This is a genomic window from Lysinibacillus sp. NPDC097214 (genome assembly GCF_050277945.1).
Lineage (GTDB): Bacteria > Bacillota > Bacilli > Bacillales_A > Planococcaceae > Lysinibacillus > Lysinibacillus xylanilyticus_B.
Window position 1 is genome coordinate 115,343 of the sequence record NZ_JBNNSS010000010.1, and the last position, 57,671, is coordinate 173,013.

General features: G+C 37.6%; 61 protein-coding genes (1 of these 61 cut by a window edge). 40 read left to right on the forward strand and 21 right to left on the reverse strand.

Annotation, left to right across the window (positions count from 1 at the left end; genetic code table 11):
- Positions 1-485: 485 nt before the first annotated feature.
- The 5 genes from sufC to sufB all read left to right on the forward strand — a co-directional run bounded on the left by sufC (position 486) and on the right by sufB (position 5,739).
- The gene (gene sufC, locus ACQKMI_RS20080; RefSeq protein WP_285399602.1) at positions 486-1,265 is read left to right on the forward strand and encodes a Fe-S cluster assembly ATPase SufC; all 780 of its coding nucleotides are present in this window, start codon (positions 486-488) and stop codon (positions 1,263-1,265) included.
- Positions 1,266-1,283: 18 nt separating this feature from the next.
- Positions 1,284-2,591 (forward strand): Fe-S cluster assembly protein SufD, encoded by a 1,308-nt coding sequence (sufD, locus tag ACQKMI_RS20085; protein ID WP_427491786.1) that lies wholly within the window; start codon positions 1,284-1,286, stop codon positions 2,589-2,591.
- The gene (locus tag ACQKMI_RS20090) at positions 2,591-3,820 is read left to right on the forward strand and encodes a cysteine desulfurase (RefSeq protein WP_427491788.1); all 1,230 of its coding nucleotides are present in this window, start codon (positions 2,591-2,593) and stop codon (positions 3,818-3,820) included. Before sufD ends, ACQKMI_RS20090 begins: the two co-directional genes overlap by 1 nt.
- Entirely contained in the window at positions 3,810-4,238 is a 429-nt protein-coding gene (gene sufU, locus ACQKMI_RS20095) for a Fe-S cluster assembly sulfur transfer protein SufU (RefSeq protein ID WP_427491790.1), read from the forward strand. Before ACQKMI_RS20090 ends, sufU begins: the two co-directional genes overlap by 11 nt.
- A 103-nt stretch (positions 4,239-4,341) precedes the next feature.
- Positions 4,342-5,739 (forward strand): Fe-S cluster assembly protein SufB, encoded by a 1,398-nt coding sequence (gene sufB, locus ACQKMI_RS20100; protein WP_031417705.1) that lies wholly within the window; start codon positions 4,342-4,344, stop codon positions 5,737-5,739.
- A gap of 70 nt (positions 5,740-5,809) precedes the next feature.
- On the opposite strand, the gene ACQKMI_RS20105 is transcribed toward sufB, so the two are convergent.
- The 3 genes from ACQKMI_RS20105 to ACQKMI_RS20115 form a co-directional block, all read right to left on the reverse strand.
- Positions 5,810-6,133, reverse strand: coding sequence for a hypothetical protein (locus tag ACQKMI_RS20105; RefSeq protein WP_427491792.1), 324 nt, complete (start codon positions 6,131-6,133; stop codon positions 5,810-5,812).
- Between the two features lie 74 nt (positions 6,134-6,207).
- Positions 6,208-6,675: a ferritin-like domain-containing protein gene (locus ACQKMI_RS20110; RefSeq protein WP_427491794.1), complete on the reverse strand. Its 468-nt coding sequence runs from the start codon at positions 6,673-6,675 to the stop codon at positions 6,208-6,210.
- Positions 6,676-7,095: 420 nt separating this feature from the next.
- Positions 7,096-7,446 (reverse strand): DUF3592 domain-containing protein, encoded by a 351-nt coding sequence (locus ACQKMI_RS20115; RefSeq protein WP_427491796.1) that lies wholly within the window; start codon positions 7,444-7,446, stop codon positions 7,096-7,098.
- Between the two features lie 369 nt (positions 7,447-7,815).
- Here ACQKMI_RS20115 and ACQKMI_RS20120 point away from each other — a divergent pair, with 369 nt between their 5' ends.
- The 3 genes from ACQKMI_RS20120 (at position 7,816) to ACQKMI_RS20130 (ending at position 9,849) form a co-directional block, all read left to right on the forward strand.
- Positions 7,816-8,253 (forward strand): Rrf2 family transcriptional regulator, encoded by a 438-nt coding sequence (locus ACQKMI_RS20120; RefSeq protein ID WP_427491878.1) that lies wholly within the window; start codon positions 7,816-7,818, stop codon positions 8,251-8,253.
- Between the two features lie 299 nt (positions 8,254-8,552).
- Positions 8,553-9,152, forward strand: coding sequence for a DsbA family oxidoreductase (locus ACQKMI_RS20125; RefSeq protein WP_427491798.1), 600 nt, complete (start codon positions 8,553-8,555; stop codon positions 9,150-9,152).
- Positions 9,153-9,246: 94 nt separating this feature from the next.
- Positions 9,247-9,849: a nitroreductase family protein gene (locus ACQKMI_RS20130; RefSeq protein WP_427491800.1), complete on the forward strand. Its 603-nt coding sequence runs from the start codon at positions 9,247-9,249 to the stop codon at positions 9,847-9,849.
- A 67-nt stretch (positions 9,850-9,916) separates the two neighbouring features.
- Here the strand turns inward: ACQKMI_RS20130 and ACQKMI_RS20135 are convergent, their stop codons facing one another.
- Positions 9,917-10,741 (reverse strand): GNAT family N-acetyltransferase, encoded by an 825-nt coding sequence (locus ACQKMI_RS20135; RefSeq protein ID WP_427491802.1) that lies wholly within the window; start codon positions 10,739-10,741, stop codon positions 9,917-9,919.
- 312 nt (positions 10,742-11,053) lie between these two features.
- Between ACQKMI_RS20135 and ACQKMI_RS20140 the strand changes: the two genes are divergently transcribed.
- From ACQKMI_RS20140 to ACQKMI_RS20180, 9 genes are all read left to right on the forward strand, one after another.
- Complete coding sequence (locus tag ACQKMI_RS20140) at positions 11,054-11,911, forward strand: DUF72 domain-containing protein (protein ID WP_427491804.1); 858 nt, start codon at positions 11,054-11,056, stop codon at positions 11,909-11,911.
- The gene (locus ACQKMI_RS20145) at positions 11,911-12,732 is read left to right on the forward strand and encodes a sulfite exporter TauE/SafE family protein (protein WP_427491806.1); all 822 of its coding nucleotides are present in this window, start codon (positions 11,911-11,913) and stop codon (positions 12,730-12,732) included. The genes ACQKMI_RS20140 and ACQKMI_RS20145 overlap by 1 nt, the downstream gene beginning before the upstream one ends.
- 517 nt (positions 12,733-13,249) lie before the next feature.
- Positions 13,250-14,617 carry a bifunctional metallophosphatase/5'-nucleotidase gene (locus ACQKMI_RS20150; RefSeq protein WP_427491808.1) on the forward strand — a complete coding sequence of 456 codons (1,368 nt, stop codon included), beginning with the start codon at positions 13,250-13,252 and terminating at the stop codon, positions 14,615-14,617.
- Positions 14,618-14,655: 38 nt separating this feature from the next.
- Positions 14,656-15,765 (forward strand): HD-GYP domain-containing protein, encoded by a 1,110-nt coding sequence (locus tag ACQKMI_RS20155; protein WP_427491810.1) that lies wholly within the window; start codon positions 14,656-14,658, stop codon positions 15,763-15,765.
- Between the two features lie 64 nt (positions 15,766-15,829).
- Entirely contained in the window at positions 15,830-16,588 is a 759-nt protein-coding gene (yunB, locus tag ACQKMI_RS20160) for a sporulation protein YunB (protein WP_427491811.1), read from the forward strand.
- A gap of 105 nt (positions 16,589-16,693) precedes the next feature.
- Positions 16,694-17,617 (forward strand): lipoyl synthase, encoded by a 924-nt coding sequence (gene lipA / locus ACQKMI_RS20165; protein ID WP_427415884.1) that lies wholly within the window; start codon positions 16,694-16,696, stop codon positions 17,615-17,617.
- A 32-nt stretch (positions 17,618-17,649) separates the two neighbouring features.
- On the forward strand, positions 17,650-18,003 hold the full coding sequence (locus tag ACQKMI_RS20170; RefSeq protein ID WP_427415883.1) for a YutD family protein: 354 nt from the start codon (positions 17,650-17,652) through the stop codon (positions 18,001-18,003).
- A gap of 520 nt (positions 18,004-18,523) precedes the next feature.
- The gene (locus ACQKMI_RS20175) at positions 18,524-19,051 is read left to right on the forward strand and encodes a D-glycero-alpha-D-manno-heptose-1,7-bisphosphate 7-phosphatase (RefSeq protein WP_427491813.1); all 528 of its coding nucleotides are present in this window, start codon (positions 18,524-18,526) and stop codon (positions 19,049-19,051) included.
- Positions 19,052-19,114: 63 nt separating this feature from the next.
- On the forward strand, positions 19,115-19,309 hold the full coding sequence (locus ACQKMI_RS20180; protein WP_323648138.1) for a hypothetical protein: 195 nt from the start codon (positions 19,115-19,117) through the stop codon (positions 19,307-19,309).
- Positions 19,310-19,592: 283 nt separating this feature from the next.
- Here the strand turns inward: ACQKMI_RS20180 and ACQKMI_RS20185 are convergent, their stop codons facing one another.
- Positions 19,593-19,859 carry a DUF3055 domain-containing protein gene (locus ACQKMI_RS20185; protein WP_427491815.1) on the reverse strand — a complete coding sequence of 89 codons (267 nt, stop codon included), beginning with the start codon at positions 19,857-19,859 and terminating at the stop codon, positions 19,593-19,595.
- Positions 19,860-19,947: 88 nt separating this feature from the next.
- Between ACQKMI_RS20185 and ACQKMI_RS20190 the strand changes: the two genes are divergently transcribed.
- Both ACQKMI_RS20190 and ACQKMI_RS20195 read left to right on the forward strand, forming a co-directional pair.
- Positions 19,948-20,400, forward strand: coding sequence for a DUF86 domain-containing protein (locus ACQKMI_RS20190; RefSeq protein WP_427491817.1), 453 nt, complete (start codon positions 19,948-19,950; stop codon positions 20,398-20,400).
- Positions 20,397-21,149 (forward strand): TIGR01457 family HAD-type hydrolase, encoded by a 753-nt coding sequence (locus tag ACQKMI_RS20195; protein ID WP_427491819.1) that lies wholly within the window; start codon positions 20,397-20,399, stop codon positions 21,147-21,149. Before ACQKMI_RS20190 ends, ACQKMI_RS20195 begins: the two co-directional genes overlap by 4 nt.
- Positions 21,150-21,272: 123 nt before the next feature.
- Here the strand turns inward: ACQKMI_RS20195 and ACQKMI_RS20200 are convergent, their stop codons facing one another.
- Positions 21,273-21,509, reverse strand: coding sequence for a YuzB family protein (locus ACQKMI_RS20200; protein WP_285398312.1), 237 nt, complete (start codon positions 21,507-21,509; stop codon positions 21,273-21,275).
- 366 nt (positions 21,510-21,875) lie between these two features.
- On the opposite strand from ACQKMI_RS20200, the gene ACQKMI_RS20205 reads away from it, so the two are divergent.
- Positions 21,876-22,940 (forward strand): NAD(P)/FAD-dependent oxidoreductase, encoded by a 1,065-nt coding sequence (locus ACQKMI_RS20205; RefSeq protein ID WP_427491821.1) that lies wholly within the window; start codon positions 21,876-21,878, stop codon positions 22,938-22,940.
- 178 nt (positions 22,941-23,118) lie between these two features.
- Here the strand turns inward: ACQKMI_RS20205 and ACQKMI_RS20210 are convergent, their stop codons facing one another.
- On the reverse strand, positions 23,119-23,454 hold the full coding sequence (locus ACQKMI_RS20210) for a YuzD family protein (RefSeq protein WP_427491823.1): 336 nt from the start codon (positions 23,452-23,454) through the stop codon (positions 23,119-23,121).
- Between the two features lie 83 nt (positions 23,455-23,537).
- Here ACQKMI_RS20210 and ACQKMI_RS20215 point away from each other — a divergent pair, with 83 nt between their 5' ends.
- Entirely contained in the window at positions 23,538-23,774 is a 237-nt protein-coding gene (locus ACQKMI_RS20215) for a NifU family protein (RefSeq protein WP_010857481.1), read from the forward strand.
- A 49-nt stretch (positions 23,775-23,823) separates the two neighbouring features.
- Here the strand turns inward: ACQKMI_RS20215 and ACQKMI_RS20220 are convergent, their stop codons facing one another.
- A complete protein-coding gene (locus ACQKMI_RS20220) occupies positions 23,824-24,516 on the reverse strand; it encodes a DUF2225 domain-containing protein (RefSeq protein ID WP_427491825.1) in 693 nt (230 codons plus the stop codon).
- A gap of 185 nt (positions 24,517-24,701) precedes the next feature.
- Between ACQKMI_RS20220 and ACQKMI_RS20225 the strand changes: the two genes are divergently transcribed.
- Positions 24,702-25,073 carry an iron-sulfur cluster assembly accessory protein gene (locus ACQKMI_RS20225; protein ID WP_323648125.1) on the forward strand — a complete coding sequence of 124 codons (372 nt, stop codon included), beginning with the start codon at positions 24,702-24,704 and terminating at the stop codon, positions 25,071-25,073.
- A gap of 214 nt (positions 25,074-25,287) precedes the next feature.
- Here the strand turns inward: ACQKMI_RS20225 and ACQKMI_RS20230 are convergent, their stop codons facing one another.
- Positions 25,288-25,779 carry a CarD family transcriptional regulator gene (locus tag ACQKMI_RS20230; RefSeq protein ID WP_427491827.1) on the reverse strand — a complete coding sequence of 164 codons (492 nt, stop codon included), beginning with the start codon at positions 25,777-25,779 and terminating at the stop codon, positions 25,288-25,290.
- 82 nt (positions 25,780-25,861) lie between these two features.
- Between ACQKMI_RS20230 and ACQKMI_RS20235 the strand changes: the two genes are divergently transcribed.
- The 6 genes from ACQKMI_RS20235 to ACQKMI_RS20260 all read left to right on the forward strand — a co-directional run bounded on the left by ACQKMI_RS20235 (position 25,862) and on the right by ACQKMI_RS20260 (position 32,720).
- Entirely contained in the window at positions 25,862-26,368 is a 507-nt protein-coding gene (locus ACQKMI_RS20235; protein WP_427491829.1) for a MarR family winged helix-turn-helix transcriptional regulator, read from the forward strand.
- 630 nt (positions 26,369-26,998) lie between these two features.
- Entirely contained in the window at positions 26,999-27,496 is a 498-nt protein-coding gene (locus ACQKMI_RS20240) for an NUDIX hydrolase (protein WP_323648102.1), read from the forward strand.
- A gap of 23 nt (positions 27,497-27,519) precedes the next feature.
- Entirely contained in the window at positions 27,520-29,271 is a 1,752-nt protein-coding gene (locus ACQKMI_RS20245) for a LytS/YhcK type 5TM receptor domain-containing protein (RefSeq protein ID WP_427491880.1), read from the forward strand.
- A 4-nt stretch (positions 29,272-29,275) separates the two neighbouring features.
- On the forward strand, positions 29,276-30,022 hold the full coding sequence (locus tag ACQKMI_RS20250; protein ID WP_427491830.1) for a LytR/AlgR family response regulator transcription factor: 747 nt from the start codon (positions 29,276-29,278) through the stop codon (positions 30,020-30,022).
- 118 nt (positions 30,023-30,140) lie between these two features.
- Positions 30,141-31,934 carry a carbon starvation protein CstA gene (cstA, locus tag ACQKMI_RS20255; RefSeq protein ID WP_427491832.1) on the forward strand — a complete coding sequence of 598 codons (1,794 nt, stop codon included), beginning with the start codon at positions 30,141-30,143 and terminating at the stop codon, positions 31,932-31,934.
- A 456-nt stretch (positions 31,935-32,390) separates the two neighbouring features.
- Positions 32,391-32,720: a YuiB family protein gene (locus ACQKMI_RS20260; protein ID WP_079561513.1), complete on the forward strand. Its 330-nt coding sequence runs from the start codon at positions 32,391-32,393 to the stop codon at positions 32,718-32,720.
- Between the two features lie 309 nt (positions 32,721-33,029).
- On the opposite strand, the gene ACQKMI_RS20265 is transcribed toward ACQKMI_RS20260, so the two are convergent.
- A complete protein-coding gene (locus ACQKMI_RS20265) occupies positions 33,030-33,512 on the reverse strand; it encodes a divergent PAP2 family protein (protein WP_427491834.1) in 483 nt (160 codons plus the stop codon).
- A gap of 112 nt (positions 33,513-33,624) precedes the next feature.
- Between ACQKMI_RS20265 and ACQKMI_RS20270 the strand changes: the two genes are divergently transcribed.
- Both ACQKMI_RS20270 and ACQKMI_RS20275 read left to right on the forward strand, forming a co-directional pair.
- Complete coding sequence (locus ACQKMI_RS20270; RefSeq protein ID WP_427491836.1) at positions 33,625-35,133, forward strand: leucyl aminopeptidase; 1,509 nt, start codon at positions 33,625-33,627, stop codon at positions 35,131-35,133.
- Between the two features lie 67 nt (positions 35,134-35,200).
- Positions 35,201-35,407, forward strand: coding sequence for a hypothetical protein (locus ACQKMI_RS20275; RefSeq protein ID WP_079561516.1), 207 nt, complete (start codon positions 35,201-35,203; stop codon positions 35,405-35,407).
- A 135-nt stretch (positions 35,408-35,542) separates the two neighbouring features.
- Here the strand turns inward: ACQKMI_RS20275 and mnhG are convergent, their stop codons facing one another.
- From mnhG to ACQKMI_RS20310, 7 genes are read right to left on the reverse strand one after another with little or no spacing between them, the layout of a single operon-like run.
- Positions 35,543-35,911: a monovalent cation/H(+) antiporter subunit G gene (gene mnhG, locus ACQKMI_RS20280; protein ID WP_427491838.1), complete on the reverse strand. Its 369-nt coding sequence runs from the start codon at positions 35,909-35,911 to the stop codon at positions 35,543-35,545.
- On the reverse strand, positions 35,895-36,176 hold the full coding sequence (locus tag ACQKMI_RS20285; RefSeq protein WP_323648090.1) for a Na(+)/H(+) antiporter subunit F1: 282 nt from the start codon (positions 36,174-36,176) through the stop codon (positions 35,895-35,897). The genes mnhG and ACQKMI_RS20285 overlap by 17 nt, the downstream gene beginning before the upstream one ends.
- A complete protein-coding gene (locus tag ACQKMI_RS20290) occupies positions 36,173-36,652 on the reverse strand; it encodes a Na+/H+ antiporter subunit E (RefSeq protein ID WP_427491840.1) in 480 nt (159 codons plus the stop codon). Before ACQKMI_RS20290 ends, ACQKMI_RS20285 begins: the two co-directional genes overlap by 4 nt.
- A 4-nt stretch (positions 36,653-36,656) precedes the next feature.
- Positions 36,657-38,144: a Na+/H+ antiporter subunit D gene (locus ACQKMI_RS20295; RefSeq protein WP_427491842.1), complete on the reverse strand. Its 1,488-nt coding sequence runs from the start codon at positions 38,142-38,144 to the stop codon at positions 36,657-36,659.
- Entirely contained in the window at positions 38,137-38,478 is a 342-nt protein-coding gene (locus ACQKMI_RS20300) for a Na(+)/H(+) antiporter subunit C (protein ID WP_142510534.1), read from the reverse strand. Before ACQKMI_RS20300 ends, ACQKMI_RS20295 begins: the two co-directional genes overlap by 8 nt.
- Positions 38,478-38,900: a Na(+)/H(+) antiporter subunit B gene (locus tag ACQKMI_RS20305; protein WP_049669152.1), complete on the reverse strand. Its 423-nt coding sequence runs from the start codon at positions 38,898-38,900 to the stop codon at positions 38,478-38,480. Before ACQKMI_RS20305 ends, ACQKMI_RS20300 begins: the two co-directional genes overlap by 1 nt.
- Positions 38,887-41,301 carry a Na+/H+ antiporter subunit A gene (locus tag ACQKMI_RS20310; protein WP_427491844.1) on the reverse strand — a complete coding sequence of 805 codons (2,415 nt, stop codon included), beginning with the start codon at positions 41,299-41,301 and terminating at the stop codon, positions 38,887-38,889. The genes ACQKMI_RS20305 and ACQKMI_RS20310 overlap by 14 nt, the downstream gene beginning before the upstream one ends.
- Before the next feature lie 154 nt (positions 41,302-41,455).
- Here ACQKMI_RS20310 and ACQKMI_RS20315 point away from each other — a divergent pair, with 154 nt between their 5' ends.
- Complete coding sequence (locus ACQKMI_RS20315) at positions 41,456-42,019, forward strand: DUF5366 family protein (protein ID WP_427491846.1); 564 nt, start codon at positions 41,456-41,458, stop codon at positions 42,017-42,019.
- A gap of 368 nt (positions 42,020-42,387) precedes the next feature.
- Here ACQKMI_RS20315 and ACQKMI_RS20320 read toward each other — a convergent pair whose 3' ends face one another.
- Positions 42,388-44,238 (reverse strand): transglycosylase domain-containing protein, encoded by a 1,851-nt coding sequence (locus ACQKMI_RS20320; protein WP_427491848.1) that lies wholly within the window; start codon positions 44,236-44,238, stop codon positions 42,388-42,390.
- A 776-nt stretch (positions 44,239-45,014) separates the two neighbouring features.
- Here ACQKMI_RS20320 and ACQKMI_RS20325 point away from each other — a divergent pair.
- From ACQKMI_RS20325 to ACQKMI_RS20335, 3 genes are all read left to right on the forward strand, one after another.
- Complete coding sequence (locus ACQKMI_RS20325; protein WP_427415861.1) at positions 45,015-45,602, forward strand: peptidylprolyl isomerase; 588 nt, start codon at positions 45,015-45,017, stop codon at positions 45,600-45,602.
- Between the two features lie 22 nt (positions 45,603-45,624).
- Positions 45,625-45,837, forward strand: a complete 213-nt coding sequence (locus tag ACQKMI_RS20330; RefSeq protein ID WP_427491849.1) for a hypothetical protein — start codon at positions 45,625-45,627, stop codon at positions 45,835-45,837.
- Between the two features lie 1,091 nt (positions 45,838-46,928).
- Positions 46,929-47,321: a hypothetical protein gene (locus ACQKMI_RS20335; protein WP_427491851.1), complete on the forward strand. Its 393-nt coding sequence runs from the start codon at positions 46,929-46,931 to the stop codon at positions 47,319-47,321.
- 485 nt (positions 47,322-47,806) lie between these two features.
- On the opposite strand, the gene ACQKMI_RS20340 is transcribed toward ACQKMI_RS20335, so the two are convergent.
- Positions 47,807-48,976 carry a MalY/PatB family protein gene (locus tag ACQKMI_RS20340; protein WP_427491853.1) on the reverse strand — a complete coding sequence of 390 codons (1,170 nt, stop codon included), beginning with the start codon at positions 48,974-48,976 and terminating at the stop codon, positions 47,807-47,809.
- Between the two features lie 72 nt (positions 48,977-49,048).
- Here ACQKMI_RS20340 and ACQKMI_RS20345 point away from each other — a divergent pair, with 72 nt between their 5' ends.
- Positions 49,049-49,309 carry a DUF1871 family protein gene (locus ACQKMI_RS20345; RefSeq protein WP_079561543.1) on the forward strand — a complete coding sequence of 87 codons (261 nt, stop codon included), beginning with the start codon at positions 49,049-49,051 and terminating at the stop codon, positions 49,307-49,309.
- A 200-nt stretch (positions 49,310-49,509) separates the two neighbouring features.
- On the opposite strand, the gene ACQKMI_RS20350 is transcribed toward ACQKMI_RS20345, so the two are convergent.
- Positions 49,510-50,850, reverse strand: coding sequence for a sodium-dependent transporter (locus tag ACQKMI_RS20350; protein ID WP_427491855.1), 1,341 nt, complete (start codon positions 50,848-50,850; stop codon positions 49,510-49,512).
- A gap of 246 nt (positions 50,851-51,096) precedes the next feature.
- Here ACQKMI_RS20350 and ACQKMI_RS20355 point away from each other — a divergent pair, with 246 nt between their 5' ends.
- From ACQKMI_RS20355 to yugI, 3 genes are all read left to right on the forward strand, one after another.
- Complete coding sequence (locus ACQKMI_RS20355) at positions 51,097-51,645, forward strand: RNA polymerase sigma factor (RefSeq protein WP_427491857.1); 549 nt, start codon at positions 51,097-51,099, stop codon at positions 51,643-51,645.
- Positions 51,638-53,293, forward strand: coding sequence for a hypothetical protein (locus tag ACQKMI_RS20360; protein WP_427491859.1), 1,656 nt, complete (start codon positions 51,638-51,640; stop codon positions 53,291-53,293). The genes ACQKMI_RS20355 and ACQKMI_RS20360 overlap by 8 nt, the downstream gene beginning before the upstream one ends.
- A gap of 85 nt (positions 53,294-53,378) precedes the next feature.
- On the forward strand, positions 53,379-53,756 hold the full coding sequence (yugI, locus tag ACQKMI_RS20365) for a S1 domain-containing post-transcriptional regulator GSP13 (RefSeq protein ID WP_323648067.1): 378 nt from the start codon (positions 53,379-53,381) through the stop codon (positions 53,754-53,756).
- Positions 53,757-53,904: 148 nt separating this feature from the next.
- Here yugI and ACQKMI_RS20370 read toward each other — a convergent pair whose 3' ends face one another.
- A complete protein-coding gene (locus ACQKMI_RS20370; RefSeq protein ID WP_427491861.1) occupies positions 53,905-55,212 on the reverse strand; it encodes a sigma 54-interacting transcriptional regulator in 1,308 nt (435 codons plus the stop codon).
- 145 nt (positions 55,213-55,357) lie between these two features.
- On the opposite strand from ACQKMI_RS20370, the gene pruA reads away from it, so the two are divergent.
- Together pruA and ACQKMI_RS20380 are read left to right on the forward strand one after the other, a co-directional pair.
- Entirely contained in the window at positions 55,358-56,902 is a 1,545-nt protein-coding gene (gene pruA, locus ACQKMI_RS20375; RefSeq protein ID WP_427491863.1) for an L-glutamate gamma-semialdehyde dehydrogenase, read from the forward strand.
- A 295-nt stretch (positions 56,903-57,197) separates the two neighbouring features.
- On the forward strand, positions 57,198-57,671 hold the 5' portion of the coding sequence (locus tag ACQKMI_RS20380; protein WP_323648063.1) for an ornithine--oxo-acid transaminase. 720 nt of this gene lie beyond the right edge of the window; 474 of the gene's 1,194 nt are visible here — the first part of the coding sequence; it begins with the start codon at positions 57,198-57,200; its stop codon lies off the right edge, out of view.

Below are 57,671 nucleotides of genomic sequence, written 5' to 3' on the forward strand. Positions count from 1 at the left end.
GCCCAGCCTCCACTCCAATCCAATCAACTTATTTGCATGGCATACTTTTTAATTAACTAATGTCATCCTGAATTTTGGTAATAAGCAAAATACAATTCAAATAAAATCTTACCTACTCAATTTCTTTCCCTTATTTGATTCTATTCTAATAAAAAAGGTTATAGTATTGGTATTGTTATTTATACATTTCTGTCACAAAACCGCTACAATTAACGCTTTCTGCGGGGTTTTCACTATGTAGGTAGATGAAATTCATTCTCAATTAGATTTATTTCATTGAAAATGAGGAAAGTTGATTCTCATTGTCAATAACGATTAGTAATAATCTGAAAATGCTTACAAACTCTTTATATTTAAGGATTGTTTTAGAGAAAAATGAAAGTGATTGAAATGGTTTGCATAGAGAACGATTTTCAGTTAAGATTAGAATGATGATAATTAAGGAATGGTTCACCATTCACTGAACACATAATGGAGGTATTTTCATGTCAATTTTAGTTATTAAAGATCTTCACGTTGAAATCGACGGTAAAGAGATTTTAAAAGGCGTAAACCTTACGATCAATACAAATGAAATTCATGCAATCATGGGACCAAACGGAACTGGTAAATCAACATTAGCTTCTGCAATCATGGGTCATCCTAAATATGAAGTAACTTCTGGTACAGTAGAGCTTGATGGCGAAAATGTACTTGAAATGGAAGTGGACGAGCGTGCTCAAGCAGGTCTATTCCTAGCTATGCAATACCCTTCTGAAATCGCAGGTGTAACAAATGCTGATTTCTTACGCTCAGCTATCAACGCACGCCGTGAAGAGGGCGATGAAATTTCTCTAATGAAATTTATCCGTGAATTAGATAAAAACATGGAATTTCTTGAAATGAATGAAGACATGGCACAACGTTATTTAAATGAAGGTTTCTCTGGCGGTGAGAAAAAACGTAACGAAATTCTTCAATTAATGATGATTAAACCAACTTTCGCGATTTTAGATGAAATTGACTCTGGTCTTGATATTGACGCGCTTAAAGTTGTTTCAAAAGGAATCAATGCAATGCGTGGAGAAGGCTTCGGTTGCTTAATGATCACTCACTACCAACGCCTACTTAACTACATTACACCGGACCATGTACACGTAATGATGCAAGGCCGCGTTGTTAAATCAGGTGGCGAAGAGTTAGCACAACGTTTAGAAGCGGAAGGCTATGACTGGATTAAAAAAGAATTAGGTATCGAAGAAGAAACTGAAGAACAAGAAGCATAAGAAGGAGGACGAACTAGCATGACAGTGGAACTTAACTTGCCTGTAACAGTACAGGACGTGCGCTCGTTCTCAGAAGCAAAGGGAGAACCAGCTTGGTTTACAGAGCTTCGCGCGGCAGCACTAGACAAAGTAACTGGTTTAGATATGCCAAAACCAGACAGAACAAATATTACAAAATGGGATTTCTTGAATTTCCCAACTCATACAGTTGACAGTGAAGGATTCGCTTCACTTGATGCATTACCAGAAGAAGCAAAAGGTTTAATTGACCTTGAAGCACAAGAAAACCTATATGTTCAACGCAATAACACACCAGCTTTCATTAAAACATCACAAGAACTAGCTGATAAAGGTGTTATTTTTACAGATATTTTAACGGCAATTCGTGAACACGGTGACCTTGTTAAAAAGTACTTTATGACAGAAGCTGTAAAAGTTGATGAGCATAAATTAACAGCGCTTCATGCGGCACTTGTTAATGGTGGGGTATTCGTATACGTACCAAAAAATGTAATTATTGAACAGCCACTTCAAGTAGTATTCTTAAACGATAACGCAGAAGCTTCATTATATAACCACGTGTTAGTTGTAGCTGAAGCAAATTCAGCTGTAACGTATGTTGAAACATATATTTCAACTGTTGAAGAAGCAAAAGGTCAAGCGAATATTATTGCAGAAGTAGTAGTTCAAGACAATGCACAAGTTACTTACGGTGCGGTTGATGTGCTTGCGAAAGGATATACTACTTATGTAAATCGTCGTGCACGCCTAGCTCGTGATGCGAAAGTAGATTGGGCTCTTGGCTTAATGAATGACTCAGATACTATTTCTGAAAACATTACACATTTAATCGGTGACGGTTCTCATGCTGATACAAAAACAGTCGTTGTTGGTCGCGGTGAACAAAAACTTAACTTCACTACTGAAGTTCGTCACTGGGGTAAGAACTCAAATGGTCATATCTTAAAGCATGGTGTAATGAAAGAAGCAGCACAATCAATCTTTAACGGTATTGGCTACATCGAAAAAGGTGCGACAAAAGCGGATGCACAACAAGAATCACGTGTGTTAATGCTTTCTGAAAAAGCTCGTGGCGATGCAAACCCAATTCTATTAATCGATGAAGACGATGTAACAGCAGGACACGCAGCATCTGTTGGCCGAGTTGATCCACTACAACTTTACTACTTAATGAGTCGTGGTATCTCGAAAGCAGAAGCAGAGCGTCTTGTTATCCACGGATTCCTTGCGCCAGTTGTTACGCAATTACCAATTGAAGGCGTTCAAAAGCAACTGACGGAGGTTATTGAAAGGAAAGTTCGCTAATGATGAATAAAGACATTAAAAGCTATTTCCCAATTTTAAATCAGGAAGTAAACGGTCATAAGCTTGTTTACCTTGATAGCGCAGCAACTTCTCAAAAACCTATTCAAGTAATTGAAGCGATGAAGCATTATTATGAATTCGATAATTCCAATGTTCACCGTGGTGTGCATACATTAGGTAATCGTGCTACTGACAAGTATGAAGGTGCGCGTGAAAAGGTTCGTAATTTTATCAATGCTACTTCAACACAAGAAATTATTTTTACTCGCGGTACTACAACTGCTTTAAATACAGTAGCAGCAAGTTATGGTCGTGCTAATGTGGCTGACGGAGATGAAATTGTCATTACTCACATGGAGCACCACTCTAATATTATTCCTTGGCAACAGCTAGCAAAGGAAAAAAATGCAACACTAAAATATATTGAGCTTGAAGCAGATGGCACACTTAACCTAGAAAAGGTTCGTGCGACAATTACACCTAAAACAAAGATTGTGTCGGTGTCAATGGCGTCGAACGTCCTTGGAACGATTAACCCAATTAAAGAAATCGCTCAAATCGCGCATGCTAACGGTGCGGTAATGGTAGCGGATGCTGCACAAGCAGCTCCACATATGAAGATCGATGTGCAGGATTTGGATGTAGATTTCTTAGGGTTCTCAGGTCATAAAATGTGCGGACCAACTGGAATAGGTGTACTATATGGTAAAAAAGAACACCTTGAAAAGATGGAGCCAATTGAATTTGGTGGCGAAATGATTGACTTTGTTGGACTTCATGATTCGACATGGAAAGAATTGCCGTGGAAGTTTGAAGGTGGAACTCCTATTATTGCAGGTGCAATAGGTTTAGGGGCTGCTATTGATTTCTTAACGGAAATTGGGCTAGATAAAATTGCGGAGCACGAGCATAAGCTTGCAGGCTACGCGATGGATCAGCTTGAAACAATTGACGGACTTAAAATTTTCGGCCCACGTGACCCGATGAAGCGTTGTGGCCTTGTAACGTTTAACCTAGACGATGTACATCCACATGATGTGGCAACAGTTCTTGATATGAGCGGTATTGCTGTTCGTGCAGGACACCATTGCGCACAGCCATTAATGAAATGTCTTCAACAAGTAGCGACAGCGCGTGCAAGCTTCTATCTGTATAACACAGAAGAAGATATTGACCGCCTAGTGGCAGGGTTACGTTCTGCGAAGGAGTATTTTGGCGATGTCTTTTAATAATTTAGATCAACTATATCGTTCAGTCATTATGGATCACTATAAAAATCCTCGTAATAAAGGATCTATAGAAAACGATGCTGTAACAATTGATATGAACAATCCGACTTGTGGAGACCGTATTCACTTAACGCTAAAAGTGACTGACGGTATTGTCGAGGATGCGAAGTTTGACGGTGAAGGCTGTTCAATTTCGATGTCTTCTGCTTCCATGATGACGCAGCTCATCAAAGGTAAAAAAATTGAGGAAGCATTAGAGCTTGCTGATGTTTTTTCTAAAATGATGATGGGTGAAGACTATAGCGATAAATATGACCTTGAGGATGTTGAGGCACTACAAGGTGTTTCTCAATTCCCTGCACGTATTAAATGTGCGACATTAGCTTGGAAAGCGATGGAAAAAGGTGTAAAGGAATAAATAAATCTTAATTTCAAGTGAAAGCATTATTTGTGTTTTCACTTGAAGTAAGGTTATTGAGCATTAAACAAAATAACAATTATTTATGAACGGAGGAGAAAAGATGGCTAAAAAAATGCCTGATATTGGCGATTACAAATACGGATTCCATGACAAGGACGTATCAATTTTCCGTTCAAAACGTGGTTTAACTGAAGAAATCGTCCGTGAAATTTCTAATATGAAACAAGAGCCAGAGTGGATGCTTGAATACCGCTTAAAAGCACTTGAAACTTTCTATACAAAACCAATGCCGCAATGGGGTGGCGACCTAGGAGATTTAGATTTTGATGAAATTACGTATTACGTAAAACCATCAGAAGCTACACAAAAATCTTGGGATGAAGTACCTGATGAAATTAAAGCTACTTTTGATAAATTAGGTATTCCAGAAGCAGAGCAAAAATACCTTGCTGGTGTATCTGCTCAGTACGAATCTGAGGTTGTTTATCACAACATGAAACAAGACCTTGAAGACCTTGGTATTGTGTTCAAAGATACGGACTCAGCTTTACGTGAAAACGAAGATATTTTCAAACAATACTGGGGCAAAGTAATCCCTTACACTGACAACAAATTCGCTGCACTAAACTCAGCTGTTTGGTCAGGTGGATCATTTATCTATGTACCACCAGGTGTAAAGGTGGAAACGCCATTACAAGCATACTTCCGTATTAACTCTGAAAACATGGGTCAATTCGAACGTACGTTAATTATTGTAGATGAAGGCGCTCACGTACACTACGTTGAAGGATGTACAGCTCCTGTTTACACAACAAACTCTTTACACTCAGCGGTAGTAGAAATTGTTGTACGTAAAGATGCATACTGCCGTTACACAACGATTCAAAACTGGGCAAACAACGTTTACAACCTAGTAACAAAACGTACAGTTGTTGAAGAAAACGGTACGATGGAATGGATCGACGGTAACATCGGTTCTAAGTTAACAATGAAATACCCAGCTTGTATCCTTAAAGGTGAAGGCGCTCGTGGTATGACATTATCAATCGCATTAGCTGGTAAAGGGCAACACCAACACGCAGGTGCGAAAATGATTCATATGGCACCAAACACATCTTCAACAATCGTTTCTAAATCGATTGCTAAACAAGGTGGTAAGGTAACGTATATGGGTCAAGTTCGTTTCGGCCCTAAAGCAAGTGGTGCACGTGCTAACATCGAATGTGATACGTTAATCATGGACAACCAATCTACTTCAGATACAATTCCATACAACGAAATCTTAAATGATAATGTTTCTTTAGAGCATGAAGCGAAAGTTTCAAAAGTATCAGAAGAGCAATTATTCTACTTAATGTCTCGTGGTATTTCTGAAGAAGAAGCGACAGAAATGATCGTAATGGGCTTCATCGAGCCATTCACAAAAGAATTACCAATGGAATACGCAGTAGAAATGAACCGCCTTATCAAATTTGAGATGGAAGGTTCAATCGGATAATAAAGACTACCGATTTGATTCTATGTTAGAGTGAAGGAGACGAACTTTCTAAGTTCGTCTCCTTTTTTGCTTAAGGTAAGTACTTCATGTTGTTTTGGTGGTTCGAAGGGTCCTGATAAAGTTGAGAAAAAACGGTAGGAAAATCATTAGGAACATTATAAGCTAGAAACGTTTCGTACATAGAAATATTGTCTAGCTCTTTCTGCCTCCTAGCCACATATGCTATTTTATTGTCTTCTAAGTTTGTTACGATTAACTGCGATTCATCATTAGATAACGGTAACCAATTACGTTCAAAAAGAGGTGATAAAGCATTTATATGCCCTAATGGATTAGTAAAAAAGTTTCCGAGAAAATTATTGAAAATTGATTGGGTTACGTTTTCACCGAACATTTGAGGGGATGTAGATGTAGACGGATGTAATGTATGTTGATGATTGTAATTTTGCGTTTGCTTCTTTGTAGGTGTTATATTAGGGCTTTTTTGAAAAAAAACAAAAACCATACAGCGTGAGTTTGCTCGTCTGCTGCTGCACGTCGGAATCTTTCTTTAATCATCGGATCATTTGCTTTATCTGCTATATCTAAATAAGAATCAACCGTTTCTTGTTCGTCTTTAAAAGCAAATTCAATGCCTGCCCTATAGTCATCTGGGCATTCCTCCGTTATTTGATAAGATGGCTTGCTTCCTGTTAAAGTTGTATATATTTTGCTAAATTCCTCGAGATGACGTTTTTCGTCCTTTTGTATCTCAAGTATTCTATTCTTTTCATCCTCAGTAGGTGCCATTTTGGCTAACTTTTCATAACAAACAATAGCACTATACTCACCATTAATTGCCTTCTGAATATCATTTACAAGTTGAGCATTGTTTAGCATATGATAATTATCATTATACTGTGGAGCATAATGATAATAGTATTGATTTGGATACATGATTGCCCTCCTTTTGTTAACCATCAACTTATCTTATGCTTTGTGTATAGGTAATTGTGCAAAGTCATTTCTTGTGTTGCCTAGGTTGGGTGTTTATTCAACAAGACATACGTATCTAAATAAAAGGAGCATCGTTAACTAAGAGACAAATGAAACAAATTTCATTGAAAAATGTATATGACTGGATTTTTTTGTAATTCGTTTGTGACTGTAGAAATAAATTACTCGCTCGGTGTTTTAACTATTTATTTTTTAGTATTTATATTGAAAAGTATTTTTTAACTAACTTTCTCTCCAAATCGATTGAAATAATACCTTTAAGGAGATAGGAAAGGGTGAGCACTCTTTCCTATCTCTCATACAATGTGAGAAGGTTGAAAAGTCATTTACAGAACAATAACAGTACCTCATTGCCTTTTTCTATATTTGATATTTAAGCTTAAACTGTTGAGGCTTCTTTTTATTATATAGTATCGTCACCCATTGACCCTTCTCAAAAAAAGAGCGATTTTTTGTATATGTCCACACTTTGCTCGTGACAGTGATTGATTTATTTTGGAATGACGTAAATTGTACTGTCAACTTCACCCTACGCTGTGATTCTCCTTTTGCATATGTAACCTCATTGCCGACTGTTCGGTGTGAAAAATCACTTTCGATAATCTGTGCGTTCGTTTCAATCCATTCAATTTTTTGATATTTCAACGGTAATAGCCATAGCGTGACGAGAATGATTAGAAAGAAGATACCCAAACCAATAAAAATGAACATTTGCATCCCCACTTATTTTCTTTTTTTATTAAAATGTTAGAATATTAAGCTTCCAGAACTTAAAAACAGTGAAATAAGGAAACCTGCTAGAGAACGGTCCTTTACTTATTAAGTAATTATAACGCTATATAGGTAATATTTTGTAGTCTTGAAGCTTCGATTATTACCTAGTACTCTTATATCTTCATGAGAAGTGCGAATGTGGCGGCTTCAAAAATGATTAAGTGTTTGTAAACGTGGTGAACCCTCTAATGGAAGTGCCCAACAGCATCTTACAAAATAGTTTTGTCGTATATAATTATTTTTTTCAAAAACAGTTGACTTATTTTTATGCTGTAACTATAATGGTTACAGCTGGAGGTGGTGAAGATTAAAATTAGCAGTCGCTTTACAATCGCTGTTCATATTTTATCAATCATCAAACAAAATCCATCGACCATTTGCACATCGGAATTTATGGCGGAAAGCGTAAATACAAATCCGGTAGTAATTAGGAAAATAGTGTCCTATCTTAAAAAGGCAGGTATAGTGCAAGTGCGCCGGGGAACAGGTGGAGCTTCTTTGGTCAAAGATTTGGAAGCAATCACTTTGCTAGAGGTTTTTCGTTCAGTAGAAGTTGTAGAAGAAGATCGGTTATTTCATCTACATGAAAATCCAAATCCTGATTGTCCTATAGGTGCCAATATACAAGCTGTGTTAGAGCTAATTTTAGTGCAAGCACAAGAAGCTATGGAGCAAGTACTAGCCAATATTACTATGGAACAAGTAATTACATCTTTAATCCGTGAGATTCAACAATCACAATAAATGCATTCCATTAACTTATTTCAGCGGATGTTACGGAAATCGGAAATGAGTTCATAAAGGATGTTAGCCTAAAATCATCGCATCCATGCGATAACGGTTAACTGACCTGCATCGGTAAAAACGCCTCGTCCTGTGGCATTACCGAAATGACCGACATCGTGTCGGCCCTCAGCAGGCCTAAGCACAAAGCCGATTCCGGACGCAATTATGCCGAGGCATAATTGATCTGAATGCATTATTTATTTGACTTAGTTGTAACTGAGATGGTTACAACGAAAAGAAAAGGGAGGTTTTAGTGGGTGACTCTTAAAATAAAAGCATATTCGGATTTTATTTGTCCTTTCTGTTTTTTAGGGAAAGGGCCATTAGATGAGATTGCTAAAGAAAAGGATATTGAAATAGAGTGGATGCCATTTGAATTAAGACCTGAACCATATCCGAAAATTGATCCTTGGAAAGAGCCTGCTAAATTAGGATCTTGGGATTCCTATATTCTCCCTACAGCTAAGAAGCTAGGGATTGATATGCGATTACCGCGTGTATCTCCACATCCTTATACAAATTTAGCTTTTGAAGGATATCAATTTGCTAAGGTGCATGGCAAGGGAAATGAATTTCATCATAGAATTTTCACAGCGTTTTTCCAGGAAGAACAAAATATTGAGGATGTAGAAGTATTAACTCAATTAGCGAATGAGGTAGGTCTGCCTAAAGAAGAATTCAAAGAAGCTTTACTTTCAGGTAAGTATCGTGAAGCTCATCAAAAAGCTTTAAAGCATGCTTATGAAGAGGCGAATATTACTGCCGTTCCTACATTAATTATTGGTGATGAAATGATCCAAGGATTAGTTAGTAAAGAACGACTAGCACAAGTTATCGATCAGCAATTAAAAAAATAGGTAATGTAAATAGATTTAAACAGTAGTGTATAAAATAAAGCTACTTGTAAAAATCTATGTAGATAAATCTAATTAAAATTTGGAGGAATTACAAATGTCAGTATCAACAACTAATTTAAAAGAAGCGATTATTAATCGTCGTTCAATCCGTAAAGTGAAAAAGAACACAGCAATTACAAAAGAAAAAATTGAAGAGCTATTAAAAATTAGTGTACATGCACCATCTTCATTTAATATGCAAAGTGGGCGTGTAGTAGTTTTAATGGATAATGAACACGAAAAGTTTTGGGATATTGTCAAAGAAACATTGCGTGCACGTGTGCCAGCAGAAAATTTTGCTGCAACCGAAGAGCGTTTACTAGGCTTTAAAGATGGCGTAGGAACAATCTTGTTCTTTGAAGACCAAGCTACAATCAAACAAATGCAAGAAAACGCTCCTTCTTATAAAGAGCAATTCCCATTCTGGTCACATCAAGGAAGTGCAATGTTACAATACGCAACATGGATGTCTTTAACTACTGAAGGAATTGGCGCATCGCTTCAGCACTATAATCCAATTATTGACGAGGAAGTTAAACAAACTTGGAGTATTCCTGCAGAATGGAGCCTAGTAGCTCAAATGCCATTTGGTGAACCAGATGAACAACCAGGAGAAAAAACTTCTTTACCTTTTGAAGATGTAGTGAAGTTTTATTAATTAAATCAATAAATACAAATAAACCCCGTTAAGTGGACACGATTCACGTAACGGGGTTTCTAACATATTAGTTAAATGAAAACTCGTATCCTACATAGTTAAAAACATTGGTAAACCCTATATTTTCTGCTACAGCGATGGATGGTTTGTTTGAGTCCATACAATCCCAATATGGAATCGAATCTTGCGCTAAACAATCTTTTACAAAATGGTGAGCTAGCTTTTGGGCTAGTTTATTTCCTTGGTGAGCTTCTAAAGTTTCAATGTCAATACAGTGGATATTCTCAACGACAAAGCCTGAAAAACAAAGACTAACAATGTGATGATTGTAAACGACACAGTACCCATTCCCTTTATTCAAGAAACACTCAGGTGAAGACCAAAACGATAATATTTTAGATTGTAAAAATTCGGGATTTTTAATTGTGTTATCTTCCAAAAGAGCTTTATCGACTTGTAAAACAGTATAGCCTTCTTTACTATCTGGCTCATTATTTGCTTTATAACTTTCTTTATGAAGCTTATATACTCTTTGCTTCCAACTACCAAGTTCACGATGTTTAAATAATTTTTCAATCGTTTGATTCCACTTCGGATGGTTACCAATGCCTTCGAAGTAATGCAATCCCACTTTTTTCGCTTCTAGTACAATTACCTGATCAATAAAATCATTGATTTGATTATTAAACTGTTCATTTTTTTCATTTCCTACAAAGAGAAATCCATCATTGTTCCCTAACCAAATAAGTGCTGATTGAGGTGTATCGAGATTATCCACAAATATTCGTCCAGGATTCACTCCCTCTACGACAGCTTGCACTTCTAATTGGCCTTGCTCATTCAGTAGCTCTTTACACTTGTGAAATTCATTTTTCTGTAGTTCAGTAATCATTTACATCATTATCCTTTCACGTTCAATTTTCTATATTTTGACTCATCCCCAAAACGTGGGGTTGATTTCCGTTCCGGCTGGGCGCTTTCCTGGGTCCCCCTGCCTCCACTCCAATCAACTTATTTACAGGACATACATTTTAAATAAATACATCACTTAACTTTTGATGATAATCCTCTAATTTATCATATAGGTAAATGATGGAAATATCCATCTTGCTATCCTTATTTATGAGCTATGTTTTTTTACGATACGTTCATTTTTATTTAGAAGGTGTATGCTATGATAAATGTACATGAAGGAGGGGGTCACATGATTATAGTTGGATTAACTGGTTGGGGTGATCATCCTTCACTTTATAGTGGAGTGACTGCCTCGAAGGACAAATTATTTGATTATACAGGTCATTTTTTAACGGTGGAGGTTGATACCTCTTTTTATGCCATACCTTCTAAAGAAAATGTTCGGAAATGGTGTGAGGCTACACCCGAAAATTTCCGTTTTGTTGTGAAGGCTTATCAAGGAATGACTGGTCATCTACGTGGCGACATACCGTTTGAATCGAAGAATGACATGTTTAATGCCTTTATCGAATGTGCCAATGAATTTAAACGTCATGGGAAGCTAGCGATGGTACTAGCACAATTCCCACCGTGGTTTGATTGTCAGACTAAAAATGTACAATATTTATTGTATATTAGGCAGCAGCTTAAAAGCTTTGATGTAGCTATCGAGTTTCGCAATCGAACATGGTATGCAGATAATGTAGTGCAGCAAACAATGGATTTTTTACGAGAGCATCAATTCATTCATACAATTTGTGATGAACCACAGGCTGGCGTAGGCTCGGTACCATTTTATCCTACGGTTACTGCGACGAAGGCACTTGTACGTATTCATGGACGTAACATTCATGGGTGGCGCAATACTGGTAATGCCGAAAACTGGCGGAAGGTTCGCTTTTTATATGATTATAATAGTGAAGAATTGCAGCAGATTGGACAGCATATAAAACATCTCCAATCAGAAGTGCAGGACCTATATGTATTATTTAATAATAACTCAGGGCTTCATGCTGCTAAAAATGCAAAAGAGTTACAAGGAATTTTAGCGATTAGTGATGTAGGATTAGCGCCTAAACAATTAAATATGTTTGAAGGGGAACTATAATGGAATTTTTTCTTTTAGTTATTATTGCATTATTATCGGGATTAATAGGCTCTTTAGTAGGTCTTGGCGGAGGAGTTATCTTAGTCCCAGCAACATTATTCGTTGGAGTAAATCTAGGAATGATTCCAGATATCACTCCTCAAAAAGTGGTTGGATTATCTGTTGTCATGATGATTTTCACTGGACTCGCCTCTACGCTAAGCTATATGAAATCTAAAACAGTAGATTATAAAAGCGGTTTGATATTTTTTATAGGGAGTATTCCGGGCACAATGCTGGGCGCATGGGTAAATAAGGGGCTAGATTTACCATCGTTTAATTTATATTTTGGTATTTTACTTATTATTTTAGCGACGATATTACTTGTACGTGATAAATTGAAACCAGTAGAATGGTTTGTAAAAAACGGTATGCAACGAGAGTTCGAAGATAAAGAAGGAAATACCTATGTATATGGGTATCCAATTTGGTTTGCCATTGTATTAACATTTGGCATTGGCTTTGCTTCTGGATTATTTGGTATCGGTGGAGGCTCGATGATCGTGCCTGCCATGATAATTTTATTTTTATTCCCACCACATGTTGCAGTGGCAACGTCGATGTTCTTGGTATTTTTATCGTCGCTTGTAAATTCAGCGAGTCATATTTATTTAGGAAATGTGCCTTGGCTCTATACGATTCCTGTTATTCCAGGAGCTTATATTGGAGCAAAGCTAGGGGCAGCATTAAATAAAAGAATTAAATCAGATACGCTTGTAGTAGCGCTTCGAGTTATTTTATTATTATTAGGAATTCGTTCTATTATTGATGGTTTATTGTAATATTGAGGCACCTCACCAAAACGAGAGGTTGATTTCCGTTCCGACTGGGCGCTTTGTTGCTGTCGCTACGTTAGCACTACGCTTTCGCACAGAGCAAAGCTTCCTGGGGGCGTCGGGGCAACAGGATGTTGGTCACGAAGGCGTTATCACAGGACGTGATGCTTTTAGCCTTCGTTCCCCTCCCGCTTCGCTTCGCTGCAGGGTCTCGGGCCAACAGATGTCTTTTGCGCGAAAGCGTGAGTGCAACGTAGCGGCAGCAGCATGATGTTGGTCACGAAGGCGTTATCACAGGATGTGATGGTTTTAGCCTTCGTTCCTCTTGCGCTGATCCCCAAGGAGTCGCCCAGTCTCCACTCCAATCAACTTATATACAAGATTTAACAAATATCATCGATAACTTTTGGTGATGAGCCAATATTGATTGGAAGTATCTATAAATCGACTTTATACTGACATTAATGTCTGATAGCAATTCTTATACAGATATAGAAGCTATTTTAAAGAAGAGGTGGCTTAATTGCTGGAAAAAATTCATATTTTTCATACGAATGATTTGCATAGCCATTTTAAATATTGGTCACGAATGCAAAGTCATGTGAAAGAAATGCGTACTAAGCTTACAATCATGGGAGAGACAAGCTTTTTATTTGATGTCGGCGATCATTTAGATCGTTCAAATATTTATACAGACGCAACAGTTGGCAAGGGCAATGTGAAGTTATTAAATGAAGCTGGCTACGACGTAGTGACAATTGGAAATAATGAAGGTATAACATTGTCACATGAGGAGCTGTATCATTTATATGATGAAGCAGCTTTTGACGTAGTAGTTGCCAATGTAAATGCTTCACATGGAACAAATCCAGCGTGGATGAAGCCATATGTTGTATTAACAACTGCTTATGGTACGAAGGTTGCAGTTATTGCAGCAACTGCTATGTTTGAAATTTATTATAAAGAATTAAACTGGGAGATAGATGAGGCACGAAACACACTCATTCACTTAGCCTATCAGCTTCGTAAAGAAGTAGATATTATTGTTTGCTTGTCGCATTTAGGGATAACAGAGGATGAGCTTTTAGCTGAGGAATGCCCAGAAATAGATGTTATATTCGGCTCACATACACATCATATTCTCCCAAATGGAAAGCTGATTAATGGGGTTTTATTAACAGGTGGAGGGAAATTTGGTCAATATACTGGCCATCTTGTGTTAGAATATGATAAAAAAATGAGGAAAATTGTTGAAAAAAAGGATTTCTTAATTCATAATAAGGATTTGCCTACGGTTAAAAATGAACATGAAATCGTTCAGTTTTTAGAAAATGAGGGCAAACGATTACTCGATATACCAGTATTCACTACGAAAAAATCGTACAACAAAGAATGGTTCCATTATTCGCAATTATCCGATTTGTTCGCGCGGGCTATTTTAGAGAAAAGTGGAGCGGATTGTGCGTTATTTAACGCGGGCATTTTTTTAGATAGTTTACCTAAGGGAACAGTCACTGCACTAGATTTGCATAGAATTTTCCCACATCCTATAAATTTATGTACGATTGAATTATCGGTTGCTGAAATGAAAGAAATTTTCCAGCAATCTAAAAATGAAGAATGGCCTTATATTGAGCTAAAAGGGTTAGGGTTTAGAGGCGTTATCTTTGGGAAAATGTTAACTTATGGCTTTTCAATGAATGAAGATCGCCAATTACTGATCAATGGGAAGCTAGCAGATAACGATCGAATTTATAAATTAGTCACGCTTGATTTGTTTACGTTTGGTTATTTTTATCCGAGCTTTAAATATGCTAAGAAAAAATATATTCTACCAGAATTTTTACGAAATATTATGATAGATTATGGGCAAAGATTCTTTAAGCAATAGTAGATAAAACGCTTTTAGAATGGATTGGGGAAAAGGTCATGCGGTTAATTTCAATCGATGTATTAAAGGAAGGAATGGTCTTAGCAAGAACCATTTGGAACGAGGCGGGACACCCTCTTTTAAAAAAAGATGTTGTCATTAATGAGCGTATCATACAAAGACTTCAACAATTAAATACGCATTATTTATATATTGACGATAAAATTTCTGAGGGTATTGAGGTAGAGGAAACAGTCCCAACTGTTGTTCGAAATAAAACGATTTCAACCATTAAAAATTCCTTCCAATCAATCAATGGTTTAAATCCAGTCAATGCCTCTTATGTGCTTGACCAACAATCAAAGGCAATTCTCTCAATTGTAGATGAGTTACTATCGGTAGTTAGCGGCAATGATGAAATTCTAACGATACTAACAGATGCGTATTTATTTGATGAATATTTATATCAACACTCCTTTCAAGTCACTCTTTATTCGATAGCGATTGCTAAAGAGCTTGGATACTCAGCCGAGGATTTACGTTTAATTGGAATTGGCGCTTTGTTACATGACATAGGGAAGCTTATGGTACCAAAAGAGATTTTGACAAAACCTGGGCGCCTAACGTGTGAGGAATTTGAAACGATGAAACAACATACACGATATGGTTTTGATTTGTTACGTAATTTACATTCCATATCATTGATTGTTGCACATTGTGCCTTCCAACATCACGAACGGATTGATGGGAGTGGCTATCCACGGGGCTTAGTTGATTTTGAAATCCATCCGTTTGCAAAAATTATTGGTGTAGCAGACGTCTTTGATGCAGTGACTACAAGCCGTGTATATCGTGAAAAAATGCTCCCTTCTCAAGGCCTAGCAATTGTAGAAGCAGGCTCTGGAACTATATACGATGCACGTGTTGTAAATGCATTGAAAAGGTCTGTGGTTCATTATCCTAACGGTGTTATTTTAAAATTAACGGACGGCCGTCGAGGTATTGTTTCAAGACAAAATACATTGGATCCAGCATTTCCATGGATTCGTATTTTTGAGGAGCAAAATAAAATATTAGCAGCTACATATGAAATTAATTTAGTGGACTACCCAACCGTAATCATTGAAAGTGTTGAAGCAGATTATGTTGTACCACCGAAAATCGAATAAAAATCTTCTCCTGTTCATACGTTATGGAACAGGAGGAGATTTTTTGTTTTTCCCTCGAAAAAGGATGAAATTACGATCATATAGTCAGCATGGAAGCTATAGAAAAAAAGGAAAACGCTTGAATCGTTTACCCCTATTAATTGTAAGCATTATTGTTGGTATATTTTTATTTATTTATTTTCTGAATGAGCGACTTATGCCAACCTACTTAGAATATGCTGAAATACAAACGAATAAGATTGCATCCTATGTTGTTAGTAATGCCACATCAAATGTTTTAGATATTAATGATATTCTTGTAGAAGTATCCCCTGGCAGCAACTCTGATTTAAAAATTGATACAGAAATGATTAATCGAGTTCGTGCCGAAACGGTAAAGCAAGTAAAAATGAATTTAGAGCAGGCAGAGCAAGGGGAGTTGTCTAACTTACCAAATCTTGATAATGTTGAATATGATTTTAACAAAATAAAAGAAGGCAATGGGGTCGTTTTTTATGTACCTATTAGCCAGGCGGCCAATATCCCTTTACTAGGGAATTTAGGACCTAAAATTCCGGTACGGTTTCACGTAGTTGGAAATGTGCATAGTGATGTTACTTCTTCAATAACGGAATATGGTATTAATAGTGCATTTGTGGAGGTAGGAATTCATTTAGAGGTAAATGTACAAATTATTGTTCCTTTTGCTAGTAAAACCGCTACAGTTTCTCAGGATATCCCGGTGGCAATGGGCTTAGCGAAAGGTCAAGTACCAAATGTTTATTCTAATGGTGAGAAAGCAGTACAGCCGTCACTTGAAGTCCCTATTACAAATGATAAATAGAAAAGTTGCTGTGATAGTTGTTGGAGTTCATATATTATGTTACATTGACAACAGTGAAGATAGTTAATAGAAAAAATGCACATTTTTGATAGGGGCGATATTCGTATGACATCTTGTAAACCTACAAGTAAAGAGAAAGAAGAATATTTAAGAAAACCAGATTGGCTAAAAATTAAACTAAACACGAATGATGAATATAAAGGGCTAAAGAAGCTCATGCGAGAAAAAAATCTGCATACTGTATGTGAGGAAGCACGCTGTCCTAATATTCATGAATGCTGGGGTGAACGACGTACAGCAACAATGATGATTCTTGGATCTGTTTGTACACGTGCTTGCCGATTCTGTGCTGTTAAAACAGGCCTACCAAATGAATTAGACTTAGCTGAGCCAGAACGCGTAGCAGATTCTGTCGCTATTATGAACTTGAAACACGTTGTTATTACAATGGTAGCGCGTGATGATTTAAAGGATGGCGGTGCGCAAGTATTAGCTGAAACCGTGCGTGCGATTCGTCGTAAAAGTCCGTCTACATCTGTTGAAGTTTTACCGTCCGATTTAAGTGGTGTGAAAGAGAACCTTCAAATGTTAATGGATGCGAAGCCAGATATTTTAAATCATAATATTGAAACTGTGCGTCGCTTAACGCCAAGAGTACGTGCTCGTGCAAAATATGAGCGCTCATTAGAGTTTCTACGTTTGGCCAAAGAAATGCAACCAGACATCCCTACGAAGTCATCTTTAATGATAGGCTTAGGTGAAACAGAAGAGGAAATTTTAGAAGTTATGGATGATTTACGAGCAATCAACGTAGATATTATGACAATTGGTCAATACTTACAGCCAACGAAAAAGCATTTATCGGTTAAAAAGTATTATTCACCAATAGAGTTTGGTAAACTTCGTAAAATCGCAATGGAAAAAGGATTTAAGCATTGTGAAGCAGGCCCACTTGTACGTAGTAGCTATCATGCTGATGAACAAGTTAACGAAGCAACAAAAGAACGTCAATTACAAACAGAACTGTAAAAGCAAATGTTGAAATGGAAGGTGGTGTCACTTTGATCAATATTGAAGGATATGAATACGAGCTTATTAAAGATTACCGAGAAGCTTTCGAAGAGGAAGTGTTCAAGGAACGATACTCGGATATTTTAGCCAGATATGATTATATCGTGGGCGACTGGGGCTATAATCAATTGCGCTTAAAAGGCTTTTTTGACGATAAAAATCAAAAAGCTTCTTTCGATACAAAGATTAGTACACTACAAGATTACTTATACGAGTATTGTAATTTTGGCTGTGCCTATTTCGTCTTGCGCAAATCCGGTAAATCCACTCAGCAGCCAGTAGCTGTAGTAAGTGAAGATAGTCAAGTGACAAAGCTTGTTGAGAATGAACAAATAGCCGAATAAACGTTTAAAACCTGATGCAATTTGCATCAGGTTTTTATTTTGTAGTGATAGGTTTTTAAAAAATGGTAATAATAAAAAATATAGCTCATTAACATAGCGTGAGGTTGATTTCCGTTCCGGCTGGGCGCTTTGCCGCTGCCGCTTCGCTTTCGCGCAGATAAAACATTTGTTGTTGCTGACGCTTCGCTTTCGCGCAGAGCAGAGCTTCCTGGGGGCGTCCGATGAGCCACTTCACTCTGCAGGGTCTCGGGCCAACAGATGTTTTCTGCGCGAAAGCGTAGTGCTAACGTAGCGGCAGCAGCACCGATGTTGGTCACGAAGGCGTTATCACAGGATGTGATGCTTTTAGCCTTCGTTCCTCTATTGCTGATCCCCGAGGAGTCGCCCAGTCGGAACGAAGATCAACTTATTTATATGGTAAACGTTTTAACAAATAACATTCCCAACTTTCGGTGATGAATCAAAAGGTACGAATTTTAAAATTAATCCTAGTTTAATATTAAAGGTGTGTGTTGTTTAGATGAAAAAAGCTGTATTTTTGGACCGTGACGGGGTCATCAATGAGGTATTAACGAACCGCGTTAAATTTGTAAATAAACCTAAGGACCTCTATTTCCTGCCACATGTTCCAAAGGCTATAAAAAAATTGAATAAATACTTTGACTATATATTTGTAGTAACTAATCAAGGTGGCGTTGGATTGGGGTATATGAAAGAAACGATGCTTCAAAAAATACATGAGCATATGGTAAAAGAATTGAAGAAGGAAGGAGCTACTATTCACGAAGTCGTCTATTGTCCCCATAAACCAAAATCGGGCTGTGCCTGCCGTAAACCCAGTAGTAAATTAATCGTGGATCTTGGTGAAAAATATAATATAGACTTGGCAAAATCCTATATGGTGGGAGATACGGATACAGATATAATAGCAGGCAAACGAGCAGGAACTAAAGGCGTATTTTTAGGTGAAAAAGATCCACTGGCAGATGCGGTTTTTCCAGATTTAATTAGTGCTGCTGATTGGATTATTAAGGATACAACAGCATAAAGCAAGTATTAGTGAGATCAAAAGACAAGCGTATAAATCATTTGAAAAAGGATAATTTATTTATTGGAGGTGATTAATTTGACGAAAGAAAATAAAAAAAAGTTAGATCGAGAAGAATATGGATTTGGCTTTGACATTAGTGTTGATGATTTAGCAGTAATTGGGCAAAATCAACAAGCCAAAAAGCAAAACGACAATGAAAACAAAGACAAGCCTCACAATAAGGATACTCCTGCTAAGATAAATAATGAAAAGTAGGGGCACGATACAATGCTCCTCAATAAGATTCTTACAAAAGAAATTCCGCCTTTTTGTACAGTGCGTAAAGTATATCCTTATGTCTGCAGAAAAGCGGAATTTTTTTGTATTTAATTCTTAATTACTTGCATGATACACCCAATTGAAGGATGCGCCACTAGCATTTTGTGAGGAGCCTCGAAACTCTCGCGTTTTCTATAAACACTATCTAGGTTTCAGCTTGTCTCCTCACTTTAAATATAATTTCCTTTTATTAGAAGGTGGAACACCAATTTGAATGGTGTTAATTTAATAATTCACGTAAATATTCTCGTAGCTCGACTGTTTCTTCCTCTGTGCGATTATAAACGTGTTCAAGATAGCCAGGCTCTTCTACATCATCTGGACCGATTATTGCAAAGCGGCCAAATTGGATGTCCATAACAAGCACTTTCCCAAAGAAACGACCCGATTGCAAAATGGCTAAATCATAACGTAACTTATCCCCAGCAAAACTAACAAAGCGTGTTTTTGTATCTTCTACATCATCATATAAAAAATAACGTTCCATCTTTTAATCTCCTTCCAGTCCTATAGATATGGTACTATAGAAGAGAAATGACTATCAACTTTTAAAGATTTGAATGGGGGCTTTCCTTGTGTATTTTGTAGATCGTAATAAAATCACAAAAAATTTACAGTACTTAGATGGGCTATTAGCTATTTTAGAGTCAGAAGATAGCTGGCTAGAAAACGATATTAAGAAATTAGCAATCGAGCGAATTGGTCATAATGTGATGGAGTCAATGATGGATGTTGGAAACTTAATGATTGACGGCTTCATTATGCGTGACCCAGGAAGCTATGAGGATATTATTGATATTTTAATCGATGAAAAAGTCGTATCTACTGAAATGGAAGCACCATTAAAAGCAGTAGTTGGCTTACGTAAAATGCTTGTTCGTGAATTTACAGATGTAGATGTTCAGGAAGTTGTGAATGTATTAACAGCGACTTTACCAGCATTAAAACAATTCTCACCAGCTGTGAATAGTTACTTAACAAATGAACTTGGCCCTGTTTCAGCATTTTTACCAGAGGATCATCAATGAAAACCTACAAGGCATATTGCTTTGATTTAGATGGGACAGTGTACCGTGGGAAGGATGGCATTCCTTCTGCGATTACTTTTATACATCGGCTACAACAAGCAGGAATCGAGCCATTTTATGTAACAAACAATTCTTCTAAGACAAGAGAGCAACTGCAGGAAGCTTTAAGTGCTATAGGTGTGAATGCGCCGTTAGAACATATTTACTCTAGTGCATTAGTTACAGCGAAATATGTAGCCTTGAATTTCTCTGGCAAAAAAGTAGCCATGTTAGGTTCTGACGGTATTCGTAAAGCGTTATTTAATGAAGGCATTGAACCTACCGAGGATGAGCCAGATGTATTTGTTATGGGGATTGATCGAAATCTAGATTATATGGCACTTGCGAAGGCGACGATTGCTGTGCAAAATGGGGCAACGTTTATAGCTACGAATCAAGATATTAAATTCCCAACAGAACATGGATTTCTCCCAGGTAATGGGTCATTTGCCCGATTAATAGGTGAGGTTGCAGACGTTGAGCCGCTCTATATCGGTAAACCATCTCCTGCAATGCTTGAAGTCATTGCGACAGAGCATGGCTTTATGAAAGATGAAATGGTGATGATTGGCGATAATTACGACACAGATATTATGTGTGGGATTCGTTTTGGCTGTGATACAATCCATGTAAATACAGGTGTTACACCAACAAAGGTTGTACTTGAGAAGGAACAGCAACCTACCTATGTGGTAGAAGCTTTAATGTAACTTCTAAGCCTAAATATAAAAAAAGGATGCTTATGTCGATTTTTTTGGCATAACATCCTTTTTATATGTTCAAATTTAGTAGTAAGCATTTCTTCATTATATAAATGAGGTATTACGCCTACACTACCATAACGGATTTTCTTCGATAAATTGATAAATGGCTTTCGTCAATTCTTCAGGAGAATCAGCTTCAACTAACTCACCATTAACGATTGCATAAAATGATTCTGAACATTTTGTGCAGTAACTAAGGCAGCCATATTCCAAAACGTCAATGTTCGGATCGCGCTCTAGTATTTCATACGTTTTTTGAGAGCCATTTGCTAAATTACTTATACAAAATTCAACCATTGGATTCATACATGTCACCTCACCCAAAGTAATGCTACTCGCTTTTAAAACATTCGTCAATGATTTGAGTTGGCCTTGGGATAGAAGAAATTCAGTGGTAAAGCTGGCTGCATACAAAATGATGGCATGCTACAGTTTAAACTATCTTTGCCAAAGTGATGAAAGGGAACAATATTTAAGGGGAATTTGGGCAATAACGACACTTTGTCAAAGTATTAATCATTTCAAAACCGTTCGAAAAGGCAAGTTGTCATTTATTTTGTGAAATCTTTCACAAAATTGCATTATGATATTGTGAAACTTCTCACAATCGGTTATACTCATTTGTGGATACTTTGTGAACAATTAATATAAGAGATATAAAAGGAGACTATTATGGGAAAATTAGTACTTTTAGGTGGCGGCTACGGCAATATGCGTGTCATGCTTCGACTATTACCAAACCTTCCATTAGACACAGAAGTTGTGATAGTAGACAGAGCCCCTTTCCATAGTTTAAAAACAGAATTTTACGCTTTAGCAGCAGGGACTGCAACAGATAAAGAAATTCGAGTATGCTTCCCGGAGCATGAACGTTTGTCTGCTGTATATGGAGAAGTTGTTGAAATTAATCGTGCGGAAAAAGTAGTCATTCTAGAAGATGGACAACGTATTGAATATGATGATTTAGTAGTTGGTCTTGGCTGTGAGGATAAATATCATGGTGTGCCAGGTGCAGAGGAGCACACATATAGCATTCAGACAATGGCAAAATCACGTTCAACATTCCAAGCACTTTGTGGTTTACCAGCAGGCTCTACAGTTGGGATTGTAGGAGCGGGCTTAAGTGGTATTGAGCTTGCAAGTGAGCTACGTGAAAGCCGATCAGATTTAAAAATAAAGCTATTCGACCGTGGTCCACGTATTCTGAAGGACTTCCCAGAAAAGCTAAGTAAATATGTAAAAGACTGGTTTGTAAAACATAATGTTGAAGTTATTGCCAATTCAAATATTACAAAAATCGATCAAGGTAAAATTTACAATCACGATGAAGAAATTGTACTCGATACTGTAGTATGGACTGCTGGTGTACAGCCAGTCAAAATTGTTCGTGATTTGGAAGTTGAGAAAGATAAACAAGGTCGTCCGATTGTAACACAATATTTCAATCTACTTGATGACGAGCATGTATATATTGTAGGTGACTGTGCTGCTTCAGAATTACCTCCAACTGCGCAGTTAGCAGAGGAACAAGCAGAACAAATCGTAAAAGTACTTCGCATGCGTTGGAAAGGCGAAAACTTACCTGAGAAAATGCCTGATATCAAGTTAAAAGGTTTCATGGGAGCTCTTGGTAAAAAACAAGGCTTTGTTTATTTAGCAGATACAACAGTAACAGGACGTATCGCACGCTTAATGAAATCAGGATTATTATGGTACTACAAACGTCAAAATGATTAAATAGATGATGTTAGTTAAAAAAAGGGATTGCTTCAAAATTTAATTTTGAAGCAGTCCCTTTTATTTCTATCAATAATGCCTCGCTACCAAAACATTTGTAGCTGACGCTTTGCTTTCGCTACCAAAACATATGTAGCTGACGCTCTGCTTTCGCTACCAAAACATATGCTGAAAGAAGTTAAACAGTTTCGTCTGGCGTAAAGCCTAGCTTTTCAAGTGCGGTAAATATAGGCTTTAATTGCACATAGCCTTCGCCCACCACTTCATCATTTATAAGGACAAGCGGATAAAAAAATTCATCATCTTGAATGCGTGCAACATAATCTTGATCGCGTTCATTCTCAATTGGTCCTTCAATATCGACATAGCGAATATCATATCCTTGATTTGGATATTTTCGATCTATGGCCGCTTGTAGCCATTCATATGTATCCTTGGAAGATGGTGCATTGACACAGCTCGCGCAGATTACCGCTGTTCCGTAAATTTCAATCTTTGGTTTCGTTTGACTCATAGCATTTCCACTCCTCGTGATTCTATATTGGATTTTTTCTGTTGCTAACATTATAATCATTATAAGGAAAGGAGTCGAGACAAATGGCAGAAGCAACAATTAACGATCAAGTTCAAGAGGTATTAGATAAATTACGCCCATTCTTACTACGTGACGGTGGAGACTGTGAATTAGTAGATGTAGAAGACGGCATTGTAAAATTACGTTTATTAGGTGCATGTGGTAGTTGCCCAAGTTCAACAATTACACTTAAGGCTGGTATTGAACGCGCATTATTAGAAGAAGTACCAGGTATTATTGAAGTAGAGCAAGTATTCTAAAACGACTAAAAAAGTTCTAGCTGATTCATTCAGGCTAGAACTTTTTTTCTTACACTTGGCGAGCTTGTTCTTTTTCTTCTCGAATAATAGCCCATTGTTCCTTAGCCATATCAATGATCTTTGCCTCGCCACCTATACTTTGCTTTTCAATGACCTTTGAAAAGAAGCGAGTAGCATTCTCTAAATCACCGATACGTCGTGATAGTTCAGCAATCATATACATAATTCGTACATCTGACATTTGAGTGGAGCTGTAATCCTCATTTGAATAAGAATCCATATAGTAATCTCGGGCCATTGTCATAAAACGTTGCTCTTGGCCTTCGTTTTTTAGTGAACGATATAGCCATGCAAGACGTAATGTAAGACCAGCTATAGCGACAAATTTTTCTTTTTTTATCGTACCGCAAAGGAACGTTAATTTATAAGCTTGTATTGCTTGGAATACAGTACGTTCTCCCTTGAAATCATGGTGTACCCACTTTTCTGTAATTTGCGTACGAATTTCATCTTGCGTGCCTGGGGCAAAATACTTTGAAAAGTCTTCTGTAAATGAAAATCCGCAATGCTCACAAACAAATACATTATAATAAAGGGCGTTTACACCATCTGCATAAATAGGATGAAAATCTGTTTCTGTATGATCTACTTTAATGAATTTAGAGCGTACTTTTAATGTTGGAAATTCTTTTTTACAATGAAGACAGTGAATTTTTTTTTCGTAATAAGGTGAAATCTCCATATTTGATACCTCTTTCATTGACTTATTATAACTATTATACCAATGTACATTTTATAAACGTGAATAAAAAATACTATTAATGTGAAAAATATTAGAATTTTTGCTAATAATCCTCTTGGAGCTGAATGTTTGTCATACAATAGTCAAAATTGATATGATAATAAATAAGAAGGAAGGTGATTGGGATGACAAGTAAGCAAGTAATTGAAGTTACTGAAGCGGCTGTCTTTCATATCAATGAAATGATGGAGAACAATGAAGAGCGAGGTTCGTTTTTACGTGTAGTTGTTAATGGTGGCGGATGCAGTGGCCTATCATACGGTATGCATTTTGATCAAGAGAAAAAAGAAGATGATTTTGAAGATGTACAACATGGTTTAACAGTTCTTGTTTCCCGTGAAGATGCGCCGATTATAATGGGGACAAAAATTGACTATAAACAATCGCTAATGGGCGGTGGGTTCACGATCGATAATCCAAATGCTATCGCATCATGCGGCTGTGGCACGTCTTTCAAAACAGCAAAACGTGAAGGTACGCCTGAGATTTGTGACTAAAAACTAAACAAAAAGCTCATTAATGGGCTCCAAATAATAAGCTTCTTTGATTTATGATGTTGTAAAACATGGTGAATGAAGGAGGCTTTTTTATAGCAAACACGAATTATCATATTGCTTAAACAATGGAGCAGAACCTTTTTATATTTCTTTTTAAAAAATAGGCCACGATTATTTCTAATCGTGGCCTTATTAATGTACCCATATTTCACTGCTAGTGAAGCTGTGTTAATACATATTCATAAATTTCATCGGATGATTTATTAAGAGCTATGGAGAACTCTGAAAAAATGTTCTCTTGTAAAGATTGCAGTAATTTCTCTTCTTGGTTAGGGAATTTTTTTTCAACCGCACTATATTCGAGCTTTTTTCGTAACAATGTGTTTAAAAGGTTTGCTTGTTTTTGGCGATTACCGGATTTAATTATTTCTAGATGAAATCTTGATCGATGAGTGTTTTGTTCAATCCATTCCACACCAGGTGTTGTAAATGAATGTAAAATATTGAGTGCTTCTTCTTTTTTAATAATGTCTCTAAGATGTTTTTTTGAATTGTCAATAGGGGTACGAATGACTAATTGTGGTTCATTTAGTGGTTGTAAAACGTAATATGTTTTTGTAATGTCGTTAAAGGTTTGTTCACAAATATCTTTAATAGAACAAAGTCCATGTGATGAATAAATGACTACATCGCCAACATTGTACATGTATATTCCCTCCAACAAACTATATTGTCAACTTAGTTGACTAAATTAATTATAAGCAATTAAAAGAATTTTGTCAACTTGATTGACGATTGCTGTTGTTTTTTTGTATATTAATAACGAAAAATATAGAATGAAGGTGAACCAGTTGAAGGACGAATTGCAGAATCGAGATGTAATTGACTTGTTGAGCGAACGTCACGAACTACTTCGACGACTTGCTGAAGAGAAGTGGAATAAACATCATACTATTTATATTTCAAACTCAGAATGGTGTATTTTGGGGATAATTTATAAAAAACAACTTATGATTTCAGACGTTGCTAAGGGTGTTGAATTTACAAGACAAGCAACCCATAAAATTATAAAAAGTTTGGAAGCAAAAGGATTAGTGAAGGTTACTGATGTCGAACATAGTAAAAAACATAAAGCAATTCGTATGACTGAATTTGGTCAAGAATGTTTTGAAAAGAACGAATGTTATAAAGCTGAAATTGAACAGCAACTAATTAATACTATAGGAGAAGATCAAGTAAACAATTTAAAAAATATATTAAAGCTTAATTGGAATATGGAGCAATTGGAAGCATAATATTTGATGATCCCGTGATGCTAAAGGAAATTCAAAATAGCGTATGAAATAAAAAAGATACTATTTTTTTAGCGAATAGACTAATTGCTACCTTAGGAAAAGTTTGCAAGCCTCTCCATTACGGAAGAGGCTTTTTAACTTCTTTCAGTAAAAGATTCCCACTCTAGATGATAATTCGTTTAACATAATCCTCCTTCTGTAAAACAATTGAATACTCTGTCGTTTTATGGTCACCAAAAGTTGTGGATGATATTTGTTAAAACGCATGCCATATATTGAAGTTGATCTTCGTTCCGATTGGGCGACTCCTCGGACGCCCCCAGGAAGCTTTGCTCTGTGCGAAAGCGTAGCGACAGCAATTGTTTTATCAGTGCGAAAGCGTAGCGACAGCAACAACAATTGTTTTATCTGTGCGAAAGCGAAGCGGCAGCGACAAAGCGCCCAGTCGGAACGGAAATCAACCACACGTTATGGTGATGGTCCTGTCATTTGTATCAGTGTTATATCTATATAAAATTGGCGTACATGTGTATTTTATGACCGAGAGTGTGGAGTAACCATAAAATTCTGAATTAATACTTCTATATATGGAAAATAGGCCGTTATAATAGTGATATAGAGGTGAAGAATATGAAAAAAGATAGAGGAAAAGTTTGGTTGGGTGTTGCGGGGGTAACTGTAAATGAGTTAGGCCAATGGCTAGTTGTTAAAAAGGCATATAGCGGATTAAAGGGAAGATGGTCATTGCCGGCTGGTTTTGTCAATGCGGGTGAAACAGTTGATGAGGCTGTTGTTCGTGAATTAAAAGAAGAAACGGGAATTGATTGCTATGTATCAGGCTTAATTGGCTTTCGAACGGGTGTGATTCGTGGTGACATTAGTGATAATATGGCGATATTTTATTGTCGGATGAAAGATGAGCAACAGAAGATTTGTCTTCAGGAAAAAGAATTATTAGAAGCGAAATGGATGTATCCAAAGGAGCTAGCTCAAGATGAGATGACATCAGTGATGTTAAAGGAAATGGCATCTAACCAATTTGAAAAGCACCAATTAGAGGGGATAGAAGGTATTAATCCAGGAGATGTCTTTGGCTATTCTTCTTATAAATTGTTCTTTAAAAAATAAAGTGACAGAGGAGGGGACCTATGATGGAGCTATTTTTGTTTATGTTAGAGCGTGTAGGGCTAATCATTGTGTTTGCCTTTTTAATGTCAAGATGGCGGCTCTTTCGGGGAGTGTTATTCCAGGATCAAGGGGTTAAGGAAAAGGTTTGGCTTATTATTATTTTTAGTGCTTTAAGTATAGTTAGCAGTTATACAGGGATAAAAATCGAAAGTGGTGCCATTAATCCTTTAAATCAAATGATACATAGCACTATAAATGCAGAGGAAGCCATTGCAAATACGAGGCTAATTGGCGTAGCTATTGCTGGTATTTTTGGTGGGCCACTTGTTGGCGTTAGCGTGGGGGTTATTGCAGGGATTCATCGTGTTACCCTTGGCGGTTTTACAGCGGTTGCCTGTGGTATTTCGACAATACTAGCAGGATTCATAACAGGTGGTTTAAGTAAGCAATTAAAAATACGTCAAACCTTCTCCTATAAAAAAGCTGTTATCATCGGAATTTGTGCAGAGACTTTACAAATGATTGTTATTTTAATAGTCGCAAAACCATTTGAACAAGCTTTGCAATTAGTTTCTTTAATAGCGCTACCGATGATTTTTATGAATGCCTTTGGGATTTTGATATTTTTCATTATTATTAAAACTTTTATTGATGAGGAAGAGCGCACAAAAGCATTACAAACACACCAAGCCTTTTCTATTGCTCAACAAACAATTGAACATTTTCGGAAAGGGTTAAATGAAGAATCGTGCCGAACGGTTGCGGAGATTATTAAAAGAGAGATTAAAGTTGATGCAGTCGCGATTACAGATACAAATGGAATTTTAGCACATGTAGGAGTAGGCGAGGATCATCACGTCATTCATCAAGAAATAATAACAGCTTTAACGAAGCGAGTGTTAGTAGAAGGACGCATTACTACAGCGGCATCCGCAAAAGAAATCAATTGTCCACATGAAGATTGTCCGTTAAGTGCTGCGATTGTTTTACCATTAAAAGTACAGCATAAAACGGTAGGTACTTTAAAGCTATATTTTATCAGTGTTTCTTCATTAACAGGTGCGAAAAAGGAGCTTGCTGAGGGCCTCAGTCGACTATTTTCCTCGCAGCTTGAATATGCTGAAATTGAGCAGCAAAGAAAGTTATTAAAGGATGCCGAAATTAAAGCGCTACAAGCGCAGGTTCATCCTCATTTCTTTTTTAATAGTCTCAATACTATTTCAAGTCTGATCCGAACGGATGCTGATGAGGCTAGAGCATTATTGATAAAGCTTAGTACGTTTTTCAGAAGTAATTTGCAGGGAGCTCGTCAAATGCTGATTCCATTAAAAAATGAAATTGATCATGTGGAGGCTTATTTGTCGATTGAACAAAAAAGATTTCCAAACCGCTACGATGTGAATTTTCACTTGGATGAATCATTGTTTGACGTACAAATCCCTCCATTTACCTTACAGCCACTTGTTGAAAATGCCATTTATCATGCCTTTAAAAATCGTAAAGAAGGCAAAATCGACGTAAAGGTGCAACGAATCAATAATAAGTTATTACTGTTAACAGAGGACAATGGCTGTGGGATGAGAAAAGAGCAGATTAAACAGCTTGGCAAAACGATCATGCAATCCGAACAAGGAACCGGGACAGCCTTATGGAATATTTATCAGCGTATTCATGAAATTTATGGAACTGAGGCAGATTTTCATATTTCAAGTAGGCTGGATGTTGGCACGAAAATTATGATACAGCTGCCATTAAAAGCCACAAGATGGGAGTAGAGTAATGTTAAATGTCTATATTGTAGATGATGAACCGTTAGCAAGGGCTGAATTGCGATATTTATTGGAGCAAACAAAGTTAGTTCAGATCATTGGTGAATCGGAGGATCTGGAGGAAATACTGTTGGATCCACAGTTTGAGCAGATTGATTGTGTGTTTTTAGATATACAGCTAGGCGTAAACAATGGCCTTGAATTGGCAAAACAACTGCAACAAAGCATACGTAAACCTGAAATTATTTTTGCTACTGCTTATGATGAGTATGCATTGCAGGCATTCGAAGTGAACGCCTTTGATTATATTTTGAAACCATTTGAGCCAGAGCGTGTCCAAAGTGCCGTTGAAAAGCTAGTGGCTAAAAGAAGAGCAACGCAGGCTAATACGATGGAAAAATTAAAGGATTTACAATTGGACAAGCTTGATAAATTAACAGTTTATGTGAATGATCGGATTTTACTTATTAAAATTCAAGAAATTTTATATTGTACATCTGAAGATAGTAAGACGATTGTGGTCACTGAGAATGGGAGATATTTTGCTTCAGAGTCATTAGCTGCTTTGGAGAATAAACTTACTTTAAAAGGTTTTGTGCGTGTCCATCGGGCATTTATCGTTAATCTAGAGCATATTGAAGAGCTCGAGCCTTGGAGTAGCTCAAAGTACAATTTGATTTTGCATAATAGGCATTCGATACCTGTCAGCAGACTTTATATGAAGGATGTGCGAAAGATATTTCAGCTATCAAAATAACTGCATTTCAACAGTAGAAAACTCCCTTTCAACTTGGAATTCTGACATTTCGGTGAATTTTATGAATAATTGTTCAATTCATTTGCTATGATGTGGAAAACGTAAAAGGAGTGATAACATGAATGCTATTACAATTGTAATAGGTTCCATTTGTGTACTGATGATTAGCTATCGTTTATATGGCATATTTTTCACAAAGAAGGTACTTAAGATAAAAGATGATACGCCCACCCCAGCACACGCTATGGAGGATGGTAAAGACTATGTTCCGACGAATAAATGGGTAACATTTGGGCATCATTTTGCTGCGATTGCAGCAGCTGGACCGTTAGTCGGACCTATTTTAGCTGCACAATTTGGCTATTTGCCTGGGCTCCTTTGGCTGTTAATTGGCGCGGTAATCGGTGGTGCAGTACATGATGCAGTAGTGTTATTCGCTTCTATGCGCCATGGTGGAAAGTCGTTATCAGAGGTCATGAAGAAGGAATTAGGACCTGTTGCAGGATTCTGTACAGGCCTTGCCATGCTATTTATTATTACAATTACAATGGCCGGGCTATCGATGGTTGTCCTTGGTGCGTTAGAGCGAAATCCATGGGGAACTTTTGCGGTAGGGATTACTATTCCAATAGCGATGCTTGTTGGTATTGCTTATCGTAAAACAGGAAATTTAATTGTTACCTCGACAGTTGGCTTTATTTTATTGATGATCGGTGTATTTATTGGACCGATGATTCAAGGAACGGCATTTGGTGATTTTTTAACGTTTGACCGTGATACTTTAGCTATTATTCTACCTATCTATGCATTCTTTGCGGCGGCATTACCTGTGTGGCTCTTATTAGCGCCGCGTGATTATTTAAGTAGTTTCATGAAAATTGGCGTGTTTATTGCATTAATCATCGGGGTCTTTTTCGTTAACCCAGTTATTCAATTCCCACCGATTACAGAGTTTATTCATGGTGGTGGTCCAGTAATTGCTGGTCCGGTATGGCCATTCGTTTCTATCACAATTGCCTGTGGGGCTATTTCTGGTTTCCATGCTTTCGTAGGCTCTGGGACAACGCCGAAAATGATTGATCGCTGGGAAGATATTCGTATCGTTGGTTTTGGTGCGATGCTCGTAGAATCTTTAGTAGGTGTAATGGCTTTAATTGCAGCAACAGCCCTTCATCCTGCAGATTACTTTGCGATTAATTCAGCCCCAGCAGTCTTTGCTACATTAGGAATGGAGCCGGTTCATTTACATGCATTAGCTGAACGTATTGGGATGGATTTAGAAGGACGTACAGGAGGAGCGGTTACGCTTGCAGTTGGGATGACGGATATTTTCACAGGGATTCCTTGGTTTGCTGAACTGTCTTCTTATTTCTATCAATTCGTGATCATGTTTGAAGCGGTCTTTATTTTAACGGCTATTGATGCTGGGACACGTGTAGCGCGCTATTTAATCCAAGATTTTGGCGGCAATGTATACAAGCCGCTGAAGCGTACAAATTGGCTTCCAGGTACAATCTTTGCAAGTGCACTTGCATGCTTCATGTGGGGATACTTATTGTATTCAGGAGATATTAGTTCGATTTGGGTATTATTCGGCGTTTCAAATCAGTTGATGGCGACAATCGGTTTAGTATGTGGTGTAACAATAGTATTAAAAGTTGCTGATAAGCGAATCTACGCCTTAACATGCTTTATCCCATTAGCCTATTTATATGTTACTGTAAACGTAGCAGGCTATTGGATGATTAAAAATGTGTATTGGAATACAGCATCTGCTGGTTACAATATGTTAAATGGTGTATTGTCTGTCATTATGTTAGTTTTAGGCTTTATCATTGTTATTGCTGCCATTAAAAAATGGGCAGAGCTTTGGAAGTCACCAAAGTTTTTATTATCACAAACAGCTTCATAATGAACAGCAAGAAACTATTGAAAATTAGTTGTATACTAGTTTTCAATAGTTTTTTATATGGTTCATCATCAAAAGTTGTGGATGGCATTTGTTAAAATATATGCCATAAATAGTTGATTTTCGTTCCGACTGGGCGACTCCTCGGGGATTAGCGATAGAGGAACGAAGGCTAAAATCATCACGTCCTGTGATAACGCCTTCGTGACCAACATCGTGTTGGCCCGAGACCCTGGAGCGAGCAACGCGAGTGAAGCGGCTCATCGGACGCCCCCAGGAAGCTCTGCTCTGCGCGAAAGCGAAGCGTCAGCGGCAAAGCGCCCAGTCGGAACGGAGATCAACCACACGCTATGGTGATGATTCCTAAATATGACGAACAAGCGAAATCAAGGATATGTTCATTGAAAGCGTTGTAGTAATCATGTAAACTAATGAGAGGAAAACGGAGGTTATACATACATGGATGGTCCAGTTTCATTAGTACAGTTAATCATTTCAATTTTGTTATTTTTCGTTATGTTCTTTGGTATTGGATTTTTATTGAATATGCTTCTGCGAATGACATGGTTAATGGCAATCGTGTATCCAATTGTTGTTATCTTTATTGTCGATGATGTAAGCTTTTTAGATTATATTTTCAAGCCAGGTTCTGCATTTCCAGCACTTTTAGATAAGTTACAGGCACTGCACCTTGTAGATGTGTCCATCTTATCTGGTGGCTTTGCCGGTTCAATTGTTGCGGGAATTGTCATGATTTATTTACGTAAAAGTGGTTATCGAATGTTTTAACTTCTTTCAGCGGGTATCAAGCATCCGTGAAATAGAGGAACTCAGTCTAATAACGCCACGTCCTGTGGCAACGACTGAGTGACCAACGTCGTGTTGGCCCAAAGCCTCCGGCGGATGTCACGGAATCGGAAAGGAGTTCTTTGTGCGTGCACAAAGCCGATTCCGGACGCAATTATGCCGAGGCATAATTGATCTTCTTTCAGCGGGTGTCCAGCATCCGCTGATTTTTTTATTGAATGTTTCCGATAAATCTTGAAAAGTTTCCGATAAACAAAAAAACACAGCCTCGACATGAGGATGTGTCTATTGTTACAAAAGAAACTGGTATGTGATGATGGCGATAAAAATTCCTGTTAATGCTCCAAAAAATACCTCACTCCGTTTATGGCCTAGTAATGTTTTAAGCTCCTCCATTTTCTCTTGCCCATCCATTTGCGGCCATTTTTTTAAATCATGAAGCAATGTTTCAAAGTCCTTCCGTAGTTGATTTAATACTGCTGCATGCTGACCTGCCTGAAAACGTACCCCACTCGCATCATACATGACGATAAATGAAAACATAGCGGCTACAGCAAATATTGGGGAATCTAATCCTGTTTCATAGGCTATAGAGGTTGTTAGTCCTGTTACGGAAGCGGAGTGTGAACTAGGCATACCCCCGGTGGAAGTAAATAATCCCCAGTCAATCTTTCGAGTCATTAAAAAATGAATAGGGATTTTTACAAACTGTGCAAAGAGAACAGCAAAAAGGGCAACGAGTAAAGGGGTATTTTGAAGTAAACTCATGATCATCACAACCTTCACTTATAATGCTTTTATTATAACATTCATTATTTTCTAAAAGCCAAATATTACGCGTTTTCTGAAACTTAGGTATAATAAAATATTGAATGGAGGAATGTACATGCATATTGTAAAAGAAGCAAAAACATTTGAAACGATTTCTACTGAAGTGTTAGTAGTAGGAGTCCCTAAGCATCGTGAACAAATGCAGGAATGGGCAAGCTTTTCATCATTTTATGGAGAATCCATTGATGCGTGGATTGGTGCAGGGGATGTATCTACTGCGTTAAAGAAAATGACGAAATTGCCATTCTTGAAGGGCCACGCAAATCTTAAACGCATTTTATTTGTTGGTTTAGATGATCGTAAGGACCTAACAGAAGACGATGTTCGTGCAGCATTTGGGTTGCTTGGCAAGGAACTAAGAGCCTTAAAGATTAAAGAATATTCGATTTGGCTTGAGTCGTTTACGACAGAGTCGATTACTGTAACAGATGTTGCATTTTTAGCTGGTGAAGGAACTGGTCTTGGTTATTATTCAATTCCTCATTACAAAACAACATCAAATGAAGTAGATAAACGTATTGACGCGGTTCATCTTGTAACTGCTGCTAATGATTTAGATGAAGTGGTGGCAAGCTTTGAGGTTGGCGCTATTTATGCAGATGCTGTAAATGAAGCACGTAGCTTAATTAATTTACCACCAAATTTACTGACAGCGACAGACTTAGCCAATTACGCAGAGTCCCTTGCAGTCGAGTACGATTTTGAAGTGGAAATTTTAGATAAAGCACAATTAGAGGAGCTTGGAATGGGCGGTATTTTATGTGTCAATCAAGGCTCCCATGAAGAACCTCGTTTAATAACTATAAAATATAAAGCGACTGAAGACTTTGACGATCCAATTGGCCTTGTAGGCAAAGGAGTTACATATGATACAGGTGGTTATTCCTTAAAGCCAAAAGATTCAATGGTAGGCATGAAGGGCGATATGGGCGGTGCGGCAGCCGTGCTAGGCGCCATGAAAATTATTGGTGAATTACGTCCTAACAAAAATGTCGTAGCCGTTATTGGCTCTACCGATAATATGGTATCTGGCACAGCCTTTAAGCCAGATGATGTTATTACGACATATAGTGGTAAGACGGTCGAAGTTTTAAATACCGATGCGGAAGGACGCTTAGTATTAGCAGACGCTACTACATATGCTAAACAACAAGGAGCCACTTGCCTGATCGATGTTGCAACGTTAACAGGTGGAGTGATTACAGCACTTGGTATGGATAAAACAGGTGCACTTTCTAATGACGATGAATTCTTTGCTGCTTTCATGGAAGCTGCACAGGAGACAGATGAATTTGTATGGCGCATGCCTTTAACAGAAAATGATAAAAAGCGAATTCGTAAATCAGATGTCGCTGATTTAAATAATTCTCCTGGTCGTGATGGACACATGATTTTTGGCGGAGGCTTTGTTGGTGAGTTTGTTGGTGATACACCATGGATTCACTTAGATATTGCAGGAACTTCAGATGCGATGGCTGTACATGATTTAGGTCCAAAAGGTGGTACAGGTGTGATGGTGCGTACACTAGCAAACTTTGTGCAACGTTTGGGAGAAGAAAAATAGAATAGGCGATAGACGTGTGATATATGCATTCTCCTACATACGATAGAGTAAAAAAGGGAGGAAGCTTATGACATTCTTCGGAGGTTATCCAGGAGGTGGCTTTTGGCCAATTGGTGGGCCATTTTTGGGAGGATTTTTAGGAAGTTTTCTTGGATCACAGTTTGGCCCATCTCCATTTTTTTCGCCGTTCTACCGCCCGTTTCCACCGTTTTACCGTCCGGGTCCACCATTTTTCCGACCAGGTCCACCGTTTGGAGGGCATCGTAGATATTAATTCAAACAAGATAGATCTCAAAAAAACCAGATGTCAGCAAGTGACACCTGGTTTTTCTAACTAAGTAGTTTAAGTAAGATGTATAAAAAAGATCTGCCCGATTTAATAAAAATCGAGCAGATTCTTGTATAAAAGTTATTTAATGCCTTGTTCCTTTTTCATCCGATCAATTTCAGGTCCAAGCTCGTCGTGTATTGTGCCTTTCCAAGGCTTCACGCCAGCAATGTATGAGGAGCGAGTCATAATATGCCCTCCAACAGGACCTGTGATGAACAGGAACAGTATACCAAGCAAAATGCGGGGATTAAAGTGATCTTCAATAAGCCAGAAGTGAAAGAATACGCCAATAAGTACGCACATGACACCGAGCGTTGCACTTTTAGAAGCAGCGTGAGCACGTGTGTACAAATCAGGTAAACGGACAAGACCAATGGCTGTCACGACAATAAATAGCACCCCTATAGAAATGAAAAAGAAAACTAAACTATTAGCGAGTATTGTCACGTTTAATGATATCTCCTTTCTCTATGAATTTAGAGAAAGCAACAGTACCGATAAATGATAAGATCGCTAACAATAATATAATCTCTAGGAAGAAGCTTGTTTCAACCAATACTGAAAACAGTGCAATTAGTGAGATGACTGATACACCCAATGAATCCAATGCTACTACACGGTCTGATGCAGAAGGTCCTTTAACCATTCGATAAATGACTGCAATCATTGATAAGCAAATCACTACAATCGAAGCAATAATAAACGTTGTCATGATTTACTCACCTCCAAAATCGCTTTCTCAAATGAATCTCGAATTGCTGTAATGGCTTCATCGACATCACTCATGTCGATTGCATGTACATACAAAGTTTTTGCATCATCTGATACGTGCACTACTACAGTACCAGGTGTTAACGTAATGAGACTCGATAATAACGTAATTTCCCATTCTTGTGTCAAAACAGTAGGATAGGCAAAGAACGCAGGCTGCATATCTAACTTTGGCTTTAAGACCACTCGAAGAACTTGTATATTCGCTAACACTAACTCCTTTAAAAAGAGTAAAGTCAGTTTAATGATTGCCCATATACGGTAGACGTAAAGACGAGCAGTAAAAAATCTACGCATAATAATGAGTAATACAATACCGAGAATGAACCCGATGATAAAGCCTGTTACAGTGTAATTAGAAGAAAGGAACATCCAAACGAAGGCAAGTGCAAAATTTAAAATAATTTGAAATGCCATATTTCTAATCCTCCTTCATTACAGCATCTATATAAATAGATGGATCGCTTAATAGTTTTGCTGCATCGTCCATAAATGGTGTAATCCATTCAGAACCAACACCATACACTACGGTAATGAGCACTAGAAGAACAGTAGGCACAAATAGTGTACGATAGACTTTTTTATCGACAGTACCCTTTGTTTCTTTTTCCTCACCCCAAAAGGCATAAAGGAAAATACGAATAACTGACAATAACACGAGAAGTGACGAAGCTAAAATAAAAATACTACTCCATTTACTACCTGCTTCAAAGCCTCCCTGAACAATTAGCAGCTTTCCAACGAAACCACTAAGTGGGGGAATCCCTGCTAAACCAAATGCCGCAATCAAATAGCACCAACCGAGAGCAGGATATTTATTCATAAGACCGCCCATTTTTCGTAAATCAGATGTACCTGTAATGTAGATTACGATACCTATTAACATAAAGAGCGCTGCTTTTATAAGCATGTCATGAATTAAATAGAACATGGCACCTTTTAGGGCGATTTCATTCATTTGAGATACACCGAATAAAATAACACCTACAGCAATGACAATATTGTAGATAATGATGAGCTTCACATCGTGATAGGCAAGGGCACCGATACAGCCCGCAATAATTGTTGCAATTGCAAATGCCATTAGTAGATCATGTGTATATGATAAATCATGAACAAAGAACAATGTATATGTTCGAGTAATCGCGTAAATGCCAACCTTTGTTAATAGTGCACCAAATAGCGTTAGCACTGGTATTGGAGCTGCCGCATAAGAAGTTGGAAGCCAGAAGTATAGCGGGAAAATAGCCGCTTTTAACCCAAATACCATTAAAAATAGTACAGCTATAACAGTAACAATACCTGGCTGATTAATATCAGCAATTTTTACTGCAATATCGGCCATGTTTAATGTACCTACTACAGAGTAAAGGAAGGCAACTGTTATAACAAATAATGCAGATGAAATAACATTAATTAAAATATATTTAATGGAACCTTTAAGCTGTCCTTTTTCGCCCCCAAGAACGATGAGCAAATAAGAGGCCATTAACAATACCTCGAAGAACACGAAAAGGTTAAAAATATCGCCTGTCGTAAATGCCCCGTTAACCCCAGTTAATATAAACATGATCCCAGGATAATAGAAGAAGCGTTCACGTTCCTTTGTGATGGAACCAAAGCCATACCAAACAACAAAGATGGCAATCAGTAGCGTAGTTGTGACAAGTAGTACGGACACCATATCTGAAACCATCGTAATACCATACGGCACAGGCCAATCCCCGAACGTCAACTTTTGAATACCATCATTTTTAACCTTTATAAGTAGTGAAATGGCTGATATAAGTGCGAGCCCTATACCAAGTAATGCGAATGAACGCTGATATTTTAAGTTTTTTTGCCCAAACATCAAAATCATGCCGAAGAAAAACGGAATGATTATGGGCAGTAGAAGGAAGTTATTCATCCTCATCACTTCCTCTCATTAAGCTTATATCATCTGTCTCGAGCTCTTGGTAAGAACGGTAAGCAAGTACAAGGAAGAAAGCGGTTACCCCAAAGCTAATAACAATCGCTGTTAAAATTAGCGCCTGTGGTAATGGGTCTGCAAAAGTTTTTGCCCCTTCCTTTAAAACAGGTGGTGCTTCTCCACCAAGCCCGCCCATCGTTAAAATGAGAAGATGAGCGCCATGACTTAAAAGACCTGTCCCGATAATAATGCGCAATAAGCTTTTGGATAAGATTAAATAAACCGCTGCCATAAACAAAAAGCCTATGACAAACGCCATCATTATTTCCATTATTCATCCTCCCCAATCGTTTGAATAATGGTCATCGTAACGCCGACAACAACCAAATAGACACCGCTATCAAAAAGCATAGCCGTGTGTAAAGACTGTTTGCCTAGAAGCGGTAAATCGAAATAATCAAAGAAATGTGTGAAAAACGGTTTACCTACAAACATTGGGAAGGCGGCTGTTGCTAGAGCTAGTAGCAAGCCAATTGCAGTTAAATACGTATAATTTATTGGTAAAACCTTGCGAACCGTATTTAAATCAAAGGCGAGGACTAAGAGTACGATAGCACTCGATGTTAAAAGTCCTCCGACAAAGCCGCCTCCGGGTGTGTAATGACCAGCAAGAAAGATATGAATAGAGAAGAAGAAAATAATGAAGAAAACAATTTTTGTTGTAAATTGTATAATGACATCATTTGTTTTCATGCGATTTCTCCTTTCTATTCATGCGTAGCTTAATCATTCCTAAAATGGCCATTCCGGCAATAGCTAGCACAGTAATTTCAAATAATGTATCAAAGCCACGGTAGTCTACTAAGATTACATTGACAATGTTTCCACCGCCGGCTTTTGAATAAACTGTTTCCTCATAATACTTCGAGATAGTTGGAATCAGTTTTTGTGAATGTGCAGATAGCGCTACAAGTGTGACCATAACACCGACTGCAATTGAAACAATCGCCCGATTTAATTGGAATCTCATCCGTTCTTCTCGTTTTCCAAGCTTCGGTAGATGGTAAAATGCCATTAAAAATAGCGCAACAGAAATCGTTTCAATGACAAGCTGTGTTAATGCTAAATCAGGAGCATTAAAAATAACGAAGAATAATGCTACTGTGTAGCCGACAGCACCAAGACCAATAATCGCTGTTAAACGTGACTTTGCCAAAATTGTCATGGCTGTTCCAATGACTAACACTACAACTAAAATAATTTCGTAAGGATTAATAGGTGCAGTGTCTTGGAAAGAGACCGTAAAGGCCTTCTTCACAAATAAAGAACCTATAACAATCGCTGCAATACTACTGAACATATATAGCAGGTAATGACGCATAGAGCCCGTCATATATAGACGTGATACACGATTTAATCCTACGTCCAGTCCAAGCATTATCTTGTCGTATGCATTATTCAATGTTAAAGATCGTGGGAATTTTTGATAAATACCCTGCCATTTTGGTAATGCTACAAATAATAGAACCCCAATAATTACTATGCCAAATGTCATGAGTAATTCAGGTGTAATTTCACCATGCCAAGCCGCCACATGAATATCAACATCCTTTGGTGAATCATATAAGAATGGCTGAATAGCTTGTACGGCGGGCTTTACAAAAGTATCCCCAACTAGGTTCGGAATAAAGAATATTGTTACGACTAATGCAGCTAAAATCATCGGCGAAATCAGCATGCCAATCGGTGCCTCGTGTGGTTTATGAGGTAATTTTTCTGGTTTATATTCACCAGTAAATGTTCTGAAAACAAAATAAAAGCTATAGACAAATGTGAAAATACTTGCAATCCAAGCGACAATCGGGAAAAGTGCTCCCCATGTATCAAAGCCGAAAAATTCAAAATTTTGTAGTGCAAGCATTGCTGTTAAAAACATTTCCTTACTTAAGAAGCCGTTAAATGGCGGTAGACCGGCCATTGATAAGCTTCCAATTGCCGCGACTGTAAAGCTAAGCGGCATAATACTCATTAAGCCACCGAGCTTACGAATATCACGTGTACCTGTTTCATGATCGACAATACCTGCAATCATGAATAAGCTCCCTTTAAACGTTGCATGGTTTATCAGGTGGAAGATCGCCGCAAAGGCAGCAAATTTAATCGTATCTGTTGCCCCATTGCCATGAAATGCTAAAGCACTAGCGCCGAGTAATGACATAATAAGACCAAGCTGACTCACAGTAGAGAACGCAAGGATTCCTTTTAAATCTGTTTGCTTCACAGCAAAGAACGAACCCCAGAATAGCGTTAAGATACCTACGCCTGTAACGAGCCATACCCAAAGTTCAGAAACAGCGAAAATTGGTGTAAAGCGTGCAACTAAATAAATACCTGCTTTTACCATTGTTGCAGAGTGAAGGTATGCACTAACTGGTGTTGGCGCTTCCATTGCATCTGGTAACCAAATGTAGAATGGGAATTGTGCAGATTTTGTAAATGCACCTAAAAGTATTAAAACGAGTGACCAAGTGAACATCGGATGCTGCACTAAAGTAGGTGCCATGACAATAAGTTCACGGATTGAATACGTTCCTCCCATTAAATACAGAAGGATAAATCCTCCCAACATCATTAAGCCGCCACCGACTGTAATCATCATTGACTTAAGTGCCCCAAAGCGAGAGGCATCACGGTTATACCAATAGCCGATCAGTAAAAATGATGAAATAGATGTTAGCTCCCAAAAGAAGTACAGCGTAATTAAATGATCTGACTGTACTACTCCTAGCATCGCGGTCATAAATAGTAATAAGTAAACATAAAAATTATGTAATTTTTCTTTATGTTTGTCTAAATAAAAAATAGAGTAAAGTACGACTAATGATCCAATTCCAGTAATTAGCAATGAGAATAGCAAGCTAAGTCCATCTAAATAAGATACTACGGAAATATCTAGCGATGGAATCCAAGGAAGCTCTCCAAGAAATACTTTACCATCTGCTACTTTTCCGATATAAGAGGCGTAAATAATCGCGAGTGTAGCAGGTACTGCAAGAACAAACCAGCCTGTGTGAATATTTTTAATGCGTTTATATAAAAAAGGCACAAAAATTGCAGCAAGCATTGGAATGAAAATATAAAGTACTTGTAACAAAAAAATCCTCCTTTATGCAGGTAAGTATGTTAATTATAACTCACTTTTTGTCGAAATGCATATGCACGCATAGGATTTAGCTTGCGATAGTGGAAGAATTTTGGATATATTATAAATAGGAAGTTATCAATAAAAATAGAGGAAAAAATTTTTTATGAAAAACCCTTATATTTATGGTTATCTACCATTAATTACGATTTTATTGTTTAGTTTGACATTTGGGATGTATGCAGTAAGTGAATCATTGCAAGTTTTTCATGCAATCGGTGTGTATTCCGGCATGCGTGAGTTTTTATCTGATTTCGAACTCCGTGTTTTTTTACTAATTGTCTTTGCTGGGATCTTTTTTATGTTATTTTCAGCATTAAAATTAGTAGGGGAAACGATTCATGAGCTAGGAATGTTATTTTTCTCAAAGGATAATGATGGTGCGACAGTTCATCAAGCACGAGGCGGATACATCATTTTATTAGTTGGTGCAATCTGTTCAGCCTTTGCTATTCAATTTATTTACGTTTTAGTAGGTATTTTTGTCTTAACTGTTTTTGTCTACTTTATTTACCTTATCTATAAAATGAGTCATTTTATGTCGATGGGTGGAACGATTGGCTTATTAGTATTTGAGCTATTTATGTGGACAATACTATTATCGCTAATATTTTATGTTGTTTTAAAATTGTATAATGGCATCTTGGCAAGCTTACCGTTTGCACATTAAATGGGATCATCACTAAAACGTGTGGTTGATTTCCGTTCCGGCTGGGCGCTTTCCTGGGGGCGTCCGATGAGCCGCTTCACTCGCGATGCTCGCTCCAGGGTCTCGGGCCAACACGATGTTGGTCACGAAGGCGTTATCACAGGATGTGATGGTTTTAGCCTTCGTTCCTCTATCGCTGATCCCCGAGGAGTCGCCCAGCCTCCACTCCAATCAACTTATTTACATAGTAGAAGTTTTAACAAAAGTCATCCATAACTTTTGGTGATGAACCATTAAATACATAGAAACGTTAAAGCAAGGAAAGGAGCAGCCTTAGAGTGATGAATTTCACTCAGGGCTGCTCCTTTTCATTGAGGATATATGACTATTTACTGTAGTAAAACATTAAATAGTTGATGGTGAATCTTATAGTCTTCTAATCTCTCCATAGATTGTGGCTTATCATAGCCCAGCCAGACTGCTGCGGTGTATTCATCATTTAATCCTGCAAGCCAGTAGTCACGATAGTTGTTAGTTGTTCCTGTTTTCACACCGACATAGTTACTTCTACTATAAACGCCTTGCCCTGTACCTTTAGTAACGACATCTGAAAGCATTGAACGCATATACTTAACGGTTTTCGGTGACCAAATTTGATCGCGTGCTGAATCCCACCTGTAAAGCTCTGTTCCATCAGCCGCAGTTACTTTACGGATGCTATGGGCTAGTACGTATGAGCCATCTATAAAGCTTGTATAGGCGTCTGCTAGCTCAAGTGCAGTAACACCATACGTTAATCCTCCTAAAGAGGCAGCATAATTATGGTCTTTTGCCACGATAGAGCGGAAGTGAAAGCGATCTAAGTAGCTAAAAGCTGTGTCAATTCCGACAGTGTTCAAGAGACGAAGAGCCGATGTATTGTAGCTATTTTGAAATGCGACTCGAATGGGTACATCACCGTATTTAAAGCCGCCATAGTTTTGTGGACAAAATGAACCGACACAATAACTGCCACCACTCACTATAGAATCAGGAGTGTGTGCTGTCGTTTCAAAAAAGGGAGCGTATACCGCTAACGGCTTAAAGGCAGAGCCTGGCTGACGCGTTCCTTGAAAGGCCCGGTGATAACCAAACTTTTCATAGTTTTTCCCCGCATAAAGACTAACTACTTCACGGGATTTATTATCAATAACTGCTCCGGCTGCTTGTAATTTGCCTGAGCCTAGAATGGCAGTCATCTTTTTCTCATCATTTGCTTGTTTGTCTGGATTAAGCGCGGTATAAATCGTTAATCCATTTTGAAATAATGTATTGAGTCGATTGTCTAGCTGCGCTTTGATTTTTTTCTTTTCTTCTTCACTTTGTGTATTTGCAAGACGATCTGAATAGCCTTCGTTTTCTGCAACTAACCATCTAAGCTCTTGGAGGACGTAAGTGCTGTACATAGGGTAGCTTTGCGCTTTATTCTTTACATGTAACGTTATCGTTTCAGCTTTATATGTATTGGCATCTTCTTTTGTTATAGCGCCGCTCGTTGCGAGTGTATCTAATAACCGCTCTTGTCTCGCTTTTGTTTTATCAAAATTCTTTAAAGGATTATACAATGATGGGTTATTTGGAATGGCCGCAATAAATGCAATTTGAGCTATAGATAATTCTTGGAGTGGTTTTTGAAAATAATAGGTAGCTGCTCCACCGATTCCGTAAACTTGATTGCTAAAATAGGCTTCATTTAGATACATCGTTAAAATCGTGTCTTTATCAAATTCTTTCTCAAGCTCATAGGAGTAAAAAACCTCTGTTAATTTTCGCTCATATGTTTTTTCGTCGGATAAATAACGCATACGAACGAGCTGCTGTGTAATAGTGCTGGCACCTTGAGAAGCTGAATTTGTGTTTGAGTTAGCAACAACTGCACGGATGATAGCACTGAGGTCAAAGCCGATATGCTCATAAAAATGAGCGTCCTCACTTGCGATAAAAATTTCCTGGGCAATTTTTGGGATTTCTTGTAGTGCGAGAGGTTGCCTCCATTCGACATATTCCTCGCTAAATGTTTTACCATTTTGATCAATAAGTGTTACTGGAAGCTGTGGTTGAACTTCCGGTAAGTGAATAGCGCTAGCGATTTGCTCCTCATGCGCTTGTGCCGCATGGATTTCCGTTCTAATATTTGTACTAATCCACCAAAGGACAGGTAAGGATAGTAAAATGATAATGAAACCAAAAGCCTTTTTCATGTGTGCCTCCACTCTAAATATGAGTCACTCAAAAGAATAACATAATATGGATGGTTTCCAAATACTCGTTCCGACCTATTTGCACTTTTGTTGGCTCTTCGGCAAAGGGAGGGGGTGATTTCCGTTCCGACTGGGCGCTTTCCTGGGGGCGTCCGATGAGCCGCTTCACTCGCGTTGCTCGCTGCAGGGTCTCGGGCCAACACGATGTTGGTCACGAAGGCGTTATCACAGGATGTGATGGTTTTAGCCTTCGTTCCTCTATCGCTGATCCCCAAGGAGTCGCCCAGTCTCCACTCCAATCACCCACTTCACATAGCATATCGCTCGAATATTGTCATAAAACGATACTTCAGTAAGAGGGTTTCGTCTATGCAAAGGCCTAGCGCCAGTAACAAATGCTTTCTTGTACGAAGGCGAAGCGCTAAAGTAGCGTCAGCAAAGGGTTTTAGTCTGTGCGAAAGCGAAGCGACAGCAACAACAACAACACGATGTTGGTCACGAAGGCGTTATCACAGGGCGCGATGCTTTTAGCCTTCGTTCCTCAACTTGCATGCTCTAGAGTCTTACCTATTACACCGTCCCTAAGGAGTCGCCCAGTCGGAACGGAAATCAACCCCTCGCCTTGGTTGTTAGCCCAAAAATTAAAAGTGCAAAAAATCGTCAATACTTTGGTGAAGAAAACCATTAAGAAGTATGTTAGACTAAAATGAGGTCAGAAATGATATTACTATCATTTTCATTGAAACTGAAATTTAACATTTAAAGGAGAGACTTCCATGTTTCCACAATTAACAACAGAAGTACTTGAAGGCGAAGTACTTGTAGAAATGAAAACAACATTAGGTGCCATCAAAATTAAATTATTCCCAGAGCATGCACCAAAAACGGTTGAAAACTTCTTAGGCCATGCAAAATCTGGTTACTATGACGGCATCATTTTCCACCGTGTAATCCAAGACTTTATGATTCAAGGCGGTGACCCAACAGGTACAGGTATGGGCGGCGAATCAATTTGGGGTAACTCTTTCGAGGATGAGTTCTCTGATAACGTATTTAATCTTCGCGGTGCCCTTTCAATGGCAAATGCGGGTCCAAACACAAACGGTTCACAATTCTTTATCGTACAAATGAAGCACCTTCCAAGTGATATGCTTCGTCAATTACAAGGTGCTGGCTTCCCAGAAGAAATTATTGAAGCATATGCTCAAAATGGCGGTACTCCTTGGTTAGACCATAAACATACAGTATTTGGTCATGTTGTTGAAGGAATGGACATCATAGACAAAATTGCAGATGTAGAAAAAGATTCCCGTGATAAACCAGTAGAAGATGTAAAAATCGAGTCAATTACAGTTTTTGAATAATAATTGTAAGGACGTGTAAAACATGAAACATTTAATGTATCAATTTTTATATTTCCCAGAAGATAAATCAGGCTATGTTCCTGCAGCTTTTGAATTTTTATTAATGCTTATTTTATGTATTATTGTATTTACTATTTTCCGTAAAATTTCTAAGAAACAAGAAATGAAATCAAAGGAAATCGAAGCACGTATTCTTTCAGAGAAAAATAATACAAACAATCAGCAAAATATTTAACTTCTTTCAGCAGGTGTCCAAATACCCACTGAATGAGAAGAACTCAGGCTAAGATCTTCACATCTTGTGAAAACGCCTGAGTGACCAACATCGTGTTGGCCCAAAGCCTCCGGCGGATGTCACGGAATTGGAAATGGAGTTCTTAGGGGATGTTAGCCTAAAATCATCGCATCCATGCGATAACGGCTAACTGACCTGCATTGGTAAAAACGCCACGTCCTGTGGCATTACCGAAATGACCGACATCGTGTCGGCCCTCGTGCAGGCCTAAGCACAAAGCCGATTCCGGACGCAATTATGCCGAGGCATAATTGATAAACTCGTTTCGTGGAAAGCCCAGATGCCTCGCAGCCATTAAGGACTGCGGGGCATTTTACTTTCTCATTAATCTCATATTATAATTTTGTCTTCGCTCCATCCTTCAAATGCTTAATCTCCGTGCACGATATATTTTTTAACAAAAAAGGATATCTCATACTCTGTAATATTAAAGGCAAGCAATTGTACATGATAGTCTACATCATAACTTGTTTATAATGTTGCACATATCATAAAAATGTGCACAATCATGGTTAATCCGTTAAAGGTAAAAATGGCTGATTTTCTTTGATACAAGTAACTTAAATTTACTTTTCGTAAAAAGTTCACAGCTCCACCTAAATTCGATGAATCAGGTTTAAGAAAGATTTCCCCTAAACGTAATATAGACATTGTTAAAAAGAAGTATATGAAGCTATCAAAGGAAGAATTAGTGAACAAGTTGATTGCTGCGGAGAAATATATAGCAGAAAATCAAACGCTTAGGGTTGCTAATCATTTTGAGCAGTTTAAATAGATAATTAATGAGATACAAAATAGCCTTGTTAAATTATTTTAAACAAGGCTAACTTAACTTCCTTATTCAACTAAAGAACCTTTAGTTGAATAAGAAAAGAGACGTTAACTAGGAACACTATTTCAAACTTCGAACCCGACAAGTTCTGTTTGTAATAGCAGCGAGCTCGCTGTCTATACAAACAGGAAGCTATTTTACAATTTCTAATTGGTGTATAATATGTGAAGTAATTTTATTTTAAAGGAGGGTAATGAAAATGAAGATTTTGTTTGATGAAACATACACTTCAAATGACGGAAAGCGAGCAAGCAGGAATATTTGGTATGGAGATGCTGATATATCAGTTGATGGTGAGTATGGAAAAACCATTAATCTTAATGAAGATTTTATGAATAATTTATGCGAAATTATAAAAAATGACTTATCTAAGAATGCAGCAAATGCGCCTACTGAAACTAACTGGTATTTCTATGGAAGTGATGTAACTAAGGACAATATTGGAGACAATATCGGTCCGACAATTATGGTTCGTGAGAGATCTGACGAGTTTATAACTAATTTTAATATCAGTGACCACGATTTTGCTGTAAATATTGATGCTATTCTGTTGTTTAAGGCGGATTTAGAAAAACGTTTAGCGAGTCATTGATGAGTAATATCAGTATAAGCATTTTCAAACTATTTGAGGGGATGATTTCATAATGAGTTCATTCTCTTTTTTCATATGGTGGGAGTCTTTTTGTGTGGAGGAAAAGGAAATTTAAAAATACGATTGTGAATAAGGACATTCCTTCACAATCTCTATTTTCACCTAAGTATCCTAATCAACTACCAAGTGTTATTCCATTATATGGCCCGATTGTTGAACATAAGTTAGATAAAATCTTCAACTAACCTGCCCTGTTAGAATAAGATATAACTTAACCATCTCACTATTTCCATTTCATAAATATTCCGAATTAAATCTTTAAACACAAATAAAAGCTGAACTAATACAAAAATTAGTTCAGCTTTAAAATACCTTATTATAATGTTGCACATTGTATAAAGAATACTGATGCATTAAGGGCATTACTTAAAATCTTGATTTTTAATAAAAGAAAAATTGAGATATCCTTCACTATTTACGTACTATTACTGAAGTGCTTGCTTAAAGCGCTGAACACCATCTTTCACTGTGTCAAATGAGCAAGCAACGTTCATACGCAGGAAGCCGCGACCCTCTTCGCCGTATTTTGTCCCTGGTTCTAATGCTAGCTTGCCGTTTTCTAGCAAGCGCTGCATCAATTCATTTTCATCAAGTTCTAATTCTCGATAATCAATCCAAAGTAAATAAGTGCTCTGAGGTTTTGTAATATGGATCCCAGGTAATTGTTCTAATTCAGCAATCACATAGTCCATATTCGTTGAAATATAAGTAAGCATTTCGTTTAACCACGGAGAACCTTTTGTATAAGCAGCCTGAAGTGCAACAGCAGCAAAGGTATTTAGTGAGCCTTGCCCGCTAGCCATATGAACTGCTTCTAGTAACATTCGCTTTTTCTTATCGGTCACAATCATATAGGCAACTTGAATCCCAGCTAGATTAAATGTTTTTGTCGGTGCCATACATGTAATAATGCGATCTATTTCATCGCCAGCGATTTTAGCTAATGGTGTATGTTTTGAGCCATCCAACATTAAATCAGAATGAATTTCATCGGAAATAATCACTACATCATATTTTGCACATAGTCGTACAATTTCCTTTAATGTAGCTTCATCCCATACATAGCCACCGGGATTATGTGGATTACACAATATGTAGGCTTTCACATTTTGAGCAAGTGCTTCCTCAAAGGCTGCAAAGTCATAGACATATGTCCCATCTTTTTCTACTAAAGGACAATTAACAACCTCTCGGCCATTGCTTTTTGGGATGTTATAGAATGGTGGGTAAACAGGTGAGGAAATCAGTACTTTATCTCCAGTATTGGTAAGTGCCATAATACTATCGGCTAAAGCAGCGACAACACCATTACAGAAAATAATTGATTCTTTATCAATGTGCCAATCATGTTGAGCATTCTGCCAGTCTACAATCGCCTGTTTGGCTTCATCGCTGACAAAGCTATAGCCGAAAACAGTCTTTTCAGCATGCTCTTGTAGCGCCTTTGATACAGCTACTGGCGCAGCAAAATCCATATCAGCTACCCACATTGGGAGTATGTCTGAAGCATCTTGTAATCCATATACGTTTTCCATTGCATCCCATTTTACAGAGTTTGTACAACGACGGTTAATAGTTTGATCGAAAATAGACAAGCAAATCACTCTTTTCTTTTTTATTTACTATGGTATCATACGAGTATGATAAAAGGATAATAGGTGAGTATTTTGGAAAATATAAAAATGAATCAAGCAGCCGTACATCTGCTAGAGGAATGGGATCCATTCCACTTAGGTCCAGATCATTATGATACTGAAACCGCAGATGTTGTAGCAGCATTGCAAGGTATCGATGATCCATCTGTTCTTGCAAAGGTTATTCAAGAAACATATGAGCATTCGTTTGAAGAATGGATTCCATATGAAGATTGTGTAGCCATTTCATACAAACTTATTGCGATAAAATTTGAAGCAAAATGCATTATTTAACTTCTTCAGCGGGTGAAATGCCTGAGTGACCAATATTGTATTGACCTAACTTCTGGCGGATGTCATGGAATCGGAAAAGAGTTCTGGGTGCCAGTACAATCCGTATTCGGACACAATTATGTTTTTGCTTTTCTATAGAAAACGAGGTTGTCTTCAATTTTGAGACAACCTCGTTTTTTAGCTATAAAATTAACGATCTTTTATTTAAACAACGGTAAAATCCCCTGGATGAAAATAATTACAATCGCTATTGGAGAAACATAACGAATTAAAATATACCAAATATTGAACATCAGACTAGATGAGGCAAGCTCCTTACGTGAGATGTCCTTTGTATAATAATAGCCTGCAAAGATAGAAATCAGTAAGGCTCCAATTGGCATACCAATATTATTCGTCAAAAAGTCTACAAAGTCGAAAATAGAGCGGTCTAAAATTTTTACATCAGATAGGATGCCGAATGACAGAGCACTTGGAATACCAACGATAAAAATAATAATACCACCAATCCAAGCAATTTTTTTACGCTTTTCAGGCTTTTCTCCAATTGCGATCGCCACGACAATTTCTAACATGGAAATGGAAGAAGTAACTGTTGCAAATAGTAAAAGTACGAAGAAAATCGTTAAGAATAGACTACCAAGAGGTAATTGCTCAAAAACAGCAGGTAAAATAATAAATACGAGGCCAGGACCTTGATCGGGTGTATAGCCAAGTGCGAACACTGCTGGGAAAATTACTAGACCTGCAAGTAAAGAAATAATGATATTCATCGATGCAACATTGATCGCTGAATTTCCAATCTTTTCTGTTCTTGATAAATAGGAAGCATATGTGATCATTACCGCGATCCCGACACTTAATGAGAAGAATGCTTGTCCAAGTGCCATTAAAAATGTTTCCGCATTTAAGTAGGACCAATCAGGGACGAACATAAATTTGACGCCTTCCATGGCACCGTCCAATGTTAAAGAGCGTATAACTAATATGATGAAGAAGATGAATAATAGAGGCATCATCCACGTACTAGCTTTTTCAATCCCGCCTTTAATTCCTGCTGATACAATCACTACCGTTAACAACATAAATAACCCTTGTACAAGCACTGCTTCCAATGGGCTTGAAATGATGTTACCGAATAAATCTGCATAATTAGCATTTGAACTAGAAGTATTGAGGTGGAATGTTATGGCGCGGCCTAAGTAGCTTAAAATCCAACCACCGACAACACTGTAGAATGAAAGTATAAGACCGGCAATAATCATGCCACCCCATCCTATTAAGTACCACGGTTTTCCTGGTGCTTGTTCCTTGAACGACGTGACGGCATCCTTTTGCCCACGGCGACCAATCATAAATTCTGCAATTAACACCGGCAAACCGATGAAAAATGTACATAGGATAAATAGTAAAATAAAGACACTTCCACCGTTAGTACCCGCCATGTAAGGAAACTTCCAAATAGCTCCTAATCCTATAGAACTTCCAGCGGCAGCTAAAATAAACCCGATTTTAGATGTAAATTGATCTCTCGAAGACACAAAAATTAATCCTCCTTATACTAAAGCTCCATTTTACCGCAATATTCTCGTAACACAAGCAATTTCAGAAAATGCTTTATAGATATTCTTTAAATAATTTTGCTTGTGCATCGGGGGATGTTAACGGCGTATATATGGTTCTAGCAGTAAAATTTGTGTTTGGATTTATAATTAGAAAGTAAAATCTGTTTAAATATGTAACAATTAGGAGAAACGGTTCGTTACATATGCAAAGGAGGGATGACTGTGACAGAAACTGAATTAATCGAACGGGCTCAGCAAGGAGATAAAGGCGCCTATATAGAGCTGATCCGAATACATCAACGAACAGTTGAAAAATTTGCCTTTCAATGCGGCGTACATAGTAATGATTTAGCAGATGTTTCACAGGAGGTATTTGTGAAGCTCTATCGTTTTTTACATCAATTTAAGCAGGATCGTTTTACGACATGGCTCTATAAAATCACATTGAATGCCACGCGTGATTATTATCGTAAAGAACAACGAGAGCAAGCAAAGGAAGAAAGGCTAAGTGCACAGCAACAAATGCCCTTATCTTCAGCAGAAAAGCATGTCCTTAATTTTGAGGAGGATAGGCAATTACATAATGCCATTAAAGAACTGGATGAAAAATATCGTTATCCTCTTATATTATTTTACTTCCATGAATTAAAGTATGAGGAGATAGCGGAGGTACTAAATATTTCGTTATCAACTGTCAAAGTTCGTCTATTACGGGCAAAAGAAATGCTCAAAGCGGTGTTAATGCAGGAGGGGAGTGTTGAAAATGGATGATAAACAATTTGAAAAACGAATGGAGCTTCTAAAAAAATCCTATGATCGCTTGGAACCACAGTTAGATCCAGAAGCCGTTTTCGCACAAATCGAGGCAGAAGATGCAACACAACAATCTCAAGAAGAAGTAACAACAAAAAAGCCCCCTTCAAGATGGCAAAAGCCAGCTGTCTGGATAGCAAGCATTGCAAGTGTACTTTTATTAAGTGTTCTTATTTCGTCGTATGTCATTGATCCATCGACATTTGTTCAAACAACTGAACAGGAACAAGAACAAGAAAAAAAATATGAGGAATGGGTTTCAAACTTTACAAAAAAATATCAAGAAAAACGTGAGCAAATGCGTAAAGAGCTCGACATACCAGAGAAAGAGTTTAGTGAAATATCAAAAGTTCTAATTGCAGATAATGAAATTTATTCTTTACCCAAAAGAAAAGAGATGTTTTTAGAAATTCAGAACACCAATAATAATGACTTTTTTAAAAGTTTAGAAAAAGATGCATTGGATGATCTACAAACGCCACGTGAGCGAATACAGAGTATCGAAACTTACGAAAATCCTATGTCGTTTGAAGAATCTTATTATTTTTATAGTATATATTCTAACTCAGTAGAAGAAATTGCAGGCTATTATTCCAATAAACTTGCTCCGTATGAAAAAGTTTTATCACAAAAACCCAAAAGTCTCCCTGCAGAACTAAATAAATTAATTGCTACGGCTAAAAAGCAATATTTGGAATTGCAATATAATGGACAAAGTTATAGTTTTCGACCTAATCCTGTATTCGGAAAAGACGCACCCGAATATTTGGACCGCCTTCACCCAAATGTATTAGGTTATTTTAAATACTTGGCTACAGGCTCTTTGCTTGCTGGCGGAGATTTACTCTATTCTATAGAGGATTCTGCCACTATTCTGCGTATCTATGAAAAAACACTTGTAGCAGATAAGTATACTGAGCAGGTTAATTTTAACGTATTAAAGGGAGAGTTTGAAAATACGTGGCTTGCCATTTTTAAAGGAACTGACAGCAACCCGATTCGCACAAAAACTGGTCAATTTAAGCCTGAATACATGGATTTATTAACGATCATTGCGAATGGCGAATATGGTGAGGCAATGCGCAAAACAGCTCAATTAATACTAGATGAAATAAAGTCGACTGGACAATCCAAAACCCTAGAACAGTTAACACCATACGATATATGGATGGAGATTTTATATGCGCGAGAAGACACGTATATGCAAACAGAGGATGGGACAACAAGTATAGCAATTAATCCTGATTGGATTGAGCAAACTAAAACTCTTTACGATTCGTATGTTGAGACGAGAGACGATACAATTATTGAGACATTAAATCCAATTAATATCGTTAGTTTATTTTTATATGCTCATGGGGTTGGTGATCGTGACATAGCTCAGAGACTTTTAACTGATGACTTGGATATAAATACAGTTGTTCAGTTTGATGGGATGGAAAACTTTAAAGCTCTTCATGAAATGGAAGATTCGATACTTCATATTAGAGCAGCGGTAAAAAGTAAGGCGTATGGAGTAATTGGGCAGCAATTGTCCTTTGAATTAACCTCGGTATTAACCGAAAATGGTGAACAACATTACCTAATTAGTGCTATTAACGAATAAGGAGATTTTTTGCTCCACTAATTTACGTATGTTATAATTTATGGTGATATATACGTAGCAAACAAAAAGAAAGTGGGCAAAGTTTATGGGAAAAAAATATGAATTAGGGGACGTGTTGAACGGAAAAGTTACAGGTATACAGCCGTACGGTGCATTTGTTGCGCTTGATGAAGATACACAAGGCCTTGTACATATTTCCGAAATTACGTACGGCTTTGTAAAGGACGTAAGTGAATTTTTGTCAGTTGGGCAAGAGGTAGAAGTGAAGATACTTGAAATCGATGAAGATGCCGAAAAAATTAGTTTATCGATTCGTGCTTTGCAGGAGCGCCCGGCTACATTGCGTAAAAAAGATGCACCACCACGTAAATCATTGCAGGACCGTGTAGATGAATCGGATGCGAATGGTTTTAATTCCTTAAAAGATAAATTACAGGACTGGATCGAGCAGTCAGGACATTAATTTTGCTGAATTTTAGGTGGGAGTTTTGTACATAGCGCTGCGCTTTTTTGTACAGATAAATTACTGCCTGTTCAAGCGAAATAAAAAAACGAGGATGCTTTCAAATATGAGAGTATCCTCGTTTTTTTTTATTTAGTTATAGCTGAAGTTATTGATTTTTTATTTTTCGAATTCGATACTGTAAGTTTTGACGACTCATGCCAAGTGCAGTGGCAGCCTTTGTTATATTGCCTTCATATAAATTTAAGACGTTTTGCACATAATAGGATTCGGCTTCACGTAAATAAGCATCGAGCGGCATAATATCATTCTGTTGCTGGAACATAAAGAATTCCGGCTCGTGATTAGATACGTCTTGCTGCTGTACCTTGAAGCGGAAATGCATTGGTAATAAATCTGAGGTAACTGTTGATTCAGTGGTCATAAACGACACGGTTTCATCTAGTAATAGCTCAAGCTCCTTTAAATTTCCTGGCCAATCATATTGCAAAAATAAATCCTGTACATCTGGTGATACTTCCTCGACATTTGAAGCAAATCGTTCTTGATGGCGCTTAAAGTAATCATCTACGAATGGAAGAATATCTTCTTTTCGGTCTGTTAAATTAGGAATGGAGATGGCCATTGTGGCAAAGAAATAATACAGTGATTTTGATAGTTTCTTTTCTGCAATCAATGTAATGGGATCGCTTCCTACACTGCCAATAAGCATGTATTTTGACTGTGGAAGAGACTGTAATACCTCTAATAGTTGCTCTTGAATGTCTAGACTTAAAAAATCAATGCGTTCAAAGAAAAATGTGTATGCCTTGTCATCCTGTAAGAGCTCCTGTAATTTATCTAAAACAGATTGAGCAGAGCGACGACTCACTAGGGTTATAAATGCTTCAGCGTCAGTCGAAGCTGCATGATGTATACCCTCTGCTACTAAATCCTTTCCTGTACCCGATTCACCAATTAATAATACTGGTAATTTCACAGCTGCTGCTTTTTTAGCATTTGCGATAACTTGTTTCATTGATTCAGAAACAGCTGTTATCATATCGAATGTTAAAGGTTCACCATATCGACGAAGAGGCTGATAAACTAGCTTTTCGAGTGATGTAATATCCCGAGCAAACTCGATAGCTCCAATTAGTTTATTTTTTTCATATAGTGGGAAAGTATCGTTAATAGTTGTAATTTCATGACCATTTTTATTCCAATACGTTTGTTTTACATTGATTTCCTTTTTGCCTGTTTGTAATACACGCATTAAAGTACTTTCATGCTGGCGGAAAGAAAACATTTCAATAACAGATCGATCGGCTAATTCATCAAAATGAAATCCTTCAATTTCTTTCATCTTCGTATTATAAATAATTGTTTTGCCAGAAAGGTCTACAGCATGAATACCAACAGTTACATTTGTTGCAATAAACTCATAAAAAGGGAGTAAGGGTTCGGAATTTTTCATAAAATGTGCACCTCAAAAATTTTTTACTTGAAATATGCAACGAAATTTTGCATTATAATAAGTGTAAGAATATTCTAAACGCAAAGATATTTTGCGTCAACGTTTTTTGCACACTTAAAATACATCTCACGAGGGAGGATATAGTATGATTTCATACAAACACGAACCATTCACAGATTTTACTCAAGAGGCAAATTACAACGCATATTTAGAAGCATTAAATAAAGTTGAAAGTTATTTAGGTCAAGACTACCCACTTATTATCGGTGGCGAACGTATTACGACAGAAGATAAAATCGTTTCATATAATCCTGCAAAGAAAACAGAAGTAATTGGTCGCGTATCAAAAGCAAACAAAGAACTAGCTGAAAAAGCGATGCAAGCTGCAGACGAAACATTTAAAACTTGGAAAAAAGTAGATCCAGCTATTCGTGCAGACGTACTATTCAAAGCAGCGGCAATTATCCGTCGTCGTAAACACGAATTCTCTGCGCTTTTAACAAAAGAAGCGGGTAAACCATGGGCTGAAGCTGATGCAGATACTGCAGAAGCAATTGATTTCTTAGAATACTACGGTCGTCAAATGCTACGTGTTAAAGAAGGTCAACCTGTAGAGAGCCGTCCTGGTGAATACAACCGTTATGACTATATTCCATTAGGTGTTGGTATCGTTATCTCTCCTTGGAACTTCCCATTCGCAATTATGGCGGGTACAACAGTAGCAGCTCTAGTTACAGGGAACACAGTTTTATTAAAACCAGCTTCTACAACACCAGTTGTAGCATATAAATTTATCGAAGTTTTAGAGCAAGCAGGTCTTCCAGCGGGTGCTGTGAACTATGTACCAGGTTCTGGTGCAGAAGTAGGTGACTACTTAGTTGATCATCCGAAAACACGCTTCATCAGCTTTACTGGATCTCGTGATGTAGGTTTACGTATTAACCAACGTGCATCTGTATTAAATGATGGTCAAATTTGGATTAAACGTGTTATCGCTGAAATGGGCGGTAAAGATACAATCGTTGTTGATAAAGAAGCAGATTTAGAGCTTGCAGCACAATCTATCGTAAAATCAGCATTCGGCTTCTCTGGTCAAAAATGTTCAGCATGTTCTCGTGCTATTATCGTTGAAGATGTATATGACACAGTTGTTAATCGTGTAATTGAGCTTACTAACACGTTAACAGTTGGTGATCCAACAGACTTCAAAAACTTCATGGCAACAGTTATTGACCAAGCAGCATTCAATAAAGTGACAGAGTACATTGAAATTGGTAAAGGAGAAGGTCGCCTTGTTGCAGGTGGTACAGCTGATGATTCAGTTGGTTACTTCATCCAACCAACAGTATTTGCAGACGTAGATGCTTCTGCACGTATCATGAAAGAAGAAATTTTTGGTCCAGTTGTAGCTATCACGAAGGCTAAAGATTTCGATCAAGCAATCGATATTGCAAACGATACTGAATACGGTTTAACTGGTGCGGTTATTACAAATAATCGTATGAACTTAGAAAAAGCTCGTGAAGATTTCCATGTAGGTAACTTATACTTCAACCGTGGCTGTACAGGTGCAATCGTAGGTTACCAACCATTCGGTGGCTTCAATATGTCAGGTACAGACTCAAAAGCAGGTGGCCCTGACTATCTACAACTTCACATGCAAGCAAAAACAACTTCAGAAATGCTATAACCCTTTAGCAGACTGCAAGAAGTTATAGCCCTCGGGTTATGTCACGGATTCGATTTTGTGCAAGCACTAAACCGAATCCGACCGGGGCGAATAAGAGAATCTGCGAAACTCCTCCTAGTAAAGTAGGCTGAGCAAGAATCGCAGACGCTAACGTTGTAGTGGCGTACTTAGGAGTAGCAAGGTAGATTTTTGGTTTTTATATTCAGAAAATGCTGAAATTGTCCTATTGAATTACTTATAGAAAATTAGAGTCTTCCAGAAATTTTTCATCATGAAAGTAAGGAGAGAAAACTATATGACAAAAACAAATCAAGTTATTGAACAAACTCAAAATTTTGGTGCTGCAAACTATCACCCGCTACCAATCGTTATCTCAGAGGCTGAGGGTGCTTGGGTAAAAGATCCGGAAGGTACTAAATACTTAGATATGCTATCAGCTTACTCTGCTGTGAATCAGGGTCATCGTCATCCAAAAATTATCGCTGCGTTAAAAGAACAGGCTGATAAAGTAACACTAACTTCTCGTGCGTTTTATAGTGAAAACCTTGGTGAATGGTATGAGCTTGTTGGTAAATTAACAAATAAACAGATGGTATTACCGATGAATACAGGTGCAGAAGCGGTAGAAACTGCATTTAAAGCAGCTCGTCGTTGGGCATATGATATAAAAGGTGTAGAAGATGGCAAGGCTGAAATCATTGCATGCAATGGTAACTTCCATGGTCGTACAATGCTTGCTGTATCTTTATCATCTGACGAAGAATATCGT

Bases quoted from the DNA above. Each gene is read 5' to 3' on its own strand.
- sufC (WP_285399602.1), top strand. From the start codon at position 486: ATGTCAATTTTAGTTATTAAAGATCTTCACGTTGAAATCGACGGTAAA.
- sufD (WP_427491786.1), top strand. From the start codon at position 1,284: ATGACAGTGGAACTTAACTTGCCTGTAACAGTACAGGACGTGCGCTCG.
- ACQKMI_RS20090 (WP_427491788.1), top strand. From the start codon at position 2,591: ATGATGAATAAAGACATTAAAAGCTATTTCCCAATTTTAAATCAGGAA.
- sufU (WP_427491790.1), top strand. From the start codon at position 3,810: ATGTCTTTTAATAATTTAGATCAACTATATCGTTCAGTCATTATGGAT.
- sufB (WP_031417705.1), top strand. From the start codon at position 4,342: ATGGCTAAAAAAATGCCTGATATTGGCGATTACAAATACGGATTCCAT.
- ACQKMI_RS20105 (WP_427491792.1), bottom strand. From the start codon at position 6,133: ATGTTCGGTGAAAACGTAACCCAATCAATTTTCAATAATTTTCTCGGA.
- ACQKMI_RS20110 (WP_427491794.1), bottom strand. From the start codon at position 6,675: ATGTATCCAAATCAATACTATTATCATTATGCTCCACAGTATAATGAT.
- ACQKMI_RS20115 (WP_427491796.1), bottom strand. From the start codon at position 7,446: ATGTTCATTTTTATTGGTTTGGGTATCTTCTTTCTAATCATTCTCGTC.
- ACQKMI_RS20130 (WP_427491800.1), top strand. From the start codon at position 9,247: ATGTCAGTATCAACAACTAATTTAAAAGAAGCGATTATTAATCGTCGT.
- ACQKMI_RS20135 (WP_427491802.1), bottom strand. From the start codon at position 10,741: ATGATTACTGAACTACAGAAAAATGAATTTCACAAGTGTAAAGAGCTA.
- ACQKMI_RS20140 (WP_427491804.1), top strand. From the start codon at position 11,054: ATGATTATAGTTGGATTAACTGGTTGGGGTGATCATCCTTCACTTTAT.
- ACQKMI_RS20145 (WP_427491806.1), top strand. From the start codon at position 11,911: ATGGAATTTTTTCTTTTAGTTATTATTGCATTATTATCGGGATTAATA.
- ACQKMI_RS20155 (WP_427491810.1), top strand. From the start codon at position 14,656: ATGCGGTTAATTTCAATCGATGTATTAAAGGAAGGAATGGTCTTAGCA.
- yunB (WP_427491811.1), top strand. From the start codon at position 15,830: ATGAAATTACGATCATATAGTCAGCATGGAAGCTATAGAAAAAAAGGA.
- lipA (WP_427415884.1), top strand. From the start codon at position 16,694: ATGACATCTTGTAAACCTACAAGTAAAGAGAAAGAAGAATATTTAAGA.
- ACQKMI_RS20175 (WP_427491813.1), top strand. From the start codon at position 18,524: ATGAAAAAAGCTGTATTTTTGGACCGTGACGGGGTCATCAATGAGGTA.
- ACQKMI_RS20185 (WP_427491815.1), bottom strand. From the start codon at position 19,859: ATGGAACGTTATTTTTTATATGATGATGTAGAAGATACAAAAACACGC.
- ACQKMI_RS20195 (WP_427491819.1), top strand. From the start codon at position 20,397: ATGAAAACCTACAAGGCATATTGCTTTGATTTAGATGGGACAGTGTAC.
- ACQKMI_RS20200 (WP_285398312.1), bottom strand. From the start codon at position 21,509: ATGAATCCAATGGTTGAATTTTGTATAAGTAATTTAGCAAATGGCTCT.
- ACQKMI_RS20205 (WP_427491821.1), top strand. From the start codon at position 21,876: ATGGGAAAATTAGTACTTTTAGGTGGCGGCTACGGCAATATGCGTGTC.
- ACQKMI_RS20210 (WP_427491823.1), bottom strand. From the start codon at position 23,454: ATGAGTCAAACGAAACCAAAGATTGAAATTTACGGAACAGCGGTAATC.
- ACQKMI_RS20215 (WP_010857481.1), top strand. From the start codon at position 23,538: ATGGCAGAAGCAACAATTAACGATCAAGTTCAAGAGGTATTAGATAAA.
- ACQKMI_RS20220 (WP_427491825.1), bottom strand. From the start codon at position 24,516: ATGGAGATTTCACCTTATTACGAAAAAAAAATTCACTGTCTTCATTGT.
- ACQKMI_RS20225 (WP_323648125.1), top strand. From the start codon at position 24,702: ATGACAAGTAAGCAAGTAATTGAAGTTACTGAAGCGGCTGTCTTTCAT.
- ACQKMI_RS20230 (WP_427491827.1), bottom strand. From the start codon at position 25,779: ATGTACAATGTTGGCGATGTAGTCATTTATTCATCACATGGACTTTGT.
- ACQKMI_RS20240 (WP_323648102.1), top strand. From the start codon at position 26,999: ATGAAAAAAGATAGAGGAAAAGTTTGGTTGGGTGTTGCGGGGGTAACT.
- ACQKMI_RS20245 (WP_427491880.1), top strand. From the start codon at position 27,520: ATGGAGCTATTTTTGTTTATGTTAGAGCGTGTAGGGCTAATCATTGTG.
- ACQKMI_RS20250 (WP_427491830.1), top strand. From the start codon at position 29,276: ATGTTAAATGTCTATATTGTAGATGATGAACCGTTAGCAAGGGCTGAA.
- cstA (WP_427491832.1), top strand. From the start codon at position 30,141: ATGAATGCTATTACAATTGTAATAGGTTCCATTTGTGTACTGATGATT.
- ACQKMI_RS20260 (WP_079561513.1), top strand. From the start codon at position 32,391: ATGGATGGTCCAGTTTCATTAGTACAGTTAATCATTTCAATTTTGTTA.
- ACQKMI_RS20265 (WP_427491834.1), bottom strand. From the start codon at position 33,512: ATGATCATGAGTTTACTTCAAAATACCCCTTTACTCGTTGCCCTTTTT.
- ACQKMI_RS20270 (WP_427491836.1), top strand. From the start codon at position 33,625: ATGCATATTGTAAAAGAAGCAAAAACATTTGAAACGATTTCTACTGAA.
- ACQKMI_RS20275 (WP_079561516.1), top strand. From the start codon at position 35,201: ATGACATTCTTCGGAGGTTATCCAGGAGGTGGCTTTTGGCCAATTGGT.
- ACQKMI_RS20285 (WP_323648090.1), bottom strand. From the start codon at position 36,176: ATGACAACGTTTATTATTGCTTCGATTGTAGTGATTTGCTTATCAATG.
- ACQKMI_RS20290 (WP_427491840.1), bottom strand. From the start codon at position 36,652: ATGGCATTTCAAATTATTTTAAATTTTGCACTTGCCTTCGTTTGGATG.
- ACQKMI_RS20295 (WP_427491842.1), bottom strand. From the start codon at position 38,144: ATGAATAACTTCCTTCTACTGCCCATAATCATTCCGTTTTTCTTCGGC.
- ACQKMI_RS20300 (WP_142510534.1), bottom strand. From the start codon at position 38,478: ATGGAAATAATGATGGCGTTTGTCATAGGCTTTTTGTTTATGGCAGCG.
- ACQKMI_RS20305 (WP_049669152.1), bottom strand. From the start codon at position 38,900: ATGAAAACAAATGATGTCATTATACAATTTACAACAAAAATTGTTTTC.
- ACQKMI_RS20315 (WP_427491846.1), top strand. From the start codon at position 41,456: ATGAAAAACCCTTATATTTATGGTTATCTACCATTAATTACGATTTTA.
- ACQKMI_RS20320 (WP_427491848.1), bottom strand. From the start codon at position 44,238: ATGAAAAAGGCTTTTGGTTTCATTATCATTTTACTATCCTTACCTGTC.
- ACQKMI_RS20325 (WP_427415861.1), top strand. From the start codon at position 45,015: ATGTTTCCACAATTAACAACAGAAGTACTTGAAGGCGAAGTACTTGTA.
- ACQKMI_RS20330 (WP_427491849.1), top strand. From the start codon at position 45,625: ATGAAACATTTAATGTATCAATTTTTATATTTCCCAGAAGATAAATCA.
- ACQKMI_RS20335 (WP_427491851.1), top strand. From the start codon at position 46,929: ATGAAGATTTTGTTTGATGAAACATACACTTCAAATGACGGAAAGCGA.
- ACQKMI_RS20360 (WP_427491859.1), top strand. From the start codon at position 51,638: ATGGATGATAAACAATTTGAAAAACGAATGGAGCTTCTAAAAAAATCC.
- yugI (WP_323648067.1), top strand. From the start codon at position 53,379: ATGGGAAAAAAATATGAATTAGGGGACGTGTTGAACGGAAAAGTTACA.
- ACQKMI_RS20370 (WP_427491861.1), bottom strand. From the start codon at position 55,212: ATGAAAAATTCCGAACCCTTACTCCCTTTTTATGAGTTTATTGCAACA.
- pruA (WP_427491863.1), top strand. From the start codon at position 55,358: ATGATTTCATACAAACACGAACCATTCACAGATTTTACTCAAGAGGCA.